The 57,671-nt window shown below is 43.8% G+C and carries 40 protein-coding genes and 1 pseudogene (1 of these 41 running past the window's edge); 24 read left to right on the top strand and 17 right to left on the bottom strand.

Features of this window, described 5'->3' with window-relative positions; translation table 11 throughout:
* From IEW93_RS12330 to IEW93_RS12255, 16 genes are all read left to right on the top strand, one after another.
* A protein-coding gene (locus tag IEW93_RS12330; RefSeq protein ID WP_223419216.1) for a type IV pilus modification PilV family protein crosses the window boundary here: on the top strand, positions 1 to 97 show its 3' portion. It extends 437 nt beyond the left edge of the window; the window shows 97 of its 534 coding nt (coding positions 438-534); its start codon lies beyond the left edge, outside the window; its stop codon occupies positions 95 to 97.
* A complete protein-coding gene (locus IEW93_RS12325; protein ID WP_188739629.1) occupies positions 97 to 924 on the top strand; it encodes a PilW family protein in 828 nt (275 codons plus the stop codon). Before IEW93_RS12330 ends, IEW93_RS12325 begins: the two co-directional genes overlap by 1 nt.
* Positions 914 to 1,363, top strand: coding sequence for an MSHA biogenesis protein MshP (locus tag IEW93_RS12320; RefSeq protein WP_188739628.1), 450 nt, complete (start codon positions 914 to 916; stop codon positions 1,361 to 1,363). The genes IEW93_RS12325 and IEW93_RS12320 overlap by 11 nt, the downstream gene beginning before the upstream one ends.
* On the top strand, positions 1,353 to 5,972 hold the full coding sequence (locus tag IEW93_RS12315; RefSeq protein ID WP_229706682.1) for a DUF6701 domain-containing protein: 4,620 nt from the start codon (positions 1,353 to 1,355) through the stop codon (positions 5,970 to 5,972). Before IEW93_RS12320 ends, IEW93_RS12315 begins: the two co-directional genes overlap by 11 nt.
* 193 nt (positions 5,973 to 6,165) lie before the next feature.
* On the top strand, positions 6,166 to 7,215 hold the full coding sequence (locus IEW93_RS12310; protein ID WP_137224785.1) for a rod shape-determining protein: 1,050 nt from the start codon (positions 6,166 to 6,168) through the stop codon (positions 7,213 to 7,215).
* A 61-nt stretch (positions 7,216 to 7,276) separates the two neighbouring features.
* On the top strand, positions 7,277 to 8,437 hold the full coding sequence (gene mreC / locus IEW93_RS12305) for a rod shape-determining protein MreC (RefSeq protein WP_229706681.1): 1,161 nt from the start codon (positions 7,277 to 7,279) through the stop codon (positions 8,435 to 8,437).
* Positions 8,434 to 8,925 (top strand): rod shape-determining protein MreD, encoded by a 492-nt coding sequence (gene mreD, locus IEW93_RS12300; RefSeq protein ID WP_188739627.1) that lies wholly within the window; start codon positions 8,434 to 8,436, stop codon positions 8,923 to 8,925. The genes mreC and mreD overlap by 4 nt, the downstream gene beginning before the upstream one ends.
* Before the next feature lie 44 nt (positions 8,926 to 8,969).
* Entirely contained in the window at positions 8,970 to 9,557 is a 588-nt protein-coding gene (locus IEW93_RS12295; RefSeq protein WP_188739626.1) for a Maf family protein, read from the top strand.
* 83 nt (positions 9,558 to 9,640) lie between these two features.
* Positions 9,641 to 11,131 carry a ribonuclease G gene (rng, locus tag IEW93_RS12290; protein WP_188739625.1) on the top strand — a complete coding sequence of 497 codons (1,491 nt, stop codon included), beginning with the start codon at positions 9,641 to 9,643 and terminating at the stop codon, positions 11,129 to 11,131.
* Between the two features lie 17 nt (positions 11,132 to 11,148).
* Complete coding sequence (locus IEW93_RS12285) at positions 11,149 to 15,282, top strand: YhdP family protein (RefSeq protein ID WP_188739666.1); 4,134 nt, start codon at positions 11,149 to 11,151, stop codon at positions 15,280 to 15,282.
* On the top strand, positions 15,206 to 16,042 hold the full coding sequence (locus IEW93_RS12280; RefSeq protein ID WP_188739624.1) for a carbon-nitrogen hydrolase family protein: 837 nt from the start codon (positions 15,206 to 15,208) through the stop codon (positions 16,040 to 16,042). Before IEW93_RS12285 ends, IEW93_RS12280 begins: the two co-directional genes overlap by 77 nt.
* Positions 16,043 to 16,100: 58 nt before the next feature.
* The gene (gene tldD / locus IEW93_RS12275) at positions 16,101 to 17,549 is read left to right on the top strand and encodes a metalloprotease TldD (protein WP_188739623.1); all 1,449 of its coding nucleotides are present in this window, start codon (positions 16,101 to 16,103) and stop codon (positions 17,547 to 17,549) included.
* A gap of 225 nt (positions 17,550 to 17,774) precedes the next feature.
* Positions 17,775 to 19,223 (top strand): TolC family protein, encoded by a 1,449-nt coding sequence (locus IEW93_RS12270; protein ID WP_223419223.1) that lies wholly within the window; start codon positions 17,775 to 17,777, stop codon positions 19,221 to 19,223.
* On the top strand, positions 19,210 to 20,196 hold the full coding sequence (locus tag IEW93_RS12265; protein ID WP_188739622.1) for an HlyD family secretion protein: 987 nt from the start codon (positions 19,210 to 19,212) through the stop codon (positions 20,194 to 20,196). The genes IEW93_RS12270 and IEW93_RS12265 overlap by 14 nt, the downstream gene beginning before the upstream one ends.
* Before the next feature lie 21 nt (positions 20,197 to 20,217).
* On the top strand, positions 20,218 to 21,390 hold the full coding sequence (locus IEW93_RS12260) for an ABC transporter permease (RefSeq protein WP_188739621.1): 1,173 nt from the start codon (positions 20,218 to 20,220) through the stop codon (positions 21,388 to 21,390).
* On the top strand, positions 21,387 to 22,550 hold the full coding sequence (locus tag IEW93_RS12255; RefSeq protein WP_188739620.1) for an ABC transporter permease: 1,164 nt from the start codon (positions 21,387 to 21,389) through the stop codon (positions 22,548 to 22,550). The genes IEW93_RS12260 and IEW93_RS12255 overlap by 4 nt, the downstream gene beginning before the upstream one ends.
* Positions 22,551 to 22,678: 128 nt before the next feature.
* Here the strand turns inward: IEW93_RS12255 and IEW93_RS12250 are convergent, their stop codons facing one another.
* From IEW93_RS12250 to yjgA, 5 genes are all read right to left on the bottom strand, one after another.
* The gene (locus IEW93_RS12250) at positions 22,679 to 23,191 is read right to left on the bottom strand and encodes a tetratricopeptide repeat protein (RefSeq protein ID WP_188739619.1); all 513 of its coding nucleotides are present in this window, start codon (positions 23,189 to 23,191) and stop codon (positions 22,679 to 22,681) included.
* A 243-nt stretch (positions 23,192 to 23,434) separates the two neighbouring features.
* Positions 23,435 to 24,325 carry a LysR family transcriptional regulator gene (locus IEW93_RS12245; RefSeq protein WP_188739618.1) on the bottom strand — a complete coding sequence of 297 codons (891 nt, stop codon included), beginning with the start codon at positions 24,323 to 24,325 and terminating at the stop codon, positions 23,435 to 23,437.
* 259 nt (positions 24,326 to 24,584) lie between these two features.
* Positions 24,585 to 24,986 (bottom strand): hypothetical protein, encoded by a 402-nt coding sequence (locus IEW93_RS12240; protein ID WP_188739617.1) that lies wholly within the window; start codon positions 24,984 to 24,986, stop codon positions 24,585 to 24,587.
* 201 nt (positions 24,987 to 25,187) lie between these two features.
* Entirely contained in the window at positions 25,188 to 27,665 is a 2,478-nt protein-coding gene (locus IEW93_RS12235) for an Ig-like domain-containing protein (RefSeq protein ID WP_188739616.1), read from the bottom strand.
* Between the two features lie 45 nt (positions 27,666 to 27,710).
* Entirely contained in the window at positions 27,711 to 28,244 is a 534-nt protein-coding gene (gene yjgA / locus IEW93_RS12230) for a ribosome biogenesis factor YjgA (protein WP_188739615.1), read from the bottom strand.
* A gap of 146 nt (positions 28,245 to 28,390) precedes the next feature.
* Between yjgA and pmbA the strand changes: the two genes are divergently transcribed.
* Positions 28,391 to 29,770 (top strand): metalloprotease PmbA, encoded by a 1,380-nt coding sequence (pmbA, locus tag IEW93_RS12225; protein ID WP_188739614.1) that lies wholly within the window; start codon positions 28,391 to 28,393, stop codon positions 29,768 to 29,770.
* Positions 29,771 to 29,996: 226 nt separating this feature from the next.
* A complete protein-coding gene (locus IEW93_RS12220) occupies positions 29,997 to 31,367 on the top strand; it encodes a DUF4397 domain-containing protein (RefSeq protein WP_188739613.1) in 1,371 nt (456 codons plus the stop codon).
* Between the two features lie 128 nt (positions 31,368 to 31,495).
* Here IEW93_RS12220 and rimO read toward each other — a convergent pair whose 3' ends face one another.
* The 4 genes from rimO to IEW93_RS12200 form a co-directional block, all read right to left on the bottom strand.
* Positions 31,496 to 32,911, bottom strand: a complete 1,416-nt coding sequence (gene rimO, locus IEW93_RS12215; protein WP_188739612.1) for a 30S ribosomal protein S12 methylthiotransferase RimO — start codon at positions 32,909 to 32,911, stop codon at positions 31,496 to 31,498.
* Positions 32,912 to 33,098: 187 nt separating this feature from the next.
* Positions 33,099 to 34,538: a methyl-accepting chemotaxis protein gene (locus IEW93_RS12210; protein ID WP_188739611.1), complete on the bottom strand. Its 1,440-nt coding sequence runs from the start codon at positions 34,536 to 34,538 to the stop codon at positions 33,099 to 33,101.
* A 1,102-nt stretch (positions 34,539 to 35,640) separates the two neighbouring features.
* Complete coding sequence (locus IEW93_RS12205; RefSeq protein ID WP_188739610.1) at positions 35,641 to 37,788, bottom strand: TonB-dependent siderophore receptor; 2,148 nt, start codon at positions 37,786 to 37,788, stop codon at positions 35,641 to 35,643.
* 212 nt (positions 37,789 to 38,000) lie between these two features.
* Complete coding sequence (locus tag IEW93_RS12200) at positions 38,001 to 39,104, bottom strand: phosphoribosylaminoimidazolesuccinocarboxamide synthase (RefSeq protein ID WP_188739609.1); 1,104 nt, start codon at positions 39,102 to 39,104, stop codon at positions 38,001 to 38,003.
* Between the two features lie 209 nt (positions 39,105 to 39,313).
* On the opposite strand from IEW93_RS12200, the gene IEW93_RS12195 reads away from it, so the two are divergent.
* Entirely contained in the window at positions 39,314 to 40,282 is a 969-nt protein-coding gene (locus IEW93_RS12195; RefSeq protein ID WP_188739608.1) for a DMT family transporter, read from the top strand.
* 179 nt (positions 40,283 to 40,461) lie between these two features.
* Here IEW93_RS12195 and IEW93_RS12190 read toward each other — a convergent pair whose 3' ends face one another.
* The 3 genes from IEW93_RS12190 to uvrA form a co-directional block, all read right to left on the bottom strand.
* A complete protein-coding gene (locus IEW93_RS12190) occupies positions 40,462 to 42,306 on the bottom strand; it encodes a DEAD/DEAH box helicase (protein WP_188739607.1) in 1,845 nt (614 codons plus the stop codon).
* 252 nt (positions 42,307 to 42,558) lie between these two features.
* A complete protein-coding gene (locus tag IEW93_RS12185; RefSeq protein WP_188739606.1) occupies positions 42,559 to 43,527 on the bottom strand; it encodes a M28 family peptidase in 969 nt (322 codons plus the stop codon).
* Positions 43,528 to 43,569: 42 nt separating this feature from the next.
* Positions 43,570 to 46,449 carry an excinuclease ABC subunit UvrA gene (gene uvrA / locus IEW93_RS12180; RefSeq protein ID WP_188739605.1) on the bottom strand — a complete coding sequence of 960 codons (2,880 nt, stop codon included), beginning with the start codon at positions 46,447 to 46,449 and terminating at the stop codon, positions 43,570 to 43,572.
* 241 nt (positions 46,450 to 46,690) lie between these two features.
* Between uvrA and IEW93_RS12175 the strand changes: the two genes are divergently transcribed.
* Both IEW93_RS12175 and IEW93_RS12170 read left to right on the top strand, forming a co-directional pair.
* Positions 46,691 to 48,058, top strand: coding sequence for an MFS transporter (locus tag IEW93_RS12175; RefSeq protein WP_188739604.1), 1,368 nt, complete (start codon positions 46,691 to 46,693; stop codon positions 48,056 to 48,058).
* A gap of 77 nt (positions 48,059 to 48,135) precedes the next feature.
* Positions 48,136 to 48,843: a single-stranded DNA-binding protein gene (locus IEW93_RS12170; RefSeq protein ID WP_188739603.1), complete on the top strand. Its 708-nt coding sequence runs from the start codon at positions 48,136 to 48,138 to the stop codon at positions 48,841 to 48,843.
* Between the two features lie 144 nt (positions 48,844 to 48,987).
* Here IEW93_RS12170 and IEW93_RS12165 read toward each other — a convergent pair whose 3' ends face one another.
* Positions 48,988 to 49,299: a DUF3861 domain-containing protein gene (locus IEW93_RS12165; protein ID WP_188739602.1), complete on the bottom strand. Its 312-nt coding sequence runs from the start codon at positions 49,297 to 49,299 to the stop codon at positions 48,988 to 48,990.
* 15 nt (positions 49,300 to 49,314) lie between these two features.
* Positions 49,315 to 49,806, bottom strand: coding sequence for a DUF2798 domain-containing protein (locus IEW93_RS12160; protein ID WP_188739601.1), 492 nt, complete (start codon positions 49,804 to 49,806; stop codon positions 49,315 to 49,317).
* A 243-nt stretch (positions 49,807 to 50,049) separates the two neighbouring features.
* Between IEW93_RS12160 and IEW93_RS12155 the strand changes: the two genes are divergently transcribed.
* Entirely contained in the window at positions 50,050 to 50,619 is a 570-nt protein-coding gene (locus IEW93_RS12155; RefSeq protein ID WP_188739600.1) for a DUF7010 family protein, read from the top strand.
* 157 nt (positions 50,620 to 50,776) lie between these two features.
* Here IEW93_RS12155 and IEW93_RS12150 read toward each other — a convergent pair whose 3' ends face one another.
* A complete protein-coding gene (locus IEW93_RS12150; RefSeq protein WP_188739599.1) occupies positions 50,777 to 52,567 on the bottom strand; it encodes a flavocytochrome c in 1,791 nt (596 codons plus the stop codon).
* Positions 52,568 to 52,994: 427 nt separating this feature from the next.
* Here IEW93_RS12150 and IEW93_RS12145 point away from each other — a divergent pair, with 427 nt between their 5' ends.
* Entirely contained in the window at positions 52,995 to 54,959 is a 1,965-nt protein-coding gene (locus IEW93_RS12145) for an ATP-binding protein (protein WP_188739598.1), read from the top strand.
* A 3-nt stretch (positions 54,960 to 54,962) separates the two neighbouring features.
* Positions 54,963 to 56,342, top strand: a complete 1,380-nt coding sequence (locus IEW93_RS12140) for a sigma-54-dependent transcriptional regulator (protein WP_188739597.1) — start codon at positions 54,963 to 54,965, stop codon at positions 56,340 to 56,342.
* 2 nt (positions 56,343 to 56,344) lie between these two features.
* On the opposite strand, the gene IEW93_RS12135 is transcribed toward IEW93_RS12140, so the two are convergent.
* Together IEW93_RS12135 and IEW93_RS22265 are read right to left on the bottom strand one after the other, a co-directional pair.
* Complete coding sequence (locus IEW93_RS12135; protein ID WP_346347586.1) at positions 56,345 to 57,187, bottom strand: putative bifunctional diguanylate cyclase/phosphodiesterase; 843 nt, start codon at positions 57,185 to 57,187, stop codon at positions 56,345 to 56,347.
* A 15-nt stretch (positions 57,188 to 57,202) separates the two neighbouring features.
* Positions 57,203 to 57,523: pseudogene (locus tag IEW93_RS22265) on the bottom strand (GGDEF domain-containing protein); the annotation flags it as partial.
* Between the last annotated feature and the right edge of the window lie 148 nt (positions 57,524 to 57,671).

The raw sequence follows: 57,671 nt of genomic DNA, 5'->3' as shown, positions 1-57,671 counted from the left end.
TGATACAACCACTCAGGCAGAAAAGTTAATTACTGTTGATGTAACAACCCCTAGCAACGAAGTGATCACTTACCAAGCGCTTAGGAGTAATTACTGATGCGCTTATATCGCCCAATGAAAATAGCCGGATTTACCTTAATTGAAATGGTGACGGTCATTTTAATTCTTGGCATTATTGTGGTGGGGGTGAGTAGTTTTGTCATTTTTGGCACGCGTATTTTTGTTGAGTCAAGCTCGGTCGATCAAGTGCTTAGCCAAAGCCGTTTTGGGATTGAGCGGATGACCCGAGATATCCGCCGCGCTGTGCCAAACAGTATGCGTATATTGACCGCTGCAGATGGCAGTTATCAATGTATTGAATTATTACCTATTGCGGCTAGCACTTCCTACCTAGAGGCGCCGTTTGTGCCCCAAACCGCAAGCAATACTTTAACGGCGATCAAAAGCATTCGAAGCATTACCGCAGGCCAATCTGTGCTGATTTACCCTTTAACCCTAGCTGAAATCTATAATCCTCAAGGGACAACAGCAAAACGATTTACCGTTCAAAGTGTTGCAGAGTCAAGTGATGAGTTAACAATTACCTTAACTCAAACAGTACGCTTTAGTGAGGCTTCACCAGTACAGCGATTATTTGTTGCCGATACACCGTTAAGTTATTGTTTTGTATCCCATGGTACTGATATTGATTTACGTCTATATCAAGGTTATGGCTATCAGGCTAGTCAGCCATCGCCAACCTCAATGGGGAGCGGTGTATTAATGGCGCAAAGTGTCACAAATACCCTATTGATTAACCCTGCTATTATATTAACACCAGCAACATTAATGACTAATGCCATTGTACATTTGCAACCCATTTTTAGTGTGAACGGTGAAACGTTCCAGTATCAACATCAAGTGCAGGTGATGAATGTTCCATAAATTAAACCAACATTCTCAACAAGGCAGTGCATTAATTATTGGCATCTTTGTGCTTACCGTGATGTTTCTTCTGGCTGCTAGTTTAATTCGCATAGTGGGAGATGCTGATGAGTCTGTAAATATGGAAGTCTGGGGAACAAGAGCATTATTTAGTGCTAACAGTGGTGCAGATGCCGCTTTAGCGCAGTTATTCCCGTTAAGTGGTGCGCCAGCAACGTGTGCGAATGTCAGCCCTACCTGGACTCCGCCAGCAAATGCGCTTGGTTTTTATAATTGCAGTGTTACGATTAATTGCAATACAGCGACAGTCGGTAGCGTGACTCAATACCGTATTAATAGCTTGGCCGTTTGTCAAACCGGTGACTGTAGCGGTGGTGGGAGCACTTCCACCTGTTTAAGGGTCAGTCGCCAAGTGGAGGTTGAAGCGCGTGGGAATTAATTACAAGCTATTCAAGCAATCTAAGCTACCTTATTTGCTGGCTAAAATTACAGCTGTATTTATGATGTCTTTTTTACCCACTACGGCGGTATTAGCAGATTGGAGTGATACGTTTAAGGAGGGTGTGAATAATTACAATACAAGCGGCACGATTTATTTAAATACGGCCACCATTCTCAATGCTCCAAATAGTGGTAAATTACCCACCTATAATTACACTCAAGGTGGTAATAGCTCCTTTGATTCCTGTATAAGTGCTAATGGTAATTCTAAAGTCTGTCGAGATGGTGACTTTCTTGCCCAGTTACCGACGTCTCGAATCGAATTTGCTCAATGTCAGTCAAGCAGTACAGTTGATTTGGGGCCACCTGTCTATGGTAATGAAACGATTAGCATTGCAGAAGGCCAATATGACACAGTATCAGTTGCCAATGGCAGTGATAAAAAAATCGTATTTACGACCGATAATGGCAAATACAAAATTAACAGTTTATCCGCTTCGTCAGGTTCTATTGAGTTTTCATCAGGTCAATATTGGATAGAAACGTTGAACATCAACAATGGTGTTAGTTTGATTTTCCCCGATTCAGGCACCGTGTCCCTTTTTATTAAAAATGATTATGTTCATAAAAATTTAACCTTAGCAAGTTCACCTGAGAAGTTATTATTTTATCTGTATGGCGCGTTTGAGATTGAAGGCGGGGCAAGTTTAAATGCTTATGTTGTGTCAGAAGGTACCGTCACCATAAATGGGTCCGCAAAAATTACAGGTGCAGTGATAGGGCAAAATATTATTTTGAATGGAAATTCATCGGTGACGTTTGCTGATACTGGAGATTTAATCGATGTTGTCCCAGATTGTACAATTGTCACCCCCCAGCCGGAATTTCATATTCAATATGGTAAGTCATTAGCTACGACTGGTGTGGCGTCTAAAAATGTGGTGTTCGATACCCCCTTTGTCAGTGGCGTGAAGCCTTTAGTGTTTGTTATGCCAACGATTGCACAAACCAATACAAATAATGATAGTCGTCAAAGCGCATTTTTATCATCTATCAGTGAAACAGGGTTTACCTGGACTCGCGCGCTGTCTCCCGGCAACAGCGTTGAAACAGAGATGCCTGAGGTGCATTGGATTGCTGTAACGCCAGGTACATTTGATTTAAGTAATGGGACTCAATTAATTGCTGGTAGTGTATTGCAAAACAAAGCCTTAATTGGTTCAAATAATCAATATGTCGACGTTACCTTGCCCAGCACCCAAAATGTGGTGCTTAATCAACTGCAAACCCAAAACAATAATTGTTGGTTAACCAGCACCTCCCAGTTTACAAATAATGGTATTGAGTTAGCGATGGATGCGTCTGAAGTGCGCAATAACTCAAGCCAATGTGAACCTGGGGACTTAGATAACAACAATTTGCAAAATGAACAGATTGCATATTTAGCGGTGCAATCAGGAAGTGGTACTTTGGTGCTAGATGGTAATAATGTGAATTATCATTTTAGTCAGGCGCAAACATTCAATTCTGGTGGGACAGATTCGGTAGCCAACCAGTGCGGTTATTTAACATCTCTTACCGGTTTTACCAACCCACCAACCTTGGTGGCGGGTAAAAATAGTCGCCGAGGTGGTGATGGTGGCTGGCTGCGTCGATGCGTGCTAACAAACAGCACAGTGAGCATGGTCATTGATGAAGATAACTTTCGTGATAATGATAGAAGCCACGTTTGGGAAAGTTACAGTTTTGTCGCGCTAGAAAAAGTTGAGCCGGTATTCCAATGTTTTACGGATAATTTTGACCGTACAGATCTTGGGGATGATTGGGTTGTTTCCAATAGTCGAGGCAGCTTTACGCCATCCATTGTGAGTAATCGTTTACAAGTGACTCAAGCGGTAACAAATCAAGCAACATCATCTACTTTCCAACGGCTATTTCCAGCAACAGACAATTACGTCACCATCGAATTTGATCATTATGCTTATAACGGCACCGGTGCCGATGGTATTGCTTTTGTATTATCAGACAGCACTATTACCCCTCAAGCGGGCGCTTATGGAGGACCATTAGGTTATGGCGCTCGCTCAAATCAAGATGGTTTTGCAGGTGGTTGGTTAGGTTTTGGTATTGATGAGTATGGTAACTTTTCAAGAGAAGGTGGCTTGGGTGGCCCAGGGCGTCGTCAACAATCGGTTGCCATTAGGGGCTCAGGCTCTGGCACATCGGGTTACCCTTATTTACGTGGTACTTGCTCAAATGGTACCACCAATACGAGTGGTGAGTGCTTATCGCCAACTGTTGACGACAATAATGTATCACCGGCTCATCGATACCGTATTACTGTTGACTCACAAGTTGCCAGTCAATCATTAGTTAAAGTTGAACGCGATAGCGGCAGTGGATTTGTTGAACTTATTTCAGAATTTGATGCTGCGTCTTTTGCAAGCCAGGCAGCTTTACCTGAGAGTTTTTTATTGTCTTTAACTGGGTCTACAGGCGGAGCAACGAATATTCATGAAATTGATAATGTTGAAATATGTGCATTAAAATCTAGCCCCATCGGTGTGCAAATTGATCATTTTGAGTATTCGTATTCAGGTACAGGGCTAACCTGTACGCCAAAAACGTTATCGATAAAAGCTTGTGCTAATGCAGATTGTACAGAGACGGTTAATGACAGTGTAACCGCGACCCTAAGCCCTGCAACGGTTACGGGTGGTGGCGGCTGGGTGGGTGGCAATACCGTTACGTTTAGCGGTGGTGAAAAGTCAGATTTACAGTTACGCAGTAATACAGCTGGTACTGTGACACTTGATGTGACAGGTTCAACCCCAAGTACCAAAGCATTTAGTGAGACACTTTGCCGGATTAACGGTGGTGCAGCAACGGCTGCAAACTGTAATTTAGTCTTTGCCGACAGTGGTTTTATTTTTGATGTACCAGACAAGCTAGCAAACAAACCCACGGGTAATATTTCAATCAGTGCTGTGAAAAAGTCAGATGAGACGCTTCAATGTGTACCTACCTTTGCAGACACAACAAAAAATGTCAGTTTTTGGAGCACGTACCTGGAGCCCATTACGCCAATTAACGGCCAATCAATAACCGTTAACAGTACTACTGTGGGCAAACAAAGCTCGGCAGCAACCAGCATTACCTTAAATTTTGACGCCACTGGCACGGCAAATATTGATGTTAACTACCCTGATGCAGGCAATATGCAACTCGATGCTCAGTACACCGGTACTGGCGACGAAGCGGGTTTAGTTATGTTGGGTTCAGATTCATTTGTGAGCTTCCCTGTTGGATTGTGCATCACCCCACAAGATAGCAATGCACAATGTACAGCCGGTAACAGCAGTTGTGATGTATATAAAAAAGCAGGCGAAACGTTTGATTTAATTATTCAAGGAAAAGCCTGGCAGTCTGACGCTGATACCAATTATTGCGACAATATCAATACACCAAATTATGCCCAAAGCAACATTGTTTTAGGGCACCAATTAGTTGCGCCATCTGGCGGAGTGTTAGGTGCTGTTGGTACCACGCAATACAGCCATGTAGCGCAAACGACTAACAGCAATACCGTGACTCAGTCGGTAACCGAGGTCGGCGTGTTTACATTTACCGCCAATCCTCCAAGCCCTTATTTAGGGTCAAGCTTTTATGATATCCCGCTTGCCAAGTCAGCAAGCATTGGCCGCTTTGTGCCAGACAGCTTTGCGGTTAGCAGCTCAAGTGTGTTGCCAAGTTGCGGTAGTTTTACCTATATGGATCAACCCTTTGATTTAACGCTGACCCTAACTGCTTACAATACAATAGGCAATATTACACAAAATTATCAGGGCGCTTTTGCTAAAGCTACGGCCAGTTTAGTTGGCGAGAATAATAACAACGGCGTCGATTTAAGCAGTCGGTTAAGTGCATTACCGATTGACGCGAGCACGTGGAGTCTTGGTGAAGCCAGTGTGGGTATAGCTTATCAGGCCAATTTTAGTCGTACTGTTGCGCCTAATGTGGATGGACCATTTGGCCTGTTTGACATTGGGGTTCAGGTTGCTGATAACGACACCGGTATTGCATTTGTTAATGCGCCAGATATGCGCGCCGATAGCAGTGATATTTGTGCCAACAACAGCTCTTGCAACGCCAAACTGATTTCAACACACGATTTTCGTCATGGCCGAGTGGTGATGGACAATACCTTTGGCCCTGAAAATGAAGTGTTACGTATGCCAACCTATGCGCAATACTGGGATGGGAGTAACTGGATTACAAATGTTAGCGACAGCTGTACTCAAGTGTCAGATCCCCTTGATGGCACAGAAGTTTATGCTCCAGTCTTAACTGCTGGTCAAACGGTTACACGCACTGATGCAGGTAGTTTTGTCAATAATGGTTTACTCACCTTATTATGGCAAAATACGGGTTCTGATGCATATCTTGGCCAAGTAACGGCACCGTTAAAAGTTGATGATTGGCTAACCTGGTATTGGAATTGGGATGATGCTAGCCCAACAGTACTTTATGACCCAAGGGCAAGTGCTTTCTTTGGCCGTTATCGCGGTCATGATAGGATCATTTATTGGCGTGAAGTGGGGCAATAATCGGAATAAAAAAGCATCGCTTTTACGCTTTTTAGGATTATATTTGCTCGATCGGCGTTTTTTTACATGCTTTTGTAAAAAAAAACGTCAGATTAGCAATTGTTAACCTGTTCGGTCTTGTAGAATAGGGGTGTCATTGATAAAGTTAGCTGATTTTTCTTTCTTCTGACTTCACAGAATACAGGCCTGATACATGTTCAAGAAGCTGCGCGGCATTTTTTCTAACGACCTATCGATCGATTTAGGTACGGCAAACACACTTATTTATGTTCGCGATGAAGGCATCGTGTTGAACGAACCCTCAGTGGTTGCCATTCGCGGCGAACGCAATAGCAATGGACCAAAGTCAGTTGCTGCTGTGGGTACTGATGCAAAACAAATGCTGGGCCGAACGCCGGGTAATATTCAAGCTATTCGCCCAATGAAAGACGGTGTGATTGCCGACTTTTATGTGACTGAAAAAATGCTTCAGCATTTTATTAAGCAAGTTCACAACAACAGTTTTTTCCGCCCAAGCCCGCGTGTGCTTGTGTGCGTACCTGTGGGTGCAACCCAGGTAGAACGTCGTGCTATTCGTGAGTCGGCAATGGGTGCTGGTGCTCGCGAAGTTTACCTGATTGAAGAGCCAATGGCCGCGGCAATTGGTGCGGGTTTACCTGTGTCAGAAGCAACAGGTTCTATGGTTGTTGATATTGGCGGTGGTACTACCGAGGTTGCCATTATTTCGTTAAATGGCGTGGTTTATTCTTCATCTGTGCGCATTGGTGGCGACAAGTTTGATGATGCCATTATTAACTATGTTCGCCGTAACTATGGCAGCTTAATTGGTGAAGCCACAGCAGAACGCATTAAACATACAATTGGTACGGCATACCCAGGTGACGAAGTGCTTGAAATAGAAGTGCGTGGTCGTAACCTTGCTGAAGGTGTACCGAGAAGTTTCACGTTAAACAGCAATGAAATTTTAGAAGCACTGCAAGAGCCATTATCTGGCATTGTGAGTGCTGTTATGGTGGCATTAGAGCAATCTCCACCAGAATTAGCGTCAGACATTTCAGAGCGTGGCATGGTGTTAACCGGTGGTGGTGCATTATTACGTGACTTAGACCGCTTACTGATGCAAGAAACAGGTATTCCTGTGATGGTTGCTGACGATCCGCTAACCTGTGTGGCTCGTGGTGGTGGTAAAGCGCTTGAAATGATTGACATGCATGGTGGTGATTTGTTCTCTGAAGAGAATTAATGATTAACTGCACTGTGGCTTTATTAACGCTAAATAACGCTAATAAAGCCGCGCTCACTTTATGAAACCAATTTTCGTTCGTGGCGTCTCTAATCAATTTAGACTGACACTGGCAATTATATTGTCGGTGGCTTTGCTTGCCGCTAATCATCGCTTAGATCCTATTCGTCAATCTCTCTCTTCAGTTTTGAGCCCTTTGCAGTATTTAGCCAATGTGCCAGGTGTGATGCTGGACTGGTCTGCCGAGGCTTTTGCTACCCGAAATATGCTTGAGTTGCAAAACAAAGAGTTGTTACGCCAACAATTGGTGATGTCAGAGCGTTTGCAGCGATTTGAACATGTACGCCAAGAAAACGAGCGTTTACGTGCCTTGTTAGGCTCTCCTGTTCACATGGACTCTCGTAAAGTGGTTGCTGAAGTAATGGAAGTGGCCAGTGATCCGTTTCGGCAATTTGTGGTGTTAAACCATGGCTCACAAACCGGTGTTTATGTGGGTCAACCTGTGGTTGATGCGCAAGGGGTTGTCGGGCAGGTTATTGAAGTTAGCGAATTTACCAGCCGAGTGTTAATGGTGTCTGACACCTCTCATGGTATTCCTGTGCGTGTTACTCGTAATGATGTTAGAGCTATTGCCAATGGTACTGGTGATATTGATCAAATTGAGCTTCGCCATGTCGCCAAAAGTACTGACATTATTGCCGGTGATTTATTAGTGACCTCTGGTTTGGGTAACCGCTTTCCTGAAGGTTATCCTGTTGCACGTGTCATTAGTGTTTCGCGCGACGATGGTCAAAGTTATGCGGTGATTAATGCGCAGCCGTTAGCGGCATTAGATCGTATACGGTATGTGTTATTAATTTGGCCAGATGAAACAACCCCCTTTACTTTACCGGCTGATTTAGTAGAGCTTATTGAGAAAAATGTAGCAGCATCTCAGGCAACGGGTGAGCAGACAACAGAACAGCAAGCAACTGGTCAGCAAGCCACATCAACAACAGGTGACAATGCTTCCTTAAATCAGCCAGCTGTTAATCCGGCTGGGGCTAACGCTCAAAACCCGACAGTCGTTGATCCAACAGGAGCGAATACTCAAACCTCGCCAGCTGTTAATCCGGCTGGAGCGAATACTCAAAGCCCGCCAGCTGTTAATCCGGTGGCAACAAATGATCACAACCAGTCTTCATCAGAGCCAATAACTCAGTCTAGTGAGGTGAATCAATGAGTGCGCACATCGCTAATGGTCGTCTCGTTGTATGGCTAACTATTTTTATTGGAATGATGTTTCAAATTATGCCGTTACCTAGCATGGTTGAGCATTGGCGTCCGGATTGGTTATTGATGGTTATGGTTTACTGGGCTATGGCGCTGCCGCATCGGTATAGCATTTTAACCGCTTGGGTACTTGGGGTCATGCTCGATGTTTTGCTTGGGGCAACGTTAGGTATCCGTTCACTAGCGTTATCGCTGGTGATTTATATCGTCGTTCTTTTGTGTCAACGTCTACGCAACTATCCTCGCTGGCAACAGTCATTAGTCATTGCTGGGTTAATATGTGTTTATCATGCGGTGATCTTTTGGGTACAGTTTGTTGTTGTCGGTGAAACTCCTTTTGATTTAACGATGTTTTTACCCGCGATATCTAGCTTGTTTATTTGGTGGTGGGTATTCTGGATTTTACGCAACATCCGTCGTCGGTATAAAGTACGTTAAACGGGTTTTTATCCTGATTTAATGCCTAAAATGAGTGAATTAACATGACTTGGGTATTGGCCTCAACCTCACCAAGAAGAAAAGAATTACTGGCGCAAGCAGGATTTAGCTTTCCTGGCTTTAGTTTCCAACTTGTGGCGCCCGATATTGACGAAACGCCTAAAGCTAACGAGTTAGCTGAAGACTATGTGTGCAGATTAGCAGTCGAAAAAGCCCTCGCTGGGCTTAAGTTAACGACTCAACTTAACCAGCCCAAAGTGCTCGGCTCAGACACCATAGTGGTGCTTAATGGGGTGATTTTAGGAAAGCCGATAGACGCGAATGACGCAAAGCGAATGTTAGCTTTGTTGTCAGGTAATACCCATGAGGTGATGACCGCCGTTGCGTTAACCGATGGTCAGCATACTTTTAGCAGGCTTTGCAGAACACAAGTAAGCTTTTGTGCATTATCAGCCACCGATATTGACGCCTATGTCGCCTCGGGTGAGCCGATGGACAAGGCTGGCGCTTATGGCATTCAAGCATTGGGCGGCTGTTTTGTGAAGTCGATTACGGGTAGTTATTCCGCTGTAGTGGGCTTACCGTTAGTTGAAACACGAGAATTATTAGCCTGCATGATGCAGCAAACTTAACCTTTTGCTTTAATCGGTCTTCATACGGTGGTGCAACTGCTGTCAATATTACGATTGGAGCATGACCTCTATACTGGTGGCCTATGAACATAAAAGCACAACGTAAAAAAGGCACAGAACTGCTCATCAATGTTACGCCAACAGAAGCGCGAGTGGCATTGGTTGAACACGGTGTTTTGCAAGAAGTCCATATTGAGCGTCGCATGAAACGAGGCTTGGTGGGAAATATTTACAAAGGCAAAATTAGCCGCGTGCTACCCGGTATGCAGGCTGCTTTTGTGGATATTGGTTTAGATAAAGCCGCGTTTTTACATGCATCTGATATTGTTCCCCACACAGAATGTGTTGCCGATGTTGAAAAGGGCAACTTTGTGGTGCGCGATATCGCTGAGCTCGTGCGCCAAGGCCAAGATATTATGGTGCAAGTGGTTAAAGACCCGCTTGGCACTAAAGGCGCTCGCCTTACTACCGATATTACCTTACCTTCTCGTTATTTAGTGTTTATGCCAGGCTCTAGTCATGTTGGTGTGTCGCAACGTATTGAGCTTGAAGAAGAGCGTCAGCGCCTTAAAAACATCACTCTGCCTTATGTTGACGATGATGGCGGCTTTATTATCCGCACAGCAGCAGAAAATATAGGTGAAGACGAGCTTGCACAAGATGCGGCATTTTTACGCCGTGTGTGGGCCAAAGTTAGCGAGCGTCGTAAACGTAAAGGCGCTACATTACTGTATCAAGATCTTGCATTACCCGTGCGAATTATTCGTGATTTTGTCGGCACCGAGCTTGACCATATTCAGGTCGATTCTCGTCGGACCTATGCTGAGTTACAACAGTTTGCTCAAGAATTTATGCCAGAAATTGCCGACAAAATTGAGCATTACGCAGGCCCAGCCCCTATTTTTGAATTGTATGATGTTGAAAATGAAGTACAGCGGGCTCTTGGGCGTAAAGTAGAGCTTAAGTCCGGTGGTTATTTAATTATTGACCAAACCGAAGCCATGACCACAGTCGACATCAACACGGGTGCGTTTGTGGGGCATCGTAATTTAGAAGAAACCATCTTTAATACCAATCTCGAAGCCACGCAAGCCATTGCCAGACAGTTACGTTTACGCAACTTGGGTGGCATTATTATTATCGATTTTATCGATATGATGAACAATGAACATAAAGCGCGAGTGCTTGAAAGCCTCAATGCCGCATTGGCGCTTGATCGTGTTAAAACCAGTGTGAGTGGTTTTTCGGGGCTAGGCTTGGTTGAAATGACGCGCAAGCGTACCCGTGAAAGCCTTGAGCATGTGGTGTGTGGTGAATGCCCATCGTGTCAGGGTACCGGTACGATGAAAACCGTCGAAACCGTATCTTATGAAATATTTAGAGAAATTATTCGGTTAAACAGAGCCTACAAAGCTGATGAGTTTTTATTGTATTGCTCACCGGCAGTTTACATGAGCTTAAGTGGTGATGAGTCGCATTTGCTGGCCGAACTTGAAGTGTACATTGGTAAACGTATCCGCCTGCAAAATGAGCCCTTATACATTCAAAGCAAATATGATGTGGTGATGATGTAGTGTCAACAATTCGGGCAATGAGCATCAACAGGATCTGTTGGCAAATTTTGGCAATCACGCTGGTGCTATTTGCACTGGTTGTTAGCCTTATTCGTGGTTTGTTGCCCCATATTCCTGAAGTGCGTACTGAATTAGTTAACTATTTACATACCGAGTACCAACTAGAAGTGCAAATGGATCAATTGAATGCCCAGTGGCAAGCGTTTGGTCCCGCATTAAGCATCAAAAACTTAAACCTGCCGCCACAAGAGTTAATGCCGATCACGGTAATTAGTGAAAATGTCCACATTAAGCTCGATTTTTGGCAATCTGTTTTTACTCTTAGCCCACAAGTTGAAACCGTAATATTTGATGGTGTGAGTATTGCCATTAATCTTGATCAAATAGCAGACGGTGCTGAACACTCGCAATCCACGACTAACTTAGATTGGCTCTATGGCTTGTTATTGGAGCAGTTAGGGCATTTTTCGATAACAGATGCCTCAATACAGCTCATTAGCCGTGATCATGATTACCGACCAATTTACATTGATAACCTTGAGTGGCAAAACAGTCAAAATCGCCATCAGGCACAAGGTTTGGTCCATGTTGATGAGCTTGAATCTAAACACGAGCAATTGATCCTTAAGATAGATCTTAGCGGCGACGGTTATCAACCAGAGTCTATTGCTGGGCAATTGTACGTTTCTGCTGACTCTCTGGATTTAGGTGAATGGGCTTCTCGTCAGCATAGTGCAAAAGCCAATTTAGATAATATTGAGTTTCAAGGGGTCATCAACCTTGATGCCTGGATGACATTTGCCAATCGAAAAGTTCGTGATGGCATGTTGGTGTTTAAACCCAGTTGGTTGCAGTGGCGCGATAGTGACACCCAACAAAAATTTGCCATTGAGTCAGGTGTTTTACAATGGACGCCAGAGCAAGACGGTTGGAAACTAGCAAGCCACGATTTAGCCTTATCGACAAATGACCAAGCCTGGCCACAATTAACAATGGCTTTTGCTGCACGTAACGGCGAAATGTTTGGTTATATCAATCAACTTATACCGCCATTATTAAAACCCATGTTGCCGCTGGTCCCAGATTTAGGCTTAGCGCAAGTCAATACATGGCAACAACTTAACCCACAAGGAACGATTGGGCCGATCAGGTTATACAAACCCCCACAACAACCGTTTATTGTTAGCGCTGAGGTAAAACAATTACAATGGCAACCCTATGGAGCCGTGCCCGGTTTAAATCCTATTGATCTCACCCTAACCTGGGCAAATAACCAACTGGATTTTGCACTACCGCAACAAGCTTACCAATTTGATTTTGGCGATAGTTTTAGTCAGCCTCTTGCATTGCAAGGTGAGGCAATTAATGTCCGTATCGCGTTAGCTCAACATCGTCTTACAATTGATAACATCAGCTTAAGTAATGCCGATATTGCAATACAGGCAGGGGTCAATATTGCGTTAAATGACACAGCTCATTTAGCGTTAGCAGCCAATATGGATATTTTTGACGTTGCCAATGCTGGCCGATATTTTCCATTAATGGCCATGAGCCCAGCTTTGGTGTCTTACCTCAATGGTGCGTTAAAATCGGGTAAAGTCGATCAGGCTCAAGTGTTATGGCATGGCGAGCTTAGTGGCTATCCTTATCAAGATCACAGCGGTGTGTTTCAAGCCGCTTTTACATTGCAAGATGGACTGTTTCAATTTCAACCCGACTGGCCTGCAGTCAGCGAGTTAACCTTATCTGCTTTATTTGAAAACGCCCTGATGGATCTGCGCTTAGACCAGGGTTTATTAGGCAATGTTGTGGTTGATGGTGCTCGGGTGTCTATTCCTCAGTTAGGCCACACATCGTTATTAAAGGTTGAGGCAGACATTACAGCCGATGCTCAGGCTGCGACCGATGTGATTAATCTATCGCCGCTTAAAGACTCAGTGGGAGCCACACTAGATGTTGTGCAAATTAAACAGCCTATTGGCGTTAAACTAGACTTAGCCATTCCGCTTTATCGTGGTGGTCAACAACAGATAAAAGGCCTAGTGAATTTAGTGGATAATCCGGTGTATATCGCCACACCCGGCCTTGAGTTAGAAAACGTATCTGGGCAAGTGAGTTTTGTTAATCAATTAATTGAAGCTAAAGACATAACGGCACAACTGTTTGAGCAACCCTTAACATTCAGTGTTGCTACAGGTAAGCAAAACGAACATTTTGCCTTAAATGTGGATATGGGTGGGCGCTGGGATCTCGATAACCTGTCAAGTGAGCTCACAAATCCGCTGACAGGTTTGTATCATGGCGAGTTAGAGTGGGATGGTGCGCTAACGATGGTTTTTGACCCAAGCGGATACAGCTTACAGGTGTCGGCAAATTCAGACATGCTGGGTGTTGCACTTGATTTACCAGCCCCTTACGCCAAAGCCGCCATTGAACCTAAAAAACTCCGCGCCGATCTGATTGGCGATAATAAGCAATCATCGCTGAGCATTAAACTTGGCAACGAGGTGGAGTTTTGGGGCGGATTTAACGCTGAAAATGGCGGACAACTCGCATTTTATGATGTGATGGTTGGGCGACAATTTAAAGTCGGCGACAAACTCAAGAAACAATTTGGCCACCTACACCTCGACTTACCCAAAGTAGAATTAGCGCAATGGCTGCCACTGATTAAACGTTTTAGCGCAGTAGCAGAACCAGAAGTGATAGCTTCATCAGTGCGCGATCGTATTTTAACCGACACTGAAATACCCAGTATTATTGCAGCAAATTCAGCCGTTGCAATTGACGATACTACACAAGCAGTGCTGCCGCCATTAGTGGGGATCCACGCCAATGTGGCTCAACTTAATGTACTGGGGCAAACGTTTGATGAACTGCAATTTGACGCTGAGCCGACAGACAGCGCATGGCGCTTTGATGCCATTTCACAACAGTTTAACGGTAGAATTGATTTATACTCAAATTGGCGTGAACAGGGGATTAAGGTTGCTGCAAAGAAACTTTTCTTATCGTCGCCAAAACAGCTAACACCACAAAACGAACAGCTCGATGACATTCAACACGCTAGCATAGTGATGCAACTGCCTACATTGGCCGTAGAGGTTGACGATTTTAGTTTTGATGAGCTGCCTTTGGGGCACTTAATGTTGCAAGGCCTGCCCACCGACCAAGGTTATCAATTTACAACGCTTTCTTTGACCAAACCAAGGCTATCTTTGCAAGCAAATGGCCAATGGTTACTCAAAGACGGAGCAGACAGCACAGAGTTTGAACTTAAACTTCAGGCAGAAAAATTTGATGAGTTATCAACAACCTTAGGTATTAACCCAGGGCTTAAAGATTCTCCACTAATGCTAAGCGGTAACGTGTCGTGGCTCGCAGCCCCGTATCATTTTTCACTTGATACCTTAAACGGTCAGCTAAAGTTTGACATAGGCAAGGGGTATTTATCTGAAATCAGTGACAAAGGTGCCAGGGTGTTTTCGTTGTTTAGTTTGGATTCATTATTGCGTAAATTGTCGTTAGACTTTTCAGACGTATTTGGTCAAGGGCTGTATTTCAATGCATTTACCGGCAATTTAGCCATTGATAATGGTGTTGTCAAAACCACCGACACAGAAATGGATGCCATAGCCGGTAATATGAAAGTAAGAGGTTTTACCGACTTAACCACCCAAAGCCTTAATTATGATATCCGTTTTGTGCCGCAACTGGCCTCAAGTGTGCCTACCGTGGTATTGCTCAGTACCAGTGCGTGGACCATGGGTCTAGGCGCTTTTGCACTGACCAAAGTGTTAGAACCAGTGATAGAGGTGATTTCAGAAATACGTTTTCGGGTGACAGGGACCATGGACAATCCTCAACTTGAAGAATTAGAGCGTAAAAGCAAAGAGATTGAAATTCCAGAGGCTATATTACCCAGGCCCGATGAAACCATAACGGATGGGAGCCAGACTATGCCGACTAAAGAACAGAATATAGAACAGCAAAACCTGACACCTAAAGCAGAAGCGCCCAAGGTTGATTCAGGCGTTCCCATCGCCAGTGTCGTGACGCTTCAAGGAGCACAATATGCAAATCAGCTTATTACAATGCCAGAGCAGCCGCGATGTTCAAGCCAACCTCGCTTTTATCGACTCGCAGCTTAAGTTATTACCACGAGAGCCTAACGAGCCACAATTAGTGGTATTGCCAGAATGTTGTTTGTTGTTTGGCGGCCACGAAAGTCAACAATTGCAGTACGCCGGTAGCGAACACCAAAGCGAGCTGAAAACTGCGTTGGCCAATATGGCCAAACAGTATCAAGTGTATCTTATTGCTGGCACCATTCCGATGCGTGCTAATGATGGCAGAGTGTTTAGTCGCTGTTATTTTTTTGATGATCATGGCGTCACCCTAGGTCATTACGATAAACTGCATTTATTCGATGTCGATGTTGCCGATGGCACTAAAACCTATCGTGAAAGTGACACCTTTCATCCTGGCAACCATTTGTGTGTCATAGATACGCCTTTTGGTAAAGTGGGACTTGCCATTTGTTATGACATTCGTTTTGGCGATTTGTTTAGGGCGCTGCGTTTAGCTGGGGCTGATTATATTGCCCTGCCATCTGCCTTTACCAAAGTAACCGGCGAGGCGCACTGGCAAGTGTTATTACAGGCCAGAGCCATTGAAACTCAATGCTATTTATTGGGCGCAGGCCAATGGGGGCAACATAATCAAGGCAGCCGAGAAACCTGGGGCCACAGTATGATTGTTGATCCATGGGGCAGGGTGATTGCCCAGCGTGCAACGGAGTGCGGTTGGGCACAAGCTAAGGTCGATCTCAGTGAGCTACAACGTATACGTCAACAAATGCCTGTTATTGGCCATAACCGTTTTATTGCGCCGCAATTAGCCCCTGTTTAGCTCGGCGCTACATACCTCATTCGCACAACGCGTTAGTGATTAATTAAAGAGAATTTGAATGCCATTTTTAACTCAAGTAGAGCAAAGCTTATTGCACGATGGATTAACCTTAGATGGACTGCAAGGTTACTTAAATACCATTCATCAACACAATATTGATTTTTCAGATATGTATTTTCAAGGTTGTCGCCATGAGTCGTGGGTGTTAGAAGATGGCATAGTAAAAGAAGGCAGTTTTCATATTGAACGCGGTGTTGGAGTGCGAGCCATTAGCGGTGAAAAAACCGGTTTTGCTTACGCCGATGAAATCACTCCAGTGGCACTTGATGCCGCCGCGAAAGCCGCTCGTGGCATCGCCAGTGCCGGTCAGCAACATAAAGTGCAAGCGTTCAAACGTCAAACCGCACATAAACTCTACGACAGTGCCGATCCAATAGCGGCAATGGATGAAGTTAAAAAAATTGATTTACTTAAACAAGCCGATGCCTACATTCGTAGTCTGGACAGCCGTATTATTCAGGTTGTTGTAAGCTTATCTGGCGTACATGAAGAGATATTGATTGCCGCAAGCGACGGAACATTAGCCGCAGATATTCGCCCTTTAGTGCGCTTTAATTGCAGCGTTATTTTAGACGATAACGGCAAACGTGAGCGCGGCAGTGCTGGTGGCGGTGGTCGTCATGACTACAGTGTGTTTTTAGCCACTGATGACGCCGGTTTACCACAAAGTTTTGAGTTTGCCCGTGAAGCTGTGCGTCAGGCCCAAGTTAACGTCAATGCCATAGATGCTCCAGCGGGTGAAATGCCAGTGGTATTAGGCAGTGGCTGGCCAGGCGTATTATTGCACGAAGCCGTTGGCCATGGCCTAGAAGGTGATTTTAACCGCAAAGGCAGCAGTGCATTTAGTGGCAAAATCGGTAAGCAGGTTGCATCAACATTAGTCACAGTTGTAGACGATGGCACAATTGAAAACCGCCGCGGTTCGTTAAGCATTGATGATGAAGGTGTGCCAAGCCAAAAAACCACTTTAATTGAAAATGGTATTTTAAAAGGCTACATGCAAGATAAACTCAATGCTCGATTAATGGGCCAGGCGCCTACCGGTAATGGTCGCCGCGAATCATATGCTCACCTACCCATGCCTCGAATGACCAACACCTATATGAATGCGGGTGACACTAACCCTGCCGACATTATTAAGTCAGTTAAAAAAGGCATTTATGCACCTAATTTTGGTGGCGGACAAGTAGATATTACCTCAGGTAAATTTGTGTTCTCAGCTTCAGAAGCCTACTTAATTGAAGATGGTGAAGTCACGCAAGCTATTAAAGGTGCGACCTTAATTGGTAACGGCCCAGAAGCCATGGGATTAATCTCAATGGTAGGTAATGATTTAGCCTTGGATAAAGGCGTAGGTGTTTGCGGCAAAGATGGTCAAAGTGTGCCTGTTGGCGTTGGCCAGCCCACATTAAAAATTGACCGGTTAACCGTAGGCGGCACCGCATAATCTAATACCAATATTTTAATAATGCACCTCAAACTTAAAAGTCTAAGTAACTGTGATTGTTTAGATATTTAATCGAAATGGTAACAGCACATTGATGGGTTTAATGTAAACTCATCAATTTTGATTGAATATTGTTTTGGTGAGTTTGTGCAATGGGTGGCTGATAAAAAACGCGATACAGGGTATAATTCATCAGGGAATAGAGCAAAAGCTCTAGAGGTGATTATGATTGTAGCTAATAGTATGGGTCGATATGTGTGGCGCTTAACGCGAGTGCTAGGCTTGGCTGTTTTGAGTATCACGGCGTTAGCCAATACCAGTGTAGCGTATGCTGAAAACATGAGCTTTTCTCAAGCTTGGTCGCAATTGTTACACGTGAGCGATCAACTCCAGGCCAAAAATCAACTTGTTAATCGTGCCAAAGCAAAAGAAGCCGCGGGTGATGCGTTAAATTATCCATCATTAAATGTGGCCGGAAGTTACACCCGCCTTGAAAAACCCATTGAATTAGATTTACAAGATTTAAATCCGCTTGCATCACTCGATGTGAGTTCATTACCCAGTGCCGTTACTGAAGTATTGGCCACCATTCCAAGCTCCATGTATGTAACCCCATTTACCGAACAAGACGTGTTTCGGGCCAGCTTACAAGCCATGTGGCCGATATACACAGGCGGGCGTATTACTGCAGCTCAAGGGATCCATGCTGCACAGGTATCAGAGTCAGAGTCTGAGTTTGCCCTAGCTCAACGCGAGTTATTTTTACAATTAGTTGAGCGATACTATGCCGTGTCGGTAACGCAAACGTTAGCAGAAACCCAAAAACAGCTGGTGGATTCCTTAAGCTTACATGTATCGCACGCTGAAAAACTTGAACAGCAAGGCCAAATTGCCAAAGTAGAGCGCCTCAATGCACAAGTCGCACTCGAAAACGCCAAAGTGGATTGGGGTAAGGCAAAGCGACAATATGAAATGGCCGACATCGCGTTAGCGCGAATGCTGCATGTACCAAAGGTGAATCCTAGTACAGACTTATTTATGCTTGAGCAACAACCGTCGTTGTCACGGTTAAGTCAGCTCACTTTAAGTGAACACCCAGCGTTAACATTACTTGAGGCCAAAGAAGCGCAAGCAAACGGATTGGTGGACCTAGAAAAAGGCGGATATTACCCAACTGTGTACTTATACGGCAATTACACCTTGTATGAAGACGACAGTTTATTTTCGCAAGTGGAGCCCAACTGGCTGGTCGGCGTTGGTGTGAGTGTTCCGCTTATCAGCCGTGACGGCCACAGTGGTAAGGTGCTGGCGGCTAAAAGTGCATTATTACAAGCGCGGTATACCAAAGCCCAAACCCGGCAAGATTTAAGTTTATTGGTTGATCAAAGTTACCGACAAATGCTGCAAGCCAAAGAGGAGGTTGACGCGCTTGATGTGTCACTTGCATTGGCCACAGAAAACCTTCGATTACGTGAATTAGCATTCAACCAAGGGTTATCCACATCTATTGATCGTGTCGATGCCGAGTTAAGTTTAACTGCGGTAAAAACCAAACAGCTCGGCGCTCAATATCGTTATATGCAGGCCTATGCCAAAGTCATGGCGATAAGTGGTCAGGTCGACGACTATATTAATCGAACTCAAATTCAGGGAGCCTCAAATGCGGACCAATAGAGTTATCGCCGTATTGGCATTGCTGTTGTTATTGTTACTGCTAGGCTATGGGCTTATGCTGGCGTTTACCCCCAAGCCTATGGTGTTGCAAGGGCAAATTGAGGCGCGCGAATACAATATTTCCTCAAAAGTCCCGGGTCGTATTGAGCAGGTGTTAGTGCGTAAAGGCGATAAAGTGGCTCAAGGTGATATTTTATTTGCCATAAGTAGCCCTGAGTTAGACGCAAAACTAATGCAAGCACAAGGCGGATTAGATGCTGCTAACGCAATGCAGCAGCAAGCTAATAATGGTGCCAGACAACAAGAAGTTACCGCCGCACAAGAGCAATGGCGTAAAGCACAAGCCGCGACAGCGCTTAGCCTTACCACTTATCAACGTGTTGAAAACTTATTTAACGAAGGCGTGATTGCCCGGCAAAAACGCGATGAAGCATACACTCAATGGCAAGCGGCAAAATACACAGAGCAAGCCGCTCTTGCCATGTATCAAATGGCCGAAGAAGGCGCTCGCAGTGAAACCAAAGCCGCAGCTGCGGGCCAAACCCGTATGGCAGAAGGTGCAGTGAAAGAAGTGAATGCCATTTTAGCCGACAGCCAAATGCGCTCGCCAAAACAAGCTGAAGTAAGTGATGTATTGCTCCAAGCTGGCGAGCTTGCTCCGAGCGGCTTCCCTGTGGTGAGTATTATTGATATGTCAGATGCCTGGGCTGTTATGCAAGTGCGCGAAGACCAGCTCAGTCTATTTAAGCAAGGACAAACCTTAACCTTGGCCATTCCTGCGCTGCAGCAAAAGGTTGATTTTGTGGTGTCGCACATTAGTGTAATGGGTAACTTTGCCACCTGGCGCTCAACTGAAAGCGGCCACGATTTTGATATGCGCACCTTTGAGGTCGAGTTGACACCAAAGCAACCTATAGCCGATTTACGCGTTGGCATGTCGGTCATATTTCGTCTAGACAAACTTGACCAGTAAGCCACATTTTAAGGCTTAATAATGAGACAGTTATTTAAGCGAGAACTCAACATACTGTGGCATTCTCCCTGGCAGCTCGCATTGATAAGCTATATTCCGCTGATTGGTGTGTTGGCGCTATGGTGGTTGTTTAGTGCAGGTTTACCACGGCAACTGCCCGTGGCGCTAGTGGATCTGGATAACAGCCAAATTAGCCGAATGCTGAGCCGTCAGCTGTTGGCCAACTCAGTGATTGCGCCGCAATCGTTTGCTAATGAAGCTCAAGCAATTGAGGCCATGCGTCAAACTCAAGTATACGCAATGGTTGTCTTGCCTTATCAGCTAAAAAAAGATCTGCTTACTGGGCATCAACCCACCATCGATATTCGCTACAACAGCCAGTTTTTACTAGTGGGTAAATTACTGTCTAGTCAATTACAGTTGAGCCTGGCAGAAGGTCTAAGTCATATTGGCCAACAAAGGTTATTGCTTAACGGGGCCAATAAAGCCACAGTTGACGTCAGCCTCACGCCAATCACTAATCAAACCACGGCATTGTTTAATCGTAACAACAATTACGTTGGCTTTTTAGTGCCGCCCATTCTTATCGCGTTATGGCAATTGTTAGCGATGTTGGTGTTTGTGAACAGCCTTAATAAAGAGCTGATTCTGCATCAAGAACGTTATTATTTACCCCATAATATTGGGGCGCTTATTGCCACCAAAATACTGCTTTATAGCCCTATTATGTTATTGCATAGCGGGTTTATTTTATTGTGGCTTTATCATTACCTAAGCCTGCCAGCAGCTGGCGCGTTGATTGATTTAGTGCTGGCGCAATTTGCTATGTTACTGGCGTTATGGACACTGGTGTTGGTGATTTTTATGGCCATGCGAGATAGCGCGCGTACCGTGAGTTTTTGCACGGCATTATTGGCTCCAGCCTTTGCATTTATGGGAATAACCTTTCCGGTTAATGATATGCCTTTGCTTGCTCAGTGGTGGCGCTTAGTGATGCCATCGAGCCATTACATTGACTCTCATGTAAGCGTCATTAGCTATGGTGTCGACCTACCCTATGTTGTGGCACAAATGGGTTCCTATTGGGGCTTTTTATTGCTAGTGCCCGTGATTGTGTGGTTAGCCCATAAAGCCAAACAGCTGCCTCGTAATCAATTGAGCACCACCATAAGCGACCAGGAGGCGAGCCAATGAGTTTTTGGCAGTTAATGCTGGCTGAAGTAAAAGCCATTTTGGCCGACAAGGCCATCGCGGTGACGCTATTTGGCGGGGTGTTATTTTATTCGGTACTGTATCCGCTTCCTTATTTGCAACAGGTGCCAACAGAGCAGCAAGTGGTGGTGGTTGATCACGATAATTCCTCGCTTAGCCGCTTAGTGACCCGTCATGCTGATGCCAGTGCCAAAATACATATACTGGCTAACTTAGCCAGTATTGATGAAGCCCAAGCTTGGGTAAACCAGGGCAAAGCTCACGGCTTGTTAGTGATCCCGGCAAACTTTAGGCGAGATCTATTAATAGGTAAGGGGGCAACCTTAAGTTATGGCGGCGATGCCAGTTACTTTTTAATTTATTCGGCGGTAGCAGAGGGCTTAGTTGCAGCAGGAATTGATGCCAGTAAACATGTGCAACTTATTGGTTTATTGTCTCGGGGGCAAAATCCGCAGCTGGCAGAGCAAAGTGTTAACTCAATTAATATTAATGCCAATCCTGTATTTAACCCAAGCCTTGGATACACCCCGTATGTGGTGCCCGGGCTATTTTTACTCATTTTGCATCAAACGTTGTTAATTGGTACAGGCATTTTAGGGGCGGGACAATGGCGCAAAAAAGGCTATTGGCAACAGGTTAGCCCAGGCTTGTTAGTGATGGCCCGATTAAGTGTATTTTTACTCATGTATGGCGTGTTTAGTGGTTTTTATTTGGGTTACTGTTTTTATTGGTATCAAGTGAGTGTTTTGGCAACTATTATCGAAGTTGCTTTGTTTATGTTGCCTTTTTTATTAGCAACAGGTGCATTAGGAATACTGTTGAGTTGCATGTTTAAGCGGCGTGACTTTCCTACCCAATTGTATTTATTGATGTCGATGCCGGTACTTTTTGTATCGGGGTTTGTGTGGCCCATCGCATTGATCCCAGAGCCTCTTGTTGCTGTGTCGCAGGTTATTCCTGCTGTGCCGGCTATTATGGGAATGCTAGAGTTAAATCAACTCGGTGCGCTGTGGTCTGCGGTACAACCCAAGTGGCTACAACTTTGGGTTTTATTTGCTGTGTTTGTTTGCCTTGCTATTTGGGCTGTTGCGCAAAAACAAAAGCAAGCGGTTGGCATAAAAAGTGACGTGTTAAGCGAGTAGGGTAAAAAAATAGACAGGTAGTCAACTGTTCCGCCTGTCTATTTTATCACATTGAGAGTGCTGTGATTGGCCCTAAAGGGTATCAAGTTGATTGACGTGAACCGTAACGGTTTTTGGTCAACCTCCAATTATAGCACCCCTGATTGAGCTGTGTTTAATGCTGCTTCTAGGCGTTCAAGATTGTGCTTGTAGATACTGCTGCTGTCAGCTTTTGCTGCGCGCTTAAAGTCTTCTAATGCGCCTAAATTGTCGTTGTTGAGAAGCTTCATCACACCACGGTTATTGTATGCATAAGCACGCACTGACATTGATGGAATAGCGACTTGAGTGCGAGCGCTTTTTACGGCGGCGCTACAGGCTTTTTCTGCTTTTTCCATGTCAGACATTTGAATGTAACCTGCGCATAAGTTCACGTTGCGAGAATAGTCGTCAACCGTATATTTACTTGCAGACAGAGTTGCAGTTAGCCCTTCTTCTACATTACCAGCTTGCAATGCTGTTACACCTGGTACATCTTCAATTAATACCATTTTATATGCAGTACTGCTTAACGCTTGGCCTTGTATATCGGCCATCACACTTGTTGATGTGGTAAGTAATACTGAGGCACAGATTAGGCCATTAACAATGCTCTTTTTCATGGTTTGCTCCTTTTAAGTTGTTGTAGCGCCGCGCTACAGGTGAACTTTAGTGAAAAGGAATACAGGCGACAAACGATAAAAAACGCATTAATGGATTAAAATAATTCACCTATACATTAAGAGGTATTTTGTTTTCGTTGTGGTGTCACATTTTATGTGTTGTGTACGCATGGAAAGACTCAATGGCGCCGCGAACACGCAACGTAATCGACGCCAAAAGAAGGCTTATGATATTTCAAGTTACTACTGGCTTTCGTCATGAAAGCTTTTAAGGATCCAGTCAATAAGCAGTTGCACCTCGGGGCGATGTTGCTCGTTGGTGTGGCGTACCAGGTAATAGCGGTCGTGGCTATAAAGTGGCTGAGGGAACAAGGATATAAGCGTGTGATTATCAAACCATGCCTGGCTGATAGGTAACGGAATTAGCGCAACTCCAAGCCCTTGTTCTGCTGCGCGGGCGACACTGAACATACTGTCTAATTGAATAATTTGTTTAGGTTTAAATTGATCATACCCAATATTTTCGGCCCATTGGTGCCAGGCGTAAGGCCTAGCTTTATGTAATATTAACGGCACTTTGGTTAATGCTTTAAAGCCTTGTGAGGACAGCTCGCTGTGGAGTTGCGGATTACAGGCCGGAATATACGTGATAGGAAATAAATCATAAACATCGTCACTGGCTTGCTGCTTACCTGAGAGCATAATTGACACGTCTGTATGCTTAATCACATCACTGCGAGACTTAATGGTTTCAAGTTTTAGATTGATGTTGGGGTAACTCGATGACCACCCAATCAGTTTGGGCATAAACAGCTCGCTGGCGAAAAACTCAGGCATGGATATGCTCACTTCAAGCATACGATCTGACTGATTAAACTCGCTAACCGTATTAACCAATTGCTGCATAATGGGCTCAATGGCCTGATAAAACCGAGCGCCAACTTCTGTTAATGCTATTGAGCGAGTTTGACGAATAAAGAGCGTTTGGTTGAGGGTTTCTTCAAGTTGCTTTATTTGATGGCTAACAGCCGAAGGCGTAAGGTACAGCTTTTGTGCTGTCTCTTTAAAACTTAAACATTCGGCAGCTACACAAAAACACCGTAAACCGCGCATTGAGGTATGTAAAGGGAGCATTCAATTCTCTACAAAAGCAAATAATGACCTTAGGATTAATGAAAATCATGACAATAGGTCGAGAGTGGTGATAGACGATATAGCAATGAATGCAGCAAAGTTTAGACCATGCTATAAAATTATTACATAACAATATGTTGGAATGCTTACTATTTAGCATTTGAGTCGTGTTAGTGCTTTGTCGACACATTGGTGCACCCTGTTGGTGCGATTTGTTATCAAAAATAAAGCAGGGCTAGTACTTATTGGCTTGGTTTATTTAAAAATAGAGTGTTTCTTTCTGCTCGCCATCAATGAAAATGTCGCACTTGTCAGCCGTGCTGTTTTTTGTTGATTGAACAATACTGGCCACAACACCAAAAGCACCACCTTGGTCGCCTAAAACAGAACCAAAATAGCAATCGCCTTTAATAGCCATACCATTTAGCTTGGCGTTAAGGTGTTGGGTTGGGGTCATAGGAGGGAATCGACCTTGCATGATTGCGTCGCCATTGGCGATAAGTTGCAGTTTGTTTTTTTCTTTGTCGTAAATGCCGCCAAAAATGATAGTTTGGTCATTGACTACAACTGTTTTATTTTGTGCCACGATAGGAGGTTTAGCTGCACACGCGCTGAGAAGCACTGCGGCAGTTAACATAGAAATCACATGAGTTTTGCGCATTATTTTTCCTTAGTCTGCGTCGAAAGACATTACCTGTCTCTCGTATTAATAAACTAGCCCTGTTTATATAATGTTTCTCGCAATAGGAGACTGAAATATCAGTTTTTACCGTATTTCGGACGATATTGTAACAACTTATTAGCAAATGCCAACCAAAAAAAAGCCCGCTATTTCAGCAGGCTTTAGGTTTTTTAAGGGTTGTTACAACAAGGTCACCGAAAAATTCAAGGTGCTAGTTACACCTTTTGGTGTGGTTGCCGTTAGGGTTATTAGGCTAGTTCCTGGCGTGTCTTCATTTTTAAGTGTAAACGATGTAGCGGTACCGCCAGCTGAATTTCGATTAGGCACAGTATATCCCGCAAATGTTAATTCACCTTCGCTACTGCTCACCGTCAAGGTTGTGCCAGAGGGGAGTATTTGGTCTGCACTGTCGCTTAATACCACGGTAAAGGTTGCTGAGTCGCCATTGGCCATGTCTTCAATGTCGTTATCAAAATCAGTAATCACTGAACCATTTTGGCTTACAGTAAAGTTGGCTGTTGAGCCTGACATGGTTAACACCAAGGCTTTACGGATGTAGGTTGTCATGGCCGTGCTGTTGCATAAACTGCCCAAGCACTGAGGGCCGTTAAACACATCGTCACCTTCTTGGAATTCGTCGATTGATTTTGTATTAAAGTACGGCTCACCTAAATCGTAAGTACGAGACTCATTGTCATCTCTAAAGGCATCTGGTAAATCAACAAAACCACCGTCATGGTAGGTTTCTATGTCCATACCGTTACCGCTACAGGGCTCAGACGTTGTGCCAATTAAACAGCCATCAACTGCACTACCATCTTCATCATCAAACATGTTGTTGCCATTGGTGTCAAAGAAGGTCTCGTGCCCAAGGGCGTAAGCTAAAATGGTGATGCGGTGATCGCTCACCCGTGGTGATGCCGATGTCCAGGTGACGCTACAGCTCCCGCTTACGATGCTACATGAAGGCTCAATTTGGCCGCCTTCTGTTGTAAAGTTAACTGTAGTATCGTCTGGCGCTGGGTTGCCAAAGCTGTCAGATGCATACACGGTAATGGTGACATCTTCACCGTTGTAATCACCAGCTTCTGGGTTACTGTTTGAACTTGAAATACTAAAACCTAATTGCTGCGGCAAACCAGTGTTAACAGTGAGCTGTTCAGATTGGCTGGTAATGGTGTTGCCAGTATCAATATCGGTCGTTGATGCCATTACGCGTACAGGCGTAGGAATAGTACCAGCTTGCACTCTCACACTTACCAGACCTTCAGAATTAGTAATACTGCTATCAGTAGTCTCGCCATTAGAAAATACCAAGCCACCCACTGTGGTGTCGAGGCTAAAGTCAACCTCTTGCTGGGCTGCTGGCTGGCCATTAGCACTGCTTACCAAAAACGTTACCAATGAGGATTCTGTGGTATCTGTGCCACCAGAACCTTTGATGCGGATTTGCGTTGGGTCTGCAGACACAAAACTAATATTTGATAATGTTTGGCGTGCTAATGCGAACGATAAACTGGCGCTTAAACTGGTGTCATTTACCGTTGCGCTGGCGACGATGGTGTCTGTGCTTTCACTGTTGCCACTACAGCTGGTGTCAGAAAATGTCGAGCTTGCTGAGCCTGCAACAGTCGTGACTGGAGAATCTAGGGTTGCATTGTCGTTAGTGGTGCAATCTGAACTAAAACTAATGCTAATTGGGCTTTGCAGGCGGGTAATGGTGCCGTCAGCTGCTTGTGTTACTAACGTGGCGGTAACGCCAAAAGTACCACCTGCACTAATAGTATACTCGCCATCTGCATCAGCAGTGAGTGTGGTGCCTAGTACGTTTTCAATAAACTCACCGCTGGCATTGTAAGACCCTATTTTTATTGTGTCGTCAGTAATGACATCGGTAGAGGCTAGCACTTCATAAGCGCTAGTGCTGGTTAATGTGGTGTCGTCATATTCTACAGTGGCCGTGAGTAAACTGGCTCCTAATTCAGAATCGGTCGGGGTAAAGCTTAATGTGGCAATGCCTGTATCTGTGGTCAGTGCTGTTGAGGGCGTTAGTGTGGCGCTGCCGGCATTAAATGTAACAATTTGATTGGCAATACCCTGGTTGCTGCTGTCGGTTAATTGCGCGTTGAGTTGCACCGTATCGCCCACATTAAAACGGGTAGTTACACCGTTGCTGTCACTAATTGAAACCGTGAAATTCACCGCCTCTACCGGTGTTGTAGTGGTGTATTCTTTAAATTGGTAATTACGGCTGGCACTGATGCTTTCATCATCTGAGCTAAAGGTCGCTGTTAGCGTGCCCGCTTCTGTGCTGGTGGAACTCAACAAGGTGGTGGCGATACCGCTTGAGTCTGTTAGTACCGAGGCATTACTGAGTGTGGCGTTGGTGGTGCTAAATTCAATGAGTGCACCGCTGACATTGGCGCTACCTAATGTGAGTTTAGCAACAACACAAACACTGTCATTGAGATCAAATATTAAGCTGTCGGTACTGGCATCACACTGGCCATTGGCTACATCCTGGTAGCTAACCGACAGACTATAACTGTCATCTGATGTATCTGAATCGGTGCCGTCTGCGGCACCGTTACAACCTGTAAATAACAATATTGAAGCAAGAGATAAAAAAAGTGCACGTATCGTTGTTACAAGCTGCATTAGCAACATCCTTATTTTGTTATTCAGATAATGTGTAAATAAACGTTAGTCTTTTATTTCAGCTCTCAAATACTTAAACAGTTCTTTTGACGACTTTGACTCAGGCCCTTTCGCTAATTCTTTGTTGGCCTGACGGATCAGCTGACGTAATTTTTGACGGTCTAGATGTGGATGTTGATCCAAAAGCACCTGAACTTCATCGTCACCGTTAGTCAATAAACGCTCGCGCATTTTTTCAAAAATCTGTATCTGAGCGGCTTCATTATTATTCTTATTCAACACTTTATCTAGTGCTGCTTGAATAGGTTCGTGATCAAAACCACGCATCAATTTGCCAATATATTGTAAATGACGGCGATATGCTTCAGTTTTTTGTTTGATCAATTTAGATTTTAAAATGGCGTCATAAAGAAATTCATCTAGATCCATTTTATCTAATTGGGTTTTGCTTAGGGCAACTAGGCGCATGCCAAGGGCTTGAGCTTCTTCGCTTTCTTTTTTAAATCCAGTTCTGCTGACGTATTCGTCATCGTTATCATAGGGCTGCTGAAAGTGTTCAGAATCGCCAACAATCTTCATAGTCTTAACCTCGAGTCAATATAGGTTAATGATAGCATTTATTTGGCATTGAATATGCAGATTTTATTCAAGATATCGGGTTGGTTATCAATCGGCTTTTTAATTTGATATGCTAGCGTCAATTAGACTAATTAAAGAGTAAATTTGTGGCTTCTCATCCTTCTTCAGCGCCTAGCGCCAGTGAACCAACACCAAGAATTGATTCTGAATTATCGGCACTAAAAGATGCCGTAGCCGTTGCTTTAGAGTACGCGAAACAACTGGGCACAACTGCCGCAGAAGTCGCTATTAGCAAGCAGCAGGGCTTGTCGGTTTCTACTCGCGAGAAAGAAGTCGAGACCGTTGAGTTTAACAAAGACGGTGCATTAGGGATCACCATTTATCGTGATGGCCGTAAAGGTAACTCTTCAACCTCAGATTTAAGCCCAGAGGCCATCCGTGAAGCCGTAAGAGCGGCCGATGGTATTGCTAAATACACCTCAGAAGACCCATTTAGTGGTTTAGCTGATGCAGCATTAATGGCGCAAGATATTCGCGATTTACAGCTGTATCATCCACAAGATATTGATGCCGAAGAATTAGCGCAATTGGCTATTCGGGCTGAAGAGGCCAGTTTGTCGGTTGATAGCCGCATTCGTAATTCAGACGGTGCCACAGCCAATGCGCACACTGCCGCCAAAGTGTACGGTAATAGTCACGGATTTTTAAATGGGTATTGCAGTTCGCGTTACAGCTTAAGTTGTGTAGTGATAGGCGAAGAGTCTGATGGTAATATGCAACGCGATTACGATTATACCGTTGCCCGTAAGTATCAGGAGTTATTGTCTCCAGAGGCGGTTGGCCAGCAGGCGGCTAATAAAACCTTAAGCCGTTTAGATGCGCGTAAAATTGCCACTGCTAAAATGCCGGTATTGTTTGCGCCTGAGATTGCCACCGGTTTAATGGGGCATTTAATTGGTGCAATTAGTGGTAGCAGTATTTACCGTAAGTCGAGTTTCTTGCTTGATGCATTAGAAACACAAATATTCCCAGATTGGTTCAGTATTGAAGAGCAACCTCATTTATTAGCTGCGTTGGCCAGTGCTAATTACGACAGCGAAGGTGTCGCAACGCAGTCGCGCCGTATTATCGACAATGGTCAACTTGCCACTTATTTATTGACCAGTTACTCAGCACGTAAACTCGGCATGACCAATACAGGCCATGCGGGCGGTATTTACAACTGGACCTTAAGCCATACTAATCAGACTTTTGATGACTTAGTTAATACGATGAACACAGGCTTAATTGTGACCGAGGTGATGGGCCAGGGGGTTAATGGTGTCACAGGTGATTATTCGCGTGGTGCTGCGGGTTTTTACGTTGAAAATGGCGAGGTGTTGTATCCGGTTGAAGAAATTACTATTGCAGGTAATTTAAAAGAGATGTTTAAAGGCATTCAGGGCGTGGGTAAAGATCGTGATCTGCGCTCATCAATTCGTACCGGTGGTATTTTACTGAGCGAGATGAAAATCGCCGGTAACTAATTTTTTACAATTACCGTAAGCCACATGCCCAATTGGTAAGTCATATTTAAATTAGCTTATTCTAATGTATTCATTTAGACCTCTTATCGGCCGATAAGAGGTCTTTTTATAACCAAAAAAGGCAATCTTGACGTTTTATATATCTACTTTACCTTTCTTGACAGTCGTTTACGCATGCAAAGAGTCATAATACTGCAAATGTAGCTAAGCGGTTAATGGAGTCATTATGTTTAACAAGAAAGTAAGCCAGTTGATAATTATGTCAACGGTTGGAGCGGTTCTATTAGGGTGTGGCTCTGATAGTTCTGATAGCAGTAGCAGCGATGTTGCTTATGTACAATATTACAATGCATCACCTAACAGTACTTCAACATCGTTAGTGTTAGATGACTACTCGTATACCGCAATTGATTTTGCTGATGCCATGCCGCGTTATGGTTACAGTGTCGACAGCGCAGAGTTAGAGATTTATGGTCAAGATGAAGACGGCGAAACTGTTACCGTTTACAGCGATACCATTGATTTAGCCGCCGACGATAACCATTTGTTTGTGCTTTATGGTGATTATCTTGATCCACAATTACTGGATATTAATTATAACCGTGATGAGATGGATGAGCTTAATGCGGATGAAGATTACGAATACAGTAAAATGCAGGTCTTGATTGCCAACGTTGCTACTGACGAAGGCACGTTTGACGCGTATATCTCACTCGATACCCAAACCATTGACGAAGCAGTAATGATTGGCAGTGCTTCATACGGCACTTACACCGACTCAACTATTCTCGATACCGACGATTACATTGTGTACCTAACAACAACAGGCACCAAAGACGTTATTTATACAACGGGTAGCATGGATTTAACCACTGAAACGGTTTACAAGTTCATCATTCGTAACAGTTTTGGTGCAGGTGACATTAAAGTGACTATCGACAGTGTTGATTCAACAACGACTGTTGATAATTATGCAGCGTTAGAAGCAACCGCTGATTATCGCGTATTTAATGGTTTGCAAACTCAAAGCATTGATATTGATATTACCAGTAAGCAAGAAACACAATATTTATATGATGTTTCACCGTTTGCAGTTACCGATTACCAATCAACGTCGTTTAACGATTACGGTATCACGGTAAAAGATGCAACAACTGACGCTAAGCTATTTGATAATTTATTGGTAACCTTTAACCAGGACGACATTAAGTCGGTGCTGATTTATCAAAAAGAAGACAGTTCAGTCAAAGGCATGGTAATCACTCAAGATTTACGTCCACGCGCATACGAATACAAAGTCGATGTTATTAACTTGTCATACGATTATGATGACTTAACTGTGTACTTTGTTCGTGATTCAGAAACCATTGAAACCGCTGAGTACACGTTAACGGATTTAGATTTTGTTGAGCAGCAAAGCACAACTCTGCCTGAAGATGACTATGAAATTAATATAGTGTATGAAGATGACAATGGTACTCAAACACTGGTTTATCAGTCTGAATCAATGAGTATCAGTGGTGGTAGTAACTTTACGTTTGTCTTAACGCCAGACACAGAAAGTGCACTAGGTCATAGACTGACTTCGTTAGACTAATTGAGCTTAAAGCTGGTCTCTAATACGGTATTAAAACAGTAATTAAGCCAGTTTAAAGACGAAAAAGCCGATATCAATGATATCGGCTTTTTTATGTGTTAACGCGTTATAGCACTGGCTTATGAAGTTTATTCGTCTTCATCTTCCACTTTTACGCCCCAGACATCATGTTCATCAGCGTGAATAATTTGTACCCAAACCTGATCACCTGGTTGCACGTCAAACTCGTCGGTTAAATACACTTTACCGTCAATTTCTGGCGCGTCCATGTATGAGCGGCCAATTGCACCTTCGGTATTTACTTCATCAATTAAGATTAAATACTCTTGGCCAATGCGCGCTTGCAACTTGTCGGCACTGATTTGTGCTTGTAGCGCCATAAAGCGTTGTAGACGATCTTCCATAACATCTTCTGGCACATGGTCTGGTAAATCGTTTGCTTTAGCGCCTTCTACCGGTGAGTATTTAAAGCAACCTACGCGGTCTAATTGTGCTTCTTCTAAAAAGTCTAATAGCTCTTCAAATTCTTCTTCGGTTTCACCAGGAAAGCCGACAATAAAGGTTGAACGAATCACTAATTCTGGACAAATCTCGCGCCATTTGGCGATACGTTCTAATACTTTGTCTGAGCTACCAGGGCGTTTCATTAACTTCAATATACGTTTGTTGGCATGCTGAAACGGAATGTCTAAATAGGGCAGAATTTTACCTTCGGCCATTAATGGAATAATGTCATCCACATGTGGGTAAGGGTAAACATAATGCAAACGCACCCACACGCCTTGTTTGGCTAATTCTTCACAAAGCTGTTGCATGTGAGTTTTAACTGGCATGCCATCCCAAAATGCCGTTTTGTGTTTAACATCAACGCCATAAGCTGACGTGTCTTGAGATATCACTAATAACTCTTTAACGCCGGCGTTGACTAAGCGCTGGGCTTCGCCGAGTACGTCACCAATAGGGCGAGAGTCTAAATCTCCGCGCATTGATGGAATAATGCAGAAGGTACAACGGTGATTACAGCCTTCAGATATTTTTAAATAGGCGTAATGCTTTGGTGTTAGCTTAATGCCATGATCAGGCACTAGGTCCATCAGTGGATTGTGCTTAGGCTTTTCAACATGCAGGTGCACTTGTTTAAGCACTTCATCATAGGCATGTGGGCCGGTAACGCCTAACACGTTAGGGTGAAGTTCAACGATTTCATCTTTTTTAACGCCTAAACAGCCTGTTACAAGCACTTTGCCATTTGCAGCTAATGCTTCGCCAATGGTTTCTAACGACTCTTGTACCGCGCTGTCAATAAAGCCACAGGTGTTCACAATAACGAGGTCAGCATCGTCATAACTGTTGGTTACGTCGTACCCTTCTGTGCGAAGTTGGGTGAGGATCCGTTCTGAGTCGACTAAGTTTTTTGGACAGCCCAATGAAACAAAACCAATTCGATTACCAGTACTTGGGATGCTTGTGCTGTTAGCCTCAAGAGTTTTTACTGGGATATCGAGCGTGGTTGTTTGCTTGGGTGTAAATGTTTCAACAGTCATAAGATCTCACACATAAAGTTAACGGATAACATGGGCATAAAAATGTTGGCGGATTATACCTGAAAGTCACGAAAGGTATAGAGCAATCGTGGTTGAAAATTATACTGTAAAAATTCGGCATCAGGCTAATAAAAAACGACGTGACATCGGTTAATGCCACGTCGTTATGATAACGGTAAAACTTGTTTTATTGGGTGCGGTAACGGCTTAGAATTTTACCTAAATTGGCTGCAGCTTTAGATAAGTCTTTAACACCATGAGCCGACTGTTGTGATAGCCCTCTGATGATATTTGATTTGTGACGTATTTCAGTAAGCTCTTTGGCGATGTCGTTTGCCACAGCGCTTTGTTCTTCTGATGAGGTCGAAATTTGAAAGCTCATGTCCATAATTGAACGCGATGACTCAGCAATGGCATCAATGTCGGTACCAATATCGCTGATTAAATCACTACTGGTTTGTGCTTGTTTAACCGTGTCTCGAGTAATACTGTCGATATTGAGTGTTTCGCTTTGCAGCAGCTCAATCATGTTGTGAATTTCTACTGTTGCAGCTTGAGTACGGCCTGCTAAGGTGCGCACTTCATCGGCTACTACCGCAAATCCACGGCCCATTTCACCGGCACGAGCAGCTTCAATTGCAGCGTTAAGTGCTAATAAGTTGGTTTGGTCTGAAATGGCATTAATGGTGGTAATCACTTCATTAATATTGGTTGCATTCACTTTTAACGTGTTGACCGAGTTAGACGTTTGCTCAATGTATTTAGATAACTTTTGGATCTCATTAATCGCACGTTTGGCTCTGTCGTAACTTTGGCGAGTGTATTCAGAATCCTGTTCAACACGTTCAGTTGAGTTACGAGCGATGTTAGACACTTCAGCGGCTGATGCGGTCATTTCTTCCATTGCGGTGGCAACAGAGTCTAAAGAGGCGTATTGCAAGTCAATTTGTTCTGCGCCTTGTTCTGCATCGCTAGCAAAAGAATCTGATGTTGCATGTAAGGTTTCTGTGTTGTTTTTTACCGCAATAACCAACTCACTTAAGGTGTCCATTGCTTTATCTAATGCGCAACCAATGGTACCAAACTCGTCGCGCCCAGGGTGAAAGCCTAAACGTGAGGTTAAATCGCCTTTAGCAATTTTTTCTGTGGTATCCCACAGTACCCACAATGCTCCGCCAATAAATGTGGCGTTCCAATAAAGCACAATAGCAAATGGGATAACCCATAAAAATGCCAATAGCATCGAGTTCATTGCAGCTGTTTTAGCATCTGACTCTTGGTTATATACGGATTCGCTGAGGGTGTAATACTGGCCAGCAGACGCATAAACCGCGGTCACGGTATCTTGTAAGCGAGAGCTGGTTTGAGCGCGGTTAGAAACCTGCAACCCAAGGCTTGCTGCCTGTTCAAGTTGGCCGGTTGTATCGAGCGCTTGTACCATTGCAGCAACTTTTTGCTCTAAAACCTGTACCGATTGTTGCTCTATTTGATCAATTTTGTTGACATAGCTGCCGATGGAGACGCTGGATAATACGATAAGAAACAGCGCGAAAATTGTCCAAAATTTGTCGTTAATGGACATTTTGATAAAGAGTTTATCGATACTTCTAAAATCAACTTGTTTCATAGCAAGGGTACCTAAATCGGTAAATACAATAAATGCAAATAGTAGATTAGCTTACAGTATTTTGATACTAAAATACCGTGCAAACTACAGTTATTATGACCAAAATAACAAACTAGCTAACTTTTTACTCAATATACCTGATGATGCACAATGTTATGCATCTGACAGGTTTATTGGATATATATCGACATAAAATCGAATAGCTTAAGGGGTTTATTGATTTTTAATGTCGTTAAGTTGACGCTGTAAAGCCTCTACGGTATCGCTTGTTTTAATGTGATGTCGCTAACATCATAGTTTACTGAAAACTCACCCACCTTCAATTGCAAACATGTTTTTATTGGTTAATTTTTATCCTTGTAAAATACATTTTGCTGACGATTTACAAAGGGATTGTGGTTGCATGGTTGTTGCGACTTCACTCAATGAGTCTGGTTAAAAAAACCTTTAATAACAGGCTCTTGCAAAAATCAGGTATTGTCAGTGGGTAAAATGATAAACCAAAAATGTTACAACAATTATCTTAAGGCTTACCTTATTCTAAAGCACTGTTTTACATTAAGTTTTTGTATTTTTAGTATTTGATTTTTTACTTTGTTTTTGTGTGTTTAAGTTATTTTTTAATCAAGTAGTGAGCGTGTTTACAATTTCATTTATGTGATAAAGGTTGTTTTCTAGGTTGTAATACCATTTCCATTAATTATGTGACTAATCAGAGTCGCTCAGACTGTTCAGTTTGAGGCGCATTGTTGAAATAATGGTTATTCCCTTCTAAGGCAATGCAACAAAGAAATGGACTGTCTGAGCGTCTCCTGCAAGGCGGGTTTCTGTGCCTTCTATGCTGCTTAATAGTATTTTGACGTACGACTGCATGGATGCAGGAGGTAGAGCAACGCAGGAGCAGTTGCCGAGAGCAACTATGCCTACAATCCTATTACTTGCCTAGAAGGCACAGAATTCCCGCTGAATGACCAGATAATTAGTGGAATTGGTATAAAGCTTTGGGTATTCTCGGCGAATATAAAAAAGGATGACCATTTGGCCATCCTTTTTATCCTCTATTAAGCTATAGCGTGGCAATATGCTCTAACAGGGTTGTCGGTTACATTTTCCAAGTTAATGTTGCGCTGTAATTAGCTGGAGCACCGTAATAGCCTTGAGCCCAATATAAGCTGTTTATGTATTTTTCATCACCGACATTGTAAGCATTAACCGCCAAGCCTAGCTGATCAGTAATTTGATATTTAGCCATTAAATCAATTACCGCATAGGCGTCCTGCTCGGTAATAATCTCAGCGCCTGCGTTGTCAAACCCAGCGGCAACGACACCTTGACTGCGCGAAATATCGTCTTGCCAGCGCATGTTTATCCCGATAGAGAATCCGTCGATTGTTTCAAAGTCGTAGGTTGCGGCAAATTTTAATAATTTATTTGGAGTGTAGGCTGCAACGGTATCGTCACCTTCAATATCAAAGTCGGTGTAACCTATGCTGGCATTTAAACCTGGGTATATCTCACCGGCTACTTCAAATTCAAACCCTGTGCTACTGATCCCGTCTGAGCCGTAGTATGTTTGCATATCAATAGGCAAATCCACCGTGTCAGGGTCGAGTATGGCTATATTGGTTTGTTTTACATCAAAATAGGCTAGGCTGGTAATAAGGCGGCCATTAAATAGCTCACTTTTCACACCCACTTCGCGGCTTTCGCCTGTGATTGGATCTAAAAAGACACCGACACTGTCTTTTTCTGTTTGAGCGACAAAGTTTTCGGTGTAACTGGCGTAAGCCACTAGTTCTGGAGTGATGTTATACACAGCACCTAAATAAGGTATAAACTGTTGATAATCAGCTTGTTGGTCTACCTCGTATGATTCTCCCTCTGCCTGCCAATCGTTGTAACGACCGCCAACAATAAGGTGTAAGTCGTCAACAATGCTAAAGCGACCCGTAAAGTAAGCTGCTTGTTGCTCGCGGGTGACATCACTGCCTCGTAAACCATCAGCAAATGTGGGCATGGGTGTATTGCCGTCCCAGGTGTTGAGATCTGGCATCGCTGGGAAGCCATTACCTGTGGTGAAATCGTAAAGTGAGCTGTCGGTGTAGCTCATTTTAGAATAGTTAACCCCTGCAACCACTTGATGTTCGCGGGCAAATAGGCTGAAGTTACCGTCTACATAAATATCGACTAAATCGCTTTGGTCGTCTAAGTCATATTCACTGCCATAGCCAGTTAAACCTAATTCGGTTTCTTTGTCTGGTGTACCGTAAACATAAAATAACTCAGTGTCTTCATCTGTTGTTTTGTGTGAATAGGTGCCGCGTAGGCGCCAATTATCATTAAAATGGTGGCTAAGCTCTAATACCGTATTGTTTTTAACCACTTGCCAATTAGACCAGTCAGCAGACGTGTTGGTTGAACTATCGTAATTGGTGGCGCTGCCGTCGGTATAAAACAAGGGTAATGCGCCCCAGTTATTACCTGTAGCATCGTTGTTCATGTAACTGTGACTGAGTGACAATGTTGTGTCTTGGCTTAGATTGGCTTCTAAAAAGACATAAACGATATTTTTGTCAGTGTGATAGCGGTCTAAATACGAGTCTTTACTTTGGGTTAACGCAACGGCTCTTGCGGCAAAGGTGTCATTGAGTTTCACCGAGCCATCTGCTTCAAGGCGGGTGTTATTAAAGCTGCCGTAGGTGCCACTTACGCTTAGTTGATTGTCTGCGGTTGGGCGTTTACGAATAAAGTTGATGGTGGCTGACGGATTACCCACACCCGTCATTAACCCATTAGCACCACGGATCACTTCAATGCGGTCATAAATTGCGGTGTCTTCATCGGCGTGGTTATTGCCTGAGGTCAGTGGTAAACCAATACCATCAATTTGGAAGTTAGTGATATCAAAACCGCGAGCGGTGTAATAGGTGCGGTCAGTTTCAATCCGTTCAACGTTTACCCCGGTTGCAGAGTCAAGCGCAGTATTAATGTCGTGGAGTTGAAAGTCTTGTAATTGGGCGTCGGTAATAACTGAGATGGATTGTGGAATATCGACGATGGCTAGGTCTAATCTTGAGGCGCCACTGGCGGAGTGAGCGTTGTAACCCGCAATATAGCTGCCTTTCACTTCAATTTTTTCAATGTTTGCGGTTTTGATTTTTTGATTTTCGGTTTCAGTTTCATTTGCGATAGCATACTGACTTAAGCTGATGGCGCAGAGTACAGCCAAGCTAATTTTATTTAATTTCATGGTGTTATCATCTTCAACGGCTATGAACTAGTCCTTGTTCTGTTATAAGTAATTATGTTTAGCCAGGATGATACATTGGATCGTAATAAAAATCATTATCATTTACATTTTATGGGTTTTGTAAAGAATAACTTTTTTGAAAGGGTGACTAGAATGTTTTGTTGACAAAAACGGCGCTCAAAGGCGCCGTTATTTGTGGTAAATACGAGTGATTAATCGATTAAATCATACTGCTCGCGTAATACCTTAATGATGTCAGCTTTTGGGTTCGCAGGCAGTGCAATGCTGCGACCTGTGATTTTTTCAGCTACACCAGTGTAAGTGCGAGATACGTTCATCATGGCTTCAAGTGGTAGGTCATTATCACGTGCAAGCGCTTCACGCTCAGGCATTCTGTCTTTATTTAATAAAATGTCGGCATCGTCAAAATGGTTTAATAAAAACTGGCGGAAGCCTTCTTTTGAGTTTTCTACAATTTTACCGTCGCGGTAAGCTGGGCCATCCCATATACGTGACGAATCTGGTGTGCCAACTTCATCCATGTAAATCAGTTTTGATTGACCGTTTTTGTCATTCACGTAGCCAAATTCAAATTTAGTGTCGACAAACACCTGATCAAGCTTGGCTAAGGTGTCTGAAATGACTTTAAAGCCTTGTTTGAGCAAGGTTTCGTAAAGGTCGATATCTTGCGGCTTTTCAAAGCCGAATGCCTGGTAGTTGGCTTCAATGTCGCTGCGGCTGATGTTAACGTCATCTTGTGCAGGCACGCCAGGAATACCGGTTAAAATGCCTTTGGTTGATGGGGTTATTAGCAGTTCAGGTAATTTTTGATCTTTGCTTAAGCCTTCTGGCAAGGTGATGCCACAAAACACACGTTCGCCTTTTGAGTAAGCGCGCCACATTGAGCCAGTAATGTATTGACGACAAATGGCTTCCACCTTAATTGGGCGGGCTTTTTGTACTATCCATACAAATGGGTGTGGAATATCTAAAATATGGCTGTCAGCTAAACCGTTTTCAGCAAATAAGCCAAACCAGTGATTTGAAATCGCATTTAATGCCGCGCCTTTACCCGGAATGCCTTGCAAGTTTCCTTCACCATGAAAAATACAATCAAAGGCTGAAATGCGATCGCTGATGACCATAATGGCCAGTGGCGTGTCTGCAGGGACATCATATCCTTTATCGCGGATCAGGCGACGGCTATCAGTATCGGTTAACCAGTAAACGCTGCGAACTTTGCCACTGTGGACGGGTTTGTCGGTACGGATGGGTAAATCATTGTTCACAGCAAGAACGGAATCAGCAAGACTCATGCGAGTGTTCCTTAGGTAGTAGGGCACATAGGTTTTTTATGGCGGCTATTTTACCTGTATTAGCTGGATTTGCCACGCGAAAAGGGCATGCTGAAATAGCCTTTTTTGTTATGCGAACAATCAACGGTGTTAGAGGCGCATCTTGGTAAAGACTTTGTATTGGCTATCGGGCAAAATCTATCTCCTTAATCGTGTGCGAGTAAATATCAGTGACAGCAGAACAACAAAGTGCCAATAACCGTTTAGGGCTGATATTTGTCTCTATTGCGGTGTTTTTCTGGGGCATTTTACCAATAGCGCTAAAATTATCTGGCAGTTTTATTACCCCAGTGACCTTGACTTGGTTTCGTTTTTTGATGGCGCTTGTGGTGACGTTACTCATTCAATGGAAAATAGGCGCACTACGGCAATTTGTTGGGCTTCCCCGTGCTATTTGGGTAAAGCTGACATTGGCGGGTGTGTTGCTGATGTGCAATTACGTGTCGTTTGTGTATTCATTGAGTTACTTAGCCCCAGGCACTGCACAGCTTAACTTTCAAACTGCGCCCTTCTTTTTAGCTTTTGGTGGGGTGTTATTTTTTAAAGAACGTTTTAATGCCTTTCAGCTTAGCTGTTTTGCCACACTTGCCCTTGGTATGTTGATGTTTTTCCATCCGCAACTCGATATGGATCAAGCCCGTGATGAGCAAGTGCTAATCGGTATTATGATTGTGCAGTTTTCGGTGATGTCGTGGACCAGTTATGCGCTATTACAAAAGTCTGTTAGCCAGCGAATATCGCCTAGCAATGTATTGCTCTTTATTTATGCGCTGGGCATTTTGGTCATGGCACCCTTTAGTGATTTTAGTCAGTTTGACGCCATGACATTACCCCAATGGTGGATAGTATTATTTTGCGGTGCTAATACATTAATTGCCTATGGCTGCTTTGGTCAGGCAATGCATTATTGGCCAACGGCGCAAGTGAGTGCAATGTTGTCATTAACACCTGTGTTGAGTTTTACGGCGACCGAACTTGTGGTCAGTTTAGGCTGGTGGGGCGGGGTATTTAGCAGTGCCAATATCGATTTATTATCATTGATGGGCATTGTATTGATTGTATGCGCAGTATTTACGGTGCAAATTGTGCCCATGTATCAAAAGCGCAAACAGGCTAAAGCGTTCAGGACGGTACTGTAATCAGGATTATTACTAGGGGTCGCTTCGCTGCAAGAGCGGACTGCGCCTTGCTAGAAATGATAACAAGCGCACTATTACTCTAGAACCTAGCAGCGTAGCGCTCTAGAGTCTTTACTATTAAAGCAGAAAACAAAAATGGAGCCGTTAGGCTCCATTTTTTGTGTCATTCAAATGAATGATTAGCCATTGTCATGTGGCTTACGTGGACGACGCTCAGCACCAGCTGGACGGTCACCGCGTGGACGATCACCACGAGGGCGGTCACTGCGAGGCTTACGTGGCGCACCACGGCCAGAATCAGCAAACACTTCATCACCGGCTTCACGGATATTTAATGGGCGGCCACATACACGCACCTTTTTAAGGTGAGCAAGAATGTCTTTTGGCATGCCATCTGGTAAGTCAACGGTAGTTACTTGGTCGAATAATTGGATTTGACCAATGAAACGGCTGTCGATGTTAGCTTCGTTAGCAATCGCGCCAACAATGTTACCCACGCCTACGCCATTTTCACGACCCACATCGATAACATAACGGTTCATTTTAACGTCTGGGTTATCTTTTAATGTGTCTGCGCTACCAAAGCTGGTAGGAGCTGGACGGCTGCTGCGATCACTACGCTCACGACGTGGACGGTCGCTATTGCGGTCACCACGATCACTTCCACGATCACTGCGCTCATCACGTGAATCACGTTGACGTTCAGTAATGTTTGGTAACTGTAGCGGACGCTCTTGCTGCACTTGTTGTAATAATGCAGCCGCTAGTAAGTCGGTGTCGACTTCAAGCTGTTGGCATAACTCAGCTACGGCGTTTTTCATGAAATCTAAGTCGCCGTTTAAGGTTTCTTGGATTTGCTCACCTAAACGAGATAAACGACGCTCTGCAACAGTCTCAGGGCTAGGTACCTTCATTGGAGAAATACGGCTGTTTGTTGCACGTTCGATAGTGCGTAACATACGCATTTCACGATTGGTCACAAACAAAATTGCCATACCGGTACGGCCAGCACGACCAGTACGACCAATACGGTGTACATAAGCTTCTGAATCGTAAGGAATGTCGTAGTTTACTACGTGACCAATACGTTCAACGTCTAAACCACGGGCTGCAACGTCAGTTGCAATCAAAATGTCTAGTTTGCCACGTTTTAGCTGATCAACAGCACGCTCACGTGCTTGTTGGTTCATGTCACCGTGTAGTGGTGATGATGCGTAACCGCGAGCTTCTAATTTTTCGGCTAATTCAACACAGCTGTTACGTGTACGAACGAAAATGATAATACCTTCAGTATTTTCAACTTCTAATACGCGTACTAACGCTTCAAGTTTGTTGTGTTGAGAAACTTGCACAAAACGTTGGTCAATTGACTCAACAGTCGTGTGGCTTGCAGCAATGCTGATGTTAACAGGGTTGCTTAAATGCTTGTTTGCTACGCGCTTGATTTGCTCAGGCATGGTAGCAGAGAACAACGCAAGTTGGCTGTTAGCTGGCTTATGTTCTAGTACCCATTCGATATCATCGATGAATCCCATTTTTAACATTTCATCAGCTTCATCAAGCACTAATGCTTTTAATGAGTCTAATTTAAGTGTGCCACGACGCATGTGATCCATTACACGACCTGGTGTACCAACAATCACTTGTGGGCCACGCTTAAGGGCGTTTAACTGTTGTTGCATGCTTTGACCGCCGTAAATCGGCAGTACGTGGAAGCCTTTCATGTGTTTTGCATAGCTACCAAAAGCTTCTGCAACCTGAACGGCTAGTTCACGAGTTGGAGCCAACACTAAAATCTGTGGAGCGTTGATTTTCATGTCGATTTTGTTTAGTAAAGGCAGGGCGAATGCACCTGTTTTACCGGTACCGGTTTGCGCTTGACCAATAATATCTTTACCTGCCATAAGCGGGTCGATACTGGCTGACTGGATTGGCGTTGGTTTTTCATAACCAAGCTCGTCGAGTGAACGCAACAAATACTCAGACAGGCCGAGTTCGCGGAAAGTTCTTTCATTGGATGACATTGAGTTGTAGCCTTGTGGATGCGCACGAAGTTCGGAAGCTCGTGCTAAAGTTTCACAGACAGAAAATCAACCCCGTGTCGATTTCCCGCGCCGATAAGGGGGCGTATTATAGCAGCAAGTATGCGATTTGACCACGGAAAAACTGAAAATAAACATTAATTTGCCGATTATTCATTAAGATTGGCCTGATTCTTGATTTGTAGTGTTTATTAATTGTTTGAAAAGTGAACGATTATTGGGTTTGTGCTGTGTTTAGGGGGATTGCGTGAGGTTATCAATACTTAGCAGTTGATATACGGTTTCGACCACGGCAACAATAAAATCGGTGTCTAATGTGTCTGGCGTGTCATCTTCGGTGTGGTATTGCGCATGTGGCGGCACACCAAAATATACCCATTTATAGCCCGCTTTGTGGAAGGGATAATGATCAGATGCTCTTAACCAATCGGTTTTTTGTAAGCGTCCGCTAAGTAAACTACTGCGATGTGTGCGAATGCATAATTGTGTTTTTTGCAGCAGTTGCGCCCTGATGGTTTCAAACTGCGGCAGGTTTTTTTCACCTTCCATGTATATGGCTCTGCGTCTATTAGGGTGGCCAATCATGTCTAAATTGACGCTTAACTCGACTTCTATCATGGGGTCATTTTTCAGTAAGTCCACCAGAGCATAACTGCCAAATAATCCAGGTTCTTCGGCATCGGTAGCAACGACCATCAGGTTAATGTCATTGAGTGGCGCTTGTAGCCAACGCTGCGCAATGGCTAACATACCCGCAACTCCAGAGGCATTGTCGTCTGCGCCTGGATAAAACTTGCTGCCTTTTTGGCCCAAATGATCGTAATGGGCCGTGATGATCCGCCAACGTCGTGAAGGGACTTTTGCCGGTATTGTGGCAACTAAATTAGTGCCAGTAATGGTTGAAAATTGGTGTTCAAATGTAAAGGGAATGGCAAAGCTGTCGTGCCAGGGTGTCAGCCCGAGTTGCTTAAATCGTGCAATCAAAAATGTTTGCGCAGCGTGAGAGCCAGATGTAGCGGTTTTACGCCCTTGAAATTCAGCAGAAGCCAGTTGGCTGATATCGTGATGTATTTGCTCAGTTGCGTTAGGCCAAGTGGTGGTAAATGTGGAGGAGCAATCGGGCAAGTGGGAGCTGCAACCGCTGGTTAATATGAGTGATAAAAGCAACCCAACCACCCGATAACGAGTAAGAGGCATGAACATATTGGCACTCCTCTTTGTTATGGGTGGATGGGAAACAAAAGGCTACTTTTTCGCTTTTGTTTGTACTTTTACTTTGTTTTTAGCACGTTGCTTATGGATAGCAAGCATCGGCTTTAAGAATCGAGCGGTATGTGACTCAGGGTGCTCGGCAACATCTTCTGGGCTGCCAGTGGCTAAAATCATTCCGCCGCCAGCGCCGCCTTCAGGGCCTAAGTCTACAATCCAGTCTGCAGTTTTTATCACATCTAAATTGTGCTCAATCACCACCACGGTATTGCCATGAGACTTTAAGCGATGCAATACATCTAACAATAGTTGAATGTCAGCAAAGTGCAGGCCGGTGGTCGGCTCATCTAAAATGTACAAGGTTTTACCCGTGTCGCGTTTAGAGAGCTCTTTTGCCAGCTTAACCCGCTGCGCTTCACCACCAGACAGGGTGGTTGCACTTTGGCCTAGGCGAATATACGACAAACCTACATCCATTAAGGTTTGCAGTTTGCGTGCAATCGATGGGATGGCATCAAAGTAGCTGCGCGCATCTTCTACGGTCATTTGCAGTACTTCGTGAATATTTTTGCCTTTGTATTTTACTTCTAAGGTTTCGCGGTTATAGCGCTTACCTTTACATGAGTCGCAAGGCACGTATACGTCTGGTAAAAAGTGCATCTCAACTTTAATTAAGCCATCGCCCTGGCAAGCTTCGCAGCGTCCGCCTTTGACGTTAAATGAGAAACGGCCCACTTGATAGCCACGGGTGCGCGACTCTTGTGTGCCGGCAAACAACTCACGTATTGGGGTAAAAATACCCGTGTACGTTGCTGGGTTGGAGCGCGGCGTGCGGCCAATGGGGCTTTGGTCGATGTCGACAACCTTGTCGCATTGCTCCATGCCTTTAATGCTTTTATAAGGCGCAGGTTCGTCGACCGTGGCGCCATTAAGCATGCGATGGGCAATTTTAAAGAAGGTGTCGTTAATGAGGGTCGATTTTCCAGAGCCAGACACCCCAGTAATACAGGTGAACAGGCCAACTGGAATGGTTAAGTCAACATCTTTGAGATTGTTACCCGATGCGCCAAATAGTTCAATGACTTTTTTAGGGTCCATTGGGGTGCGTTCATCGCTGATGTGAATTTGCTTTTTGCCAGAAATATACTGACCAGTGACCGACTCTTCACAGTTAAGGATATCGTCTAATGTGCCGTCGCAAATCACTTCGCCACCGTGTACACCAGCACCAGGGCCAATGTCGATAACATGATCGGCAAGGCGAATGGCGTCTTCGTCGTGCTCAACCACAATCACGGTATTGCCTAAGTCACGCAGGTGAATAAGGGTTTGTAATAAACGTTCGTTGTCGCGTTGATGCAAACCAATTGAAGGTTCATCCAATACGTACATTACGCCTACTAGGCCAGCGCCAATTTGGCTGGCTAACCGGATCCGCTGTGCTTCACCGCCCGACAAGGTTTCGGCTGAGCGCGATAAGCTTAAATAGTTAAGCCCCACGTTGACCAAAAAGCCTAAACGTTCGCTGATTTCTTTTAAGATTTTTTCGGCAATTTGTGCCCGTTGGCCCTCAAAAGCGACAGTATCAAAGTAGGTTTTGGCTTCGCCAATGGACCAGGTGGTTAATTGCGGCAAGTTAAGCTCGCCAATAAACACGTTGCGGGCTTCTTCGCGTAGGCGTGAGCCACCACAGCTTTTACAAGGCTGCATATTAATAAATTTAGACAGTTCGTCGCGCACCGAGTTGCTTTCGGTTTCGCGGTAACGCCTGTCCATGTTATTTAAAATGCCTTCAAACGGATGGTTGCGTACCACCACGTCACCACGATCGTTAATGTACTTAAAAGCAATGTTTTGTTTGCCTGAGCCGTACAGGACAATCTTTTTCACTTTGTCGCTGAGTTCCGCAAAGGGCTTTTCAACATCAAATTTGTAATGTTCTGCCAATGAGCTGAGCATTTGGAAATAGTAAAAGTTACGTCTGTCCCAGCCTCTTACCGCGCCACCGGCTAATGATAATTCGTCGTTGGTGATCACGCGGTCTGGGTCAAAAAATTGTTGTACGCCTAAACCATCACAGGTTTGGCAAGCGCCAGCCGGATTGTTAAACGAGAAAATGCGCGGTTCAAGCTCGGCCATAGAATAGCCACAATGCGGACAGGCAAAGTTTGCCGAAAACACTAATTCTTCGGTTGTTGAATCGTCCATGCTGGCGATTTTGGCAATACCGCCAGACAACTCTAATGCAGTTTCGAACGACTCTGCTAAACGCTGTTTTATGTCTTCACGCACTTTAAAGCGGTCAACAACCACTTCAATGGTGTGTTTTACATGTAAATCTAATGTTGGCGGATCGGTCAAGTCGCATACTTCGCCGTCAATACGGGCGCGGATGTAACCCTGGGCCGATAAACTTTCAAGCAGTTTAACGTGCTCACCTTTACGGTCATTTACCACAGGTGCCAGCAACATTTGGCGGCTGTCTTGTGGCATTGCCAGCACTTTATCAACCATTTGGCTGACTGTTTGTGCCGACAAAGGTAGGTTATGAGTTGGGCAGCGTGGCTCACCGACACGGGCAAATAGCAGGCGCAAATAGTCGTAGATTTCGGTAATGGTACCGACCGTTGATCGCGGGTTATGCGATGTTGATTTTTGCTCAATTGAAATGGCAGGGCTTAAGCCTTCGATATGATCGACATCGGGCTTTTCCATCAAACTTAAAAACTGGCGCGCATAGGCCGACAAGGATTCGACATAACGCCGCTGGCCTTCTGCATACAGGGTATCGAAGGCTAAAGATGATTTTCCGGAACCAGATAATCCAGTAATAACAATGAGTTTGTCACGTGGGATTGTTAGATTGATGTTTTTCAGATTGTGGGTGCGGGCACCGCGTATTTCAATTTTATCCATCTATCTCGCTCTATGACTTGTGTAAACAAAACGGTGATCAGTATCGCACAGTTATGGATCTACTTCAGATCAATTTTGTTATTAATGGTGTTTATACGCAGTAAATAAGGATCAAGATTAGTAAATGATGAACTAAATGAAGCATAGGTCGCAAACTACGATTTCCTTTTGAGCTAATTTATTACGCTGTGATAATATGCGCAGCTAATCGTTTTACGAATCATTTTCAAAGGGCAATTGCATGGCCAGTAATGGACTGTCGGGTATGGAAAAAAAAGTCGCGTTTTCGTTAGCCAGCGTGTTTGGTTTACGAATGATGGGGCTGTTTATGATTATGCCTGTCTTCGCGTTGTATGGTCAGCACCTTGAAGGCTTTTCACCGTTGTGGGTGGGCATTGCAATTGGTGCTTACGGACTGACTCAAGCAGTATTGCAAATACCAATGGGGATTTTGTCAGACAAGTACGGCCGTAAGCCGGTTATTTTGGCGGGCTTAGTATTATTTGCCATTGGCAGTTTAATTGCAGCCTCATCTGATCATATTTATGGTGTGGTATTTGGCCGTGCGGTTCAAGGTATGGGCGCTATTGCTGCAGCCGTATTAGCATTAGCTGCCGACTTAACTCGCGATGAACAACGCACCAAAGTGATGGCCGTGATTGGTATGTGTATTGGTTTTTCATTTGCATTATCGTTGCTTGTTGGGCCGATTGTGGCGCAATATATGGGGCTAACGGGGCTGTTTTTATTAACTGCAGTGCTTGCCATTGTAGGCATGTTAATTGTGCAGTTTTTTGTACCTAACCCCATTAGCCAGGCGCCCAAAGGCGACACAGTGGCCACTCCGACTAAATTAAAACGCATGCTGTTAGACCCACAGTTGTTTCGTTTAGATGCGGGTATTTTCATTTTGCATTTGGTGTTAACCGCGGTGTTTGTTGCGTTACCGCTAGATTTAGTGGACGCCGGTTTAGTTAAAGAAAAACATTGGATGCTGTATTTCCCAGCGTTTATTGGTGCGTTCTTTTTAATGGTGCCGTTAATCATTATTGGGGTTAAGCGTAATAACACCAAAACCATGTTTCAGTTGTCGCTGTTGATTATGATGTTGTCATTAGCAACTATGGGTATTTTTGCTGACAATATTTGGATGTTAAGCGCAGCAGTGGTGTTGTTTTTTACCGGCTTTAATTATCTTGAAGCCTCGCTGCCAAGCTTAATTGCTAAATTTTGCCCTGTGGGCGAAAAAGGCTCTGCAATGGGCGTGTATTCAACCAGCCAATTTTTAGGTGCTTTTTGTGGTGGTATGCTTGGTGGTGGTGCTTATCAATTAGTGGGCGCCTCTGGGGTGTTTTTTGTGGCCCTTGGGTTGATGTTTGTGTGGTTGTTATTAACCTTTGGCATGCAAAAACCTGTGTTATTAAAAAGTTATACCCTTGAAGCCAATATAAAAGATAAAAACGATGCCCAGGTGATGGCCACTGAGTTATCGCAATTGGCCGGAGTAGTCGAAGCCATTGTGGTGCTTGAAGAAAAGGTCGCTTATTTAAAGGCCGATGATAAATTCAATTTAAGCGAAGCCCGAGCTGTGTTAGGCTCTGTACAATAGATCGTGTAGATCATTTCAGTCGTATTCAGATTAAGCAAATTTAGATTAAGTAACAGATAAAATCTCAGGAGATTTCGATGGCTAGTCGTGGTGTGAACAAAGTAATTTTGGTCGGTAACTTAGGTAAAGATCCTGAGGTTCGTTACATGCCAAACGGCAACGCCGTAGCCAACTTTACTATAGCGACAAGTGAGTCGTGGAAAGACCAACAAGGTCAAGTGCAAGAGCGCACTGAATGGCACAATATTGTGATGTATCGTCGTCTTGCTGAAATTGCTGGCGAGTACTTAAAGAAAGGCTCGAAAGTGTATCTTGAAGGTAAATTGCAAACCAGCAAATGGCAAGATCAAGCTACTGGTCAAGACCGTTACAAAACCGAAATCAACGCCATGGAAATGCAAATGCTAGACAGTCGCAATTCTGGTGATAATGCCGGTGGTCAATATAACCAAAACGCCAACCAAAACGCTTATAACTCAAACCAAGGTCAGCCAGCTCGCCAAGCACCAACTGCAGCGCCTCAGCAACGTGCGCCTCAGTACAATAACCAAGCTACACCTGCTGGCAATACTAATACTTACCAGGGTCAGCCTAATGCTGGACAACAAGGTGGTTATCAGCAGTCGGCTCCAGGGCAACAAGCGCCAGCTTACACACCTAAGCCAGCGGCTCCTCAGGGTAACTTCCAACCGCAAAATGCACCAGCTCAACGCCCAGCGCCACAGCCTGCACAAAACTTCACCCCAGATTTGGATGAAGGCTGGGATGACGATATTCCGTTTTGACGAATACATAAATAGTAAATATAGATCTAACTGTAAACGAAAAGCCTTGGCAGTAATGCCAAGGCTTTTTTATTTAATATGATTGTATTGTTGAGCTTTCATCTTGATTGCTTAACTTATATCAATCAGCACAAGAATGATCACTTATTTATTCTGATTGGTAATTAGTGCACTTTTAATGGTGGTTTTTAAGTTTTGCATAAAGGTTTTAAAGTGCGGCATAAACTCAACAAATATTGGATGCTTGCGGTTTTGTATCATTAACGGCCCCAGTAATCGCAATGCAACACTTAATCGAGCGGCTTCTCGATCGGGGAGTTCGCTGCCTATTTTAAGGTTTTCGACGAGTTTAAATAGATCTTCGCGGTCTTGAAATTCAAATTGTAACTGTTGAAGGCATTGCTGGGTGTCGTCGAGATGTTCAACAGTAATACGGTATTGGTTATCTTTGCTCATGGGGAATTCCTCTGACTAACTTTTTAAAAAACGTTCAATTTTAGGTTTGATGGTTAATGAGGTGATGATCATTAACGTTAGGCCCAGTGGCAGTGCGGCGAGTAGTGCCTCTAGCCAGTGGTTAAACAATGAGGCTTGGCTGCTAAAACCAATATTATTAATGGCGGTAGAGAGTGCCATTGCCGACTCCATTGTGATTGCCATAAATAAACCGACAATAATGTTGCGCTTTTTTTCGTTGGTGTTGGGTAACCATTTTTCAACGAAATGTGTTAACAAAGCCATTAAGATAAATCCTGCCGGCATCACAGTGACTGCAGCAAACAAAAATGACATTAACCAGTCATAAAAAAATGTGTCGCTGTAACCTAGGTTGATGTAAGTCATTACGCCAATAAGCGAGCCACCCATAAAGGTCATCATCGCGAGTACAACGGCAACTTTATAGATTATTGGCGTTTTCGTTGCACTGATACTGGGTATTGGCAAAATCGGTTGTGAATGCATTGTGTTTCTCGAAGGATTAAAATGGTGCTTCATGTTGATAAAGTCAACTATATGTATTTATGTTGACTATGTCAACTAGTTTGTTGGTTGTAGAAACTGTGTACACGAGGCTCGTACGTTTGGTTCTGTGAGAGCGATGAGGCCTTAAGGTGACATTTGTCATCTTTGATTGCTGACAAAGTGCACTACTGCATAATGAGTATTTTGTTGATAATCAATTCATACCAACAAGGAGGCTTTATCATGCAATATAAATCATTGGATCAGCAGTTAATTGAATACCGTCAACAACGTGCATTGGCGATGCCATTATCTGGCATGATTGTTTGGAGTATTTTATTTGCTTTAAGCTTTATGTTACCTGCCTCGCAAATGGTAATTGCTATATTTATTGGTACGGGCTCAATTGTGTATTTGGCTATGGGAGTTTCTAAGCTAACGGGGGAAGACTTTGGTTTTAAGAAAGCGGCTAATCGTAATTGGTTCGACAATGTGTTTCTTGCTGCAGTAGGAATGAGTTTTTTAACCTTTGGCATTAGCATTCCATTTTTTATGGAAAATTATCTTGCGCTCCCTTTTGTGTTAGCGATTCAAACAGGGTTAATGTGGCTAGTGCATGGCGTGATCGCCGCGCAAAAAATTGCCATTGTACATGCTATTGTCCGCACCATTGCCTGTGTTATTGCCTTTCAATTATGGCCTGAACTTAGCTTTCAAATCCAACCGTTAATTGTGGTGTTGTGTTACGGGTTTACTATTCCGGTGATGGAGTCTCATTGGCGCCAGCAACAAAAAATGGAGTTGAGTGTTTAGTAGCGACTCAGCAATAGTTTAAAAGGGCTTATAACTGAATAAATAGTGTTTTCTGGCGAAGTTATGCAACGCAGTAAAAAATATTATTGAACAAAAAAAGCCACAGCAACATGCTGTGGCTTTACTGATACTCGCAAGTCAGTGAATACTCGAACGATTAGTGCTTTTTAGAATATTTTGCTGCTTCTTCACCCGCTAGGCGACCAAAGGTGATGATGTCTGAAATCGCATTACCGCCTAAGCGGTTGGCGCCATGCACGCCACCTGTGACTTCACCTGCGCCGTATAAACCAGGGATTACCTGTTTTTTCGCGTTCATCACTTCAGCTTTCGTATCTATCATCACACCGCCCATGGTGTGGTGTACGCCAGGGGTGATCTCGATAGCGTAGTAGTTACCTTCGTTTAGTGAGCGTGGTAGGTTAGGGCGATCAAAGTCGGTGTCTTTTCCACTGGTAACTAAGCTGTTATAGCGCGCAACGGTTTCTGTTAATGCTTTGCCGTCAATGTTTTCCATTTCAGCTAATTTCATTAAGCTGTCTGCAGATGGTGCTACGCCTAGGCCCACATACTGGTTAATTTTAGACAGTGATTTACGTACAGAGTCATCAAAAATCAGGTAAGCGGTTTTACCGGTTTGCGCTAAAATAGCCGCTGATGCTTTATCACGAGTGGTGATCTCGTTAACGAAGCGTTTACCTTCTTTGTTAACTAAAATGGCACCGTTACCTCGCACCGCTTCAGTGATCATTACCCCGCCTTTTACTGATAATGTTGGGTGGGCCTGAATGTATTGCATATCTTTTAATGCACCGCCGGCATTTTCGGCTACATCTAAACCATCACCTACAGCACCTGGTTGGTTAGTAGAAATAAAGCCTTTTAGTGAAGGGTCAAGTTTAGAGACCCGTTCATTATTTTTAGCAAAACCACCCGTTGCTAAAATAACTGCGTCTGCTTTTACCCAGTAGTAGCCTTTGTACATGCCTTTTACCAGGATACCTTTAACTGCGCCTTTATCGTCTTTAAGCACTTCAATGCCGCGGGTATTCATGCGTAAGTCTATGTTACGTTGTACCGCATTATCGTAAAGTACTTGTACTACATGAGCGCCTACACCAGCGCCACCAGTTGGACGGTGTGAACGGTTAACAGATGCACCGCCCATCATGCCAACGTCAGTTAAGTCAGCGCCCATTTGGGTCATCCAATCAACAGAGCCTTTAGAGTGCGAGCTTAAAATGTTTACTAAGGCTGGGTCGTTAATCTCTCCGCCGCCTTTCATTGTGTCTTTGTACATTAATTCTGCGCTGTCTTTAATGTCTTTGGCTTTTTGTTGATCTGTCCAGGCTGCGTTCATGCCGCCAGCCGCTAACTTGGCATTACCGCCAATCACCGGTTCTTTTTCAATTAAAATCACCTTAGCGCCATTGTCATGGGCAGCTACGGCAGCTGAGAATCCCGCACCACCTGAGCCAACCACTACAACATCAACTGTGTCTTTTGGCTCACTGGCAAGTGCAGCCTGACGTTCTGCTTTGTCTTTTGCTAATTCGGCAATGGTTGGTTCGTCACGCTGCCATTTTTTAGCATATGGCATGTTAAAGTCGAAGCTATGGCAAGAGTCGCAATACACCATCGATTTTTCGTGAGCGCTATGGCATGAGGTACAAGCGACCTCACCTGGAAAGTGGGAGGCATGTGCATTGTAATGTTCATGTTTTGTGGTTTCGGCCACTTCTTCTAAGGTACCGTGACAGGACACACATTGCGCGTTTTCATAGGTTAGGCTGTCATTAGATAACTCGCCGTCTGGGGTATGGCAGCTATCACACTCCTGATTTTGTGCATGGAATTCAGCTAAGTTGTCAGCTGCGATTGCGTTGCCCATTAAGCCTGTTGCGCCCATTAGTGTGGCAAGGCATGCTGCTAATTTCATCTTTTTCATTTTGATTCCCCTCTCCAGTCTTTAGTGGTGATTTACCCTGTAACGACAGAAGCTTTTTGGTTGTGTTAACTAACCTATAGCGAGGCTGAAGCGTGTGTCATTTCACTTTATCAATAGGTTGTAATGCTGACTTGAGTTGTTCAGCTATGTTTGTTGTTCACATTAAGCTTTGCCTATAAGGTTAAAACCAGCAATGAAATAGCCCATATCGAGTTCAGAAATGACAGCTAAATCACAAAATTTAAAATGAACTATGCACTCACGCATAGCTATAAAGAGGTATATGCAAATTTGCATAGGAAGATGGAGGGCAAGGTCACATTGAGTGTCATCATGAGTTTGGGTTAAACGTATTTATTACATGTTGATTTGCTCATATGAGCAATGCTGCACAGTTTCAAATAAGCTAAATCGGTAACATTAGCGCATGAAATTGATATTTTTTGTGCTCTTTTTGTTTACTCTGCCAGTGCTGGCGCAAGACAGCATTGTCTTTGGTGTGCACTCAAATACCGCTCCTTTAGAATGGCGTAATAATGGAGTTGATCAAGGCTTTAATGTTGAGCTTATGGATAGAATTGGTCAACTGACGAACACTCGCATTATTGTTAGGCGTAAGAGTTTTCAGCAGTTACTCACCGATGTGCACAATCCAAACAGCGACATTGATGTGATAGCCGTTGTGAGCCCTGTTAATATGGACCGTAAGTTAGCGCAATCAGACCCTATTTATGCCACTCATGCTAAGGCGTATACCTTGCAAGATGAGGCGTTAATTAACAATTGGGCCGATTTAGTCGGCAAACGGGTGGCGATAAAAAAAGGTGCTTTTGTTGATGTATTCATCTCAGACAAGCTACAAAAATTTGAGCGGGTCGATGTTGATTTATACGAGACGGGATTTCAATTACTGATTAAAAACCAAGTCGATGTGGTGATTGCCGAAAGCTTTGTGGCGCGGCGCTTAATGCCAATGTATCCGTCGGTGCGCAGTTCAAGTGATGCATTAATTTACGGGGCATTCAATTTTGTTGCCAATGGCAGTAAATCCGAGCTGATGTATCAAATTAATGAGGCACTGAGACAACTTAAGTTATCGGGCGAATACGATCAATTGGTCAATAAATGGTTTGGCACCGGGCGCGAAAAAGTGGATTTAACCTTTACGGAAAAGCGTCTATTTGCCCTGGCAATTGTGGTTGCCATTATTTCAGCGGCTGGCCTTATATACACTGGGTTTATAAGTGCTAGTTTGCGTCGTCATGCAAAAGCGTTAGATGCTGAATTAATACAACGTAAACTGATTGAGGCTGAAATATCTGAACTGTCACAACAATTTCAATCTGTGCTTGATGGCATACCCAATGGCGTGACTATCGTTAACCAAGCGTTACAACATTTGTGGAGTAACGACAACAATATATATTTGTTAGATTCAGACGAGTTTTACTATATAGACAACGATGCTTTTGTGCTTAAAACCGCAGTGATGGATGTGTTATTAAACCAAAAATCGCTTATTGCGGATATGCGTTATCAGCAGCAATTTTGGCAGTTACAAATTCATCCCATAGCCCAAGACCAAGTGGTTATGTTGCTTGAAGAGTCAACCGAGCAACACAGATTACGTCAGGCAAACGAAGAGTCCAGTCGTTTAGCATCGCTAGGTGAGTTATCTGCAGGTATTGCCCATGAAATTAATAACCCAACTGGCCTTATCGTCCATGCGGTGTCGTTATTTAGTGCAGCGATGAAAGATTTAGCACCCGCAGCAATGCATTATCAAAAACAAAATCCGTTTTGGTTAATCGCCGGGCTACTGCCTAATAATGCCATAGAAGAGTTGCAATACAGTTGTAATTCTATTGAAGAAGGCGCTAAACGTATTAGCAGAATTGTGAATGACTTAAAGCGTTATGCTATGCCGCATATTGCCGATGAATATACGCAGGTGTGTCTTAATGATGTGGTGCAAGTCGCGCTGCGTTTAACGGCCAACCAAACCAAATTTTATCAAGTTATCACCCAGCTAACAGAACAACACCCCTGTATTAATGGCGATGCTCAACAGTTACAACAGGTGCTAATTAACCTTATTCAAAATGCCTGTAATGCTTGTACTGAACAGCAAGGCATTATTGAAATTGAAACCCGCATTCAAAATACTACTGCCATATTAAGCATTTGTGATAATGGTTGCGGCATGGATAGCGCCACATTAAAAAGAATAACAGAGCCCTTTTTTACCACTAGACGCCACGAGGGCGGCAGCGGATTAGGCTTATCTGTTTGCAGTAAAATTATTAAAGAACATCAAGGTGAAATGCAAATACTGTCGAGTGTGGGTAACGGTACCCGCATTCACTTGACGTTTGCCTTAGCAAAAGAGTAACCAATGAAACTTGCCCGAAATATTTTGTTAGTCGACGATGAAGCTGCGTGGTTACGCACATTAGCGGTTACCTTAAATCGATTAGTGCCTGAGGCCGAAATTGACACTTGCATTGACAGTCGTCAGGTACAAAACCGCTTACAGGTTGGCGATTATGCTCTTGTATTAGTTGACCTCACTATGCCATTTCATTCAGGCGAAGCACTCCTGGCGATGATCCGCAGTGATTTTCCGAATACTCGAGTCATTATTGTTACCGGGGTTAACGAAGTCGACACCGCTGTGCGATGTATTAAAAATGGCGCTTATGATTATTTTATTAAAACAGATAATGTAGACAATCTTGCTCGGACAGTTCGCCGTGCACTCGAGGTGGTTGGTCTTGAGCGTAACTATCTTAATATTAAAGAAAAATTTTTAAGCCGAACGTTAGACAATCCGCAAGCATTTAATAATATTTTAACCTGCGAGCCGCAACTCTTAGATCAATTTCGCTATCTTGAAGCCGTGTCTGGCAGTGCTGAACCACTGCTTATTATTGGTGCGAGTGGCACAGGCAAAACTGAATTTGCCAAATCTTGCCATGCGCTCTTCAGCCCAAATGAACCTTTTATAAGTATCCATTTAGCCAGCATGAGCAGTGAGATATTTGAGCAAAAAATGTGTGGTCAGCTGTATCATCACCACAACGGAGAGCTTGACGCTGTTGCGGGTTTGCTGCATCAAGTAGGCTCTGGAGTGCTGTACCTTAACGATATCGATGCCTTGCCGCTCGATGCTCAGGTTAAGCTGCTTACCTTATTAGAAACCAAACAATACTATCCTTTAGGCAGTGACACAGCTTACCCAGTAAAATGTAAATTTGTGCTATCAAGCCAACATGATTTACTTAATCTGCATCAAGCTGGACGGTTTAGAAGCGATCTGTTATATCGCTTGCGGACTCATAAAATTAAGTTACCGACGTTAGCCGAAAGGCCGTTGGACATTGCAATGTTAATCAACCATTTTATTGTGCTCGCTGCTACAGAAATGAAGTTGCCTGCACCTATTCAACCTACTGACTTAGCAAATAAACTGTCCAGTTATGATTTTCCTGGGAATTTGCACGAACTCAAAAGTATGGTGTTTGATGCAGTAAGCAGAAGTGATGGTGTTGCGCTTAATACCTCAGCTTTTATGGTAGCGATTAATGAACACAAATCATTAACCGCGATACCACAAGACCGAATGATTTTTCCTAAACAGCTGCCGACCATTGCCCAAATGAACCAGGCATTGGTCGATGAAGCCATGAGCCGCACCGCAAACAACCAAACCGCGGCAGCGCAAATATTGGGGATCAGCCAAAGCGCACTTAGTCGGCGTTTGAAAGGGGGGTAAGTTTATTTACTTGCTACCCTATTTAGCTCGCTATTTTTCGCCTGTGTGTTTGTCGCTAATGCTTGTGTTTGCTCTGTCAGCCAGACTTTTAGCTCTTCTAGGGGCATTGGCCGTGCAAAATAATAACCTTGGATGTGATGGCAACCTAGCTGAAGTAACTTTTTCACTTCGACTTCAGTTTCTACGCCTTCTGCAATCAGGTTCATGCCTAATTCGTGGCCAATATTAATAATATTTTTTACCATAACATGATCATCTTGCCTTAACGGTACAACAAAACTGCGATCAATTTTTAAGGTGTCAAAGGGTAAATTTTTTAGGCGCTCAAGTGATGAGTATCCTGTACCAAAGTCATCTAAATGAAATTTAAATCCATGGCTTACCAGGTTTTGCATGGTGGGCAATATTTCAGTTTCGGATTCAGCAATCATGCTTTCAGTAAGCTCTAAATGTAGCGCCGAGGGCGGTAATTTATATTTTGCAAGGCACAGGAGAATATCTTCTGTGAGGTCTGAATCCCTAAACTGCCTTAAAGACAGGTTCACATTGCATTGCAGATCGGGGTATTCAACACGCAATTCTTGTAGTGCCGCGCCGACTTTATCAAACACTTGACGGCCAAGTTTTGTTATCATTCCAGATGTTTCTGCAATGCTGATAAACTCATCTGGCGGAATTTGTTCATTGCTTAATTTCCAGCGAGACAGCGCTTCCAAGCCAATAACACGCCCATTTTTTGCATCTAAAATCGGTTGAAACCAAATATCTAACTCTTGATTATTTAAGGCTTCTCGCAATGCTTGTTCAAGCTGCATGCGACGCGATACGATATCAAGGAAATTCACTTTAAATACTACAACTTGGTTTTTACCTCTGCGTTTTGCTTCATACATGGCCAGATCGGCATTACGAATCACATCTTCTTTCGAAAGCGTATATTGAAGCGAAGCGAGCCCAATGGATGCGCGTAGAGTGAGTTTATGATTGTCATATTCAAACGACTCTGCAATTTGCTTGAGTAAGTGTTCTGCAAACGGTTGAGCTGCCTCTGGTGTGGTGTTTTCTAATAAAATAGCAAATTCGTCACCACCCAAGCGAACTACTGTGTCATCAAGCCGAACGAGTGAAGTCATTCTTTGGGCAATTAGTTTTAAAATATAATCCCCGGCAGCATGGCCTAAGCCATCATTTAGTCAGGGTGAGATCGCGAACGTTTTTTAAACAAAATACGCTATCGATTAAATCTTATTTGACCTAATACAGCGTTCGTGATCTTATACTCTCTTTTCAGGAGTATAAGCATGTATATCGAAGCCTTCACAAGCCACT

The sequence above is a fragment of the Shewanella inventionis genome (genome assembly GCF_014641855.1).
Taxonomy (GTDB): Bacteria; Pseudomonadota; Gammaproteobacteria; order Enterobacterales; family Shewanellaceae; genus Shewanella; species Shewanella inventionis.
Note: the sequence above shows the minus strand (reverse complement) of the source record. Positions and strands in the feature narration are given on the sequence as shown.

Excerpts from the sequence above, each read along its gene's own strand:
- IEW93_RS12325 (WP_188739629.1), top strand. The coding sequence starts at position 97 with ATGCGCTTATATCGCCCAATGAAAATAGCCGGATTTACCTTAATTGAA.
- IEW93_RS12320 (WP_188739628.1), top strand. The coding sequence starts at position 914 with ATGTTCCATAAATTAAACCAACATTCTCAACAAGGCAGTGCATTAATT.
- IEW93_RS12310 (WP_137224785.1), top strand. The coding sequence starts at position 6,166 with ATGTTCAAGAAGCTGCGCGGCATTTTTTCTAACGACCTATCGATCGAT.
- mreC (WP_229706681.1), top strand. The coding sequence starts at position 7,277 with ATGAAACCAATTTTCGTTCGTGGCGTCTCTAATCAATTTAGACTGACA.
- mreD (WP_188739627.1), top strand. The coding sequence starts at position 8,434 with ATGAGTGCGCACATCGCTAATGGTCGTCTCGTTGTATGGCTAACTATT.
- IEW93_RS12295 (WP_188739626.1), top strand. The coding sequence starts at position 8,970 with ATGACTTGGGTATTGGCCTCAACCTCACCAAGAAGAAAAGAATTACTG.
- rng (WP_188739625.1), top strand. The coding sequence starts at position 9,641 with ATGAACATAAAAGCACAACGTAAAAAAGGCACAGAACTGCTCATCAAT.
- IEW93_RS12285 (WP_188739666.1), top strand. The coding sequence starts at position 11,149 with ATGAGCATCAACAGGATCTGTTGGCAAATTTTGGCAATCACGCTGGTG.
- IEW93_RS12280 (WP_188739624.1), top strand. The coding sequence starts at position 15,206 with ATGCAAATCAGCTTATTACAATGCCAGAGCAGCCGCGATGTTCAAGCC.
- tldD (WP_188739623.1), top strand. The coding sequence starts at position 16,101 with ATGCCATTTTTAACTCAAGTAGAGCAAAGCTTATTGCACGATGGATTA.
- IEW93_RS12270 (WP_223419223.1), top strand. The coding sequence starts at position 17,775 with ATGATTGTAGCTAATAGTATGGGTCGATATGTGTGGCGCTTAACGCGA.
- IEW93_RS12265 (WP_188739622.1), top strand. The coding sequence starts at position 19,210 with ATGCGGACCAATAGAGTTATCGCCGTATTGGCATTGCTGTTGTTATTG.
- IEW93_RS12260 (WP_188739621.1), top strand. The coding sequence starts at position 20,218 with ATGAGACAGTTATTTAAGCGAGAACTCAACATACTGTGGCATTCTCCC.
- IEW93_RS12255 (WP_188739620.1), top strand. The coding sequence starts at position 21,387 with ATGAGTTTTTGGCAGTTAATGCTGGCTGAAGTAAAAGCCATTTTGGCC.
- IEW93_RS12250 (WP_188739619.1), bottom strand. The coding sequence starts at position 23,191 with ATGAAAAAGAGCATTGTTAATGGCCTAATCTGTGCCTCAGTATTACTT.
- IEW93_RS12245 (WP_188739618.1), bottom strand. The coding sequence starts at position 24,325 with ATGCTCCCTTTACATACCTCAATGCGCGGTTTACGGTGTTTTTGTGTA.
- IEW93_RS12240 (WP_188739617.1), bottom strand. The coding sequence starts at position 24,986 with ATGCGCAAAACTCATGTGATTTCTATGTTAACTGCCGCAGTGCTTCTC.
- IEW93_RS12235 (WP_188739616.1), bottom strand. The coding sequence starts at position 27,665 with ATGCAGCTTGTAACAACGATACGTGCACTTTTTTTATCTCTTGCTTCA.
- yjgA (WP_188739615.1), bottom strand. The coding sequence starts at position 28,244 with ATGAAGATTGTTGGCGATTCTGAACACTTTCAGCAGCCCTATGATAAC.
- IEW93_RS12220 (WP_188739613.1), top strand. The coding sequence starts at position 29,997 with ATGTTTAACAAGAAAGTAAGCCAGTTGATAATTATGTCAACGGTTGGA.
- rimO (WP_188739612.1), bottom strand. The coding sequence starts at position 32,911 with ATGACTGTTGAAACATTTACACCCAAGCAAACAACCACGCTCGATATC.
- IEW93_RS12210 (WP_188739611.1), bottom strand. The coding sequence starts at position 34,538 with ATGAAACAAGTTGATTTTAGAAGTATCGATAAACTCTTTATCAAAATG.
- IEW93_RS12205 (WP_188739610.1), bottom strand. The coding sequence starts at position 37,788 with ATGAAATTAAATAAAATTAGCTTGGCTGTACTCTGCGCCATCAGCTTA.
- IEW93_RS12200 (WP_188739609.1), bottom strand. The coding sequence starts at position 39,104 with ATGAGTCTTGCTGATTCCGTTCTTGCTGTGAACAATGATTTACCCATC.
- IEW93_RS12190 (WP_188739607.1), bottom strand. The coding sequence starts at position 42,306 with ATGTCATCCAATGAAAGAACTTTCCGCGAACTCGGCCTGTCTGAGTAT.
- IEW93_RS12185 (WP_188739606.1), bottom strand. The coding sequence starts at position 43,527 with ATGTTCATGCCTCTTACTCGTTATCGGGTGGTTGGGTTGCTTTTATCA.
- uvrA (WP_188739605.1), bottom strand. The coding sequence starts at position 46,449 with ATGGATAAAATTGAAATACGCGGTGCCCGCACCCACAATCTGAAAAAC.
- IEW93_RS12175 (WP_188739604.1), top strand. The coding sequence starts at position 46,691 with ATGGCCAGTAATGGACTGTCGGGTATGGAAAAAAAAGTCGCGTTTTCG.
- IEW93_RS12170 (WP_188739603.1), top strand. The coding sequence starts at position 48,136 with ATGGCTAGTCGTGGTGTGAACAAAGTAATTTTGGTCGGTAACTTAGGT.
- IEW93_RS12165 (WP_188739602.1), bottom strand. The coding sequence starts at position 49,299 with ATGAGCAAAGATAACCAATACCGTATTACTGTTGAACATCTCGACGAC.
- IEW93_RS12160 (WP_188739601.1), bottom strand. The coding sequence starts at position 49,806 with ATGCATTCACAACCGATTTTGCCAATACCCAGTATCAGTGCAACGAAA.
- IEW93_RS12155 (WP_188739600.1), top strand. The coding sequence starts at position 50,050 with ATGCAATATAAATCATTGGATCAGCAGTTAATTGAATACCGTCAACAA.
- IEW93_RS12150 (WP_188739599.1), bottom strand. The coding sequence starts at position 52,567 with ATGAAAAAGATGAAATTAGCAGCATGCCTTGCCACACTAATGGGCGCA.
- IEW93_RS12145 (WP_188739598.1), top strand. The coding sequence starts at position 52,995 with ATGAAATTGATATTTTTTGTGCTCTTTTTGTTTACTCTGCCAGTGCTG.
- IEW93_RS12140 (WP_188739597.1), top strand. The coding sequence starts at position 54,963 with ATGAAACTTGCCCGAAATATTTTGTTAGTCGACGATGAAGCTGCGTGG.